This window comes from Methylobacter sp. BlB1, assembly GCF_015476545.1.
GTDB lineage: Bacteria > Pseudomonadota > Gammaproteobacteria > Methylococcales > Methylomonadaceae > Methylobacter.
On record NZ_JADMKV010000011.1, the window covers coordinates 1 to 57,671 of the forward strand.

Sequence of the window (57,671 nt, forward strand, 5' to 3'; positions counted from 1 at the left end):
CGGCATCAGCACCAAGGGGGCGAACGGAAACGTGGCCGGCAAGGCGCTGAATCTGGCTGCGGCGGACAATATGACCGTCAAAGGCAGTCTGCTGACCGGCAATGCCGCGATTAACCTGCAGGCCCAGAACGGCAGCCTGACGACAGCCGGCGACATCGCCATCGACTCCGGCTCGGAGGTGCTGACTCTGAAGGCGGGCGGCGACATCAGCCTGGGCTCCTTGTGCCTGGTGTCCGGCGGCTGTGACGGCAAGGCTGACGCGCAGTCCGCAGCGGCGGCAACCATCACCTCCGAAAACGGCAACATCACCTTGAATGGCGATTTGCTGGCCGACCGGTCGCTGCTGCTGACGGTCAATAACGGCGCCCTGACGCTCGGCGGCATCGATCTGAGCGCGCGTCCAGGCGCTACTTTGCAAGCCCAGAGCCAACAGGATATCAACCTCAACAATGATATCCTCACCGACAATGGCGACATTGTCATCAAGTCGACAAACGGCGCCATTACCATGGCGGACAATAAAATCCTGTCCGCCGGCAATCAGAACATTTCACTAGAGGCAAGTGGTGATGTGCATGCGCAGCATCTTATCTCAACCAATAAAATCGATGTCATTTCCGGTGCCGACGTCAGTTTCGGACAGGCATTAACCGGGATAGAAAAACAAGGCATAGGCGATCTGATAGTTGATGCTGTCGGCGATGTAACTTTGAACGGTACCGTATCGAATGGCTCAGTGACGGTAACTAATGCCGATAATATCAGCATCGACAAGCCGGTTTTTACTGTCGGCGCAGTCGATTTCAACAGTAAATCGCTCAATGTTAAGAGCGGGGCGGATATTAGTACCAAAGGCATGGATGGCAAACATTCCGGTAGCCAGATCAAGCTGACTACAAACGGCAATATGATGCTTAATGCCAACTTAATGACCGGCGATGCGGCGATTGAGTTGAAAGCGACCGGCATGGAGAGCTCGATAACCACGGCTGACAACATCAGCATAAACTCAGGATCGGCCGTCGTGAATATCGATGCCGATGGCGATATTAATCTGGGTAGCACTTGTCTTGCACCCGGCAAAGTATGCAATCCGAATGCAGATGATCCGGATGCAGAAATTAATATCGACAATCCCGCCATGGCGACCATTATTTCTCAAAACGGCGATATCAAGATCGGCGGCAACGTCATAGCCGACCGTTCGTTATCCATTACCGCCAGTCAGGGCAAAATCGATCTGGGAACCATTGATCTGCGTTCCCGAGAGTCGGCCGGATTGCAATTATCGGCAAATGACGCGATTGCCTTGAATGGCGATGTGCGGACCCTAAACGGCATGCTGACAATCAGCCATGCCGGAAGCATTACGGGTAATCCGGAAAAGTTGCTGGAAACCGGGACTGCCGATATTTCTCTTATCAGCGAAGGCGATGTTTCCTTATACAATGTATTTACTACTGGGAAGCTCGATTTGATCTCTGACGGCTCGATTACTTTCAACAATGCTCTGGGGGTGGACCAGGACAGTATTTACAAGGGATTGGCGGCGCTTATGGTCCAGGGCAAAGGATCAATAACATTTAATGATCAAGTCCATTTGACAGGCATTCATCCAATTAACGGAAATTATCAAAGTAGCGACGACGTGCTGAATATTCAGCAAACAGGCACTAGCGGGAAGTTAACCATTAACGGAAAAATCGTGGTGGATAATGGCAGCGTTTATTTAGGCAAGCCTGCTGGAACGGATTCTTTCACTGATGACAACAATATCGAATTGGGGAATTCAATTTATGTTTTAAATGGCACAACTATCACCCTGAATAATGATATCCATGTGATTGAACCTAAACTGACAAAATCTGAGGAAGAAAAATCTGAAAAAATAAAATTGAAGAAGCTGGATGTTGATATTCCTTCGGAGCTTATCGGCTATGAGTTACAACGGGTGCAAGACGAGGATGGTCAATTGGTAAACGTGCTGGACAACAGGACAGGAGCAATTGCCGTTAACGGAAATATAACGGGTTTATTCGAACCTGCATCGCCGCTTAATATAGCGTTTGCTTATAAATCGTCTGTTTCCTTGCCAAAATGGCAGGCGATTCCGGAAAATCATTTTGTAAATAAAGAGACTGGCAAAGAATACACTATCTTTGACGGCGAGTTCACTCGTCATGATTATTCCGATAATGACGGGAATGAATTTAGCGTACACTGGATTGGAAGCGCGGCATTTCATTTTGAGGAAATCACTAAACCTGAAATCATTAAACCTAATAATGCATTTAAGCCGCAAAAGGCTATGGTGCCGGATAACATAAAGCCTGCTTTCCTCTCAATTATGATGAAAAGCATAACTCAGACTCCAGCTCCGATTACGCTGAACAGCATAGTACCTGTCCCGTCTCCACAAGCAGTCTCAACACCGGCACCAACAACAGACCCTTTTGAAGGCTTTAGGCAGGCTACTTTTTTGAATGAATTTAATAACTTAAGCAATGAAATCACTGTGGCTAAAGCGGATTCTCAAAGCCTCTCCAGCCTTGCTTCCGTTAATGGACACTCAATCGACGTTAAGCCATTGGAAATTAATACAACAGATATCAGTCTATCGGGAAATTCAGCAATTCCTTCCGCCCCTGGTCAAATTTCCATTTCACCAGCTATCAAACAGGCCTCGGACTACACAAAAACATTGGGAACGGTTCAGGTCGATGGCCATTCAATTACTGTCAAGCCAACGGAAGAAAGTACGACCAAAATCACACTACCTAAAAATTCAGCCTCAACCCCTGAGCAAGTTAAAATTTCCCTCACGGAGTCAACGCTGGATGGCTTAAAGACATTGGATGTGCCAAAAACAAACGCTCTGGACCCTGATCAGACTGACACGTCATCCAGTACCAAACAGACGTTGAATTACGCCAATTCGTTGGAAGAAGGGTCGGGCTCTGCGGATCATCCTGAGAATGAAGAGTCGGTTATCCTGGGCGGCGGCAGTGAGGCCGATAATACCGATCTGGGCTTGAACTCTCCGGAAACCGGTGCAGTACAGGATACTTATTTGATCAAGCATTCTCCCGTCTGCAGCGTCAATAAAACAAAAGGTAAATCCAAAGCCGGTCTTCCGCATTGCGGGAACTCTTCGGTATCAAAAAGCTGAGGAATAATTGTCCCATGATCATAAAAAAAACGCTTTTCGGAATGGCGGCCGGATTTCTCTTGATCCATAAGGTTTATGCCGCAATGCCTTCCAGCGATCCGGTTATCCGGGTCGATACCGCCTACCATAGCGGGCCGATTTATGGCGTAGAGCCATTGCCGGATAATGAAAGGCTGGTAACGATATCGCATGATAAAACCGTCAAAATCTGGCGCAGCCGGGATTTCAAGCTGTTAAAGACGCTTCGCATCCCGATAGGCGACGCTTACGAAGGCAACCTCGACAGTATTGCCGTCTCGCCTGATGGCAAGTTTATTGCGGTAGGAGGCTGGACCTGCTGGCAATGGGATCAGCAGGGGTGCGTTTATCTTTTTGACGCGGCGACCGGAAAATTGCAGCATAGCATCGAGCAGTTAAAAAACATTATCGGTGCGTTGCAGTTTTCCCCTGATGGCAAAGTCCTGGCGATCGGCCTGCACGGTAATGGCGGCGTTGTTTTTGTCGATGCTCAATCTTTTCAGGTTCTGGCGCAGGATCAGGAATATGGTGAACGGGTCACCGGACTGTCATTTTCCAATAATGGTTATGCCGTCAGCGCTTCCAATGACGGCTATCTTCGCGTTTATGATCCGCAATTCAAACTGGCCGCGCGCGTCAAGGTGCCCGAAATCAACCGCATTGCCGACAGCTATTTTTCGCCGGACGGCAAGAGACTTCTGGTCGGTTCATACGATAGCCCGCTGATTCAGGTCTTATCCTTGCCGCAGTTGCAGGTTGAACACAGCTTGCGTACCGCTCCCGGGCAGTCATCCTTGAAAACGCTCAGAGGCGCTGTTTGGAGCCAATCAGGCGAATTCATTTACGGCGCCGGAGATTCCGACAGTGTTCATGAGACGGAAATCCTGCGCTGGCGCATAACAGATTTGAGCCGGTATGAGACGATCAAAGTCGCTCATCGGATTCAATCCATCCGGCCTCATGGCCAAAATGGCGTGATTTTTTCCACTGAGGACGCTTCGATTGGCGTTATTAACGATCAGGACAGTGTGGCGCGTATTTCCGATACGCATCTGGTTCAATCGCCGATCATGAGTGACGAATTCCGGGTGTCGGCTGACGGCAAGCAAGTCACCTTTCCAGTGAGCATAACCGATAACCAGGATTTTATGTTCGATATCGAGCGCTTATCTTTGAGCGAATTCGGTTCCGTGCCGGGACTTAAGCCCAAGAACAGGACTCAAAAGCGTATTCAATTAACGCATTGGCAAGACAACACAACGCCGATGTTAAACGGGCAGCCGCTGAGGCTGGAACCGTTTGAAGAGATTCGATCCTTTTCCGGAACTGGCAAGCAGACATTTCTGGGAACCGATTGGCTGTTGCGGGCATACGACAAAAACAGCCAGCTGAGCTGGAAAACACCAACGCCTGGCGCAGTATGGAATGTTACAGTCAGCGGAGATGACAAATGGATTGTCGCCGTTCTGTCGGACGGTTCCGTGCGCTGGTACCGTGTTGAGGACGGACAGGAGTCTTTGGCATTGTTTGTTGATCGGCTTTCCCGGGAGTGGGTGCTCTGGCGGCCTGACGGTTATTATGCTTCATCGGAGAATGGCGACAGCCTGATCGGCTGGCACGTCAATCGAGGCAAGGGCAATGAGCCCGATTTTTATCGCGCGGTGCAGTTTGAAAAGCAGTTTTATCGCCCTGATCTGCTGCGCGCACAGATAGGGGCCATGCAAATGGCTGCAAACAGCAGCGCGGATTCCAGTCCTCAGCCTGGCCAGGCCAGCGCGGGTACACGTCAGGCCGTCACCTTATCCGGGATCATGACGCCGAACCTGGCGGAACCGGCTCCGGGTACGTTTACGCTAAATCAACTGAATGAAATTGCCCCGCCTCGCATCCAGATCGCGTCGGCCCGGGCAGTGCAGACTCCCGAGGGCGCGACCGAACTGGAGTTGACGGTAGAGGCGGAAAAAAACAGCCGTCCCATGCAGGATGTCACCGTTTATGCCAATCTGCTGCCGGTTGCGGCGAACGAGGAGCGCCGTCTTGACGTTAACGAGACGGATACGTTTCGCAGGACTTTCAGATTTCCTGTCAGCGGCGGAGACAGTCTGATCCGCGTGGAAGTCAATAACGGCGTTTCCTTGGGGCTGGCGGAACAGTGGGTGGAAGTGCCTGCCATGAGTCAGGCAGCGCCTCCCAAAGGCGATCTCTATGTGCTGGCGGTCGGCGTCAATCGCTTCGACCGTATCTCGGTGGCCGATAAGAACAAAGTGCCTGATCTGAAATACGCGGTCAACGATGCCGAAAAACTGGCTGGCCTGCTGGAAAATTCCGCGAGCAATGACGGCTTCAATCAGATCCACGTCCAGTTGTTGACCGACTCCGCCCAGTTGCCGCCTACCCGGCAAAATATTCTGGCAGCGCTGAAAGTATTTGAACAGGCGGGTCCGAATGATACGGTGCTGTTATTCCTCGCTTCCCACGGATTCAGCGACCAAACCGGCAATTACTATTTTCTGCCGCAGGATGGCGAATACAACGATGTGGAGTCGGTATTGTCCGGCAGAAATTTGAGCGGCAAAGCCTCTACATTGCTCAGCTGGACCGACTTTTTCGATAACATGCGCAAGGCGGCGGGACGGCGCATACTCATCGTGGATACTTGTCAGGCGAAAAGTATTTTCGGCGAGTTTGACGCCAGATCCCTGCGCAAACGATCAGCCGCCTCACTCTTTCCGCTGTTGCTGGCTTCCAAGGGGGATGAACTTTCGCAGGAATATGAGCCGGCGCAACATGGCTTATTTACTCACACGCTATTGGAGGGTTTACAAGGACTTGCAGATTACAACCACGACCGCAGAATTACGCTGGCCGAACTTCACGATTTTTCAGTGCCGCTGGTGAAAAAACTGCACAATCCGTCTGCCGGCGCGCAGACGCCGCAGTTGATCGCACCAGGCTCGCTGGCGAATATCGAGCTGCCTTTAGCACAATCAAATTAAAGGGTTTACGAAAAAAGACGGTTACTGACGGGTAAGGTCAGACGAATATTTATCATAATTTTAAGAGACGAGAGCATAGGATATGAGTATTTTAAATAAATCAAACGGCATCACTTTGGCCATAGTATGTTGCCTGGCTTCAGTTAAAGCCGGGTGGGCAGAAGATTTAAACGTCGGAGCAAGGGCGCCTACAAAAGAGGAAGTTATTCAAGCGTTTAAAACAAATTCTGATGGCGGCGAGAAAGTGCTTACACGGGGCATTCATATTCGCCCGACCGGGAAAGCGGGAATGACTTCCTCCCAGGCCGCAACGCCTAAAGCAATCTCCCTGGAAGTCCGTTTTGGCTATAACTCCGCTCAGTTGACAGACGATGCCGTCAGGCAGTTGACTCCGGTGGCGGAGGCCCTGGTATCCGGTGAGCTGAAAAATTTGAACTTCCATGTGGAAGGCTATACGGATGCCAAGGGCAGTGATGGATACAACAAGGATTTATCGCTGAAGCGAGCCGCCACTGTACGCGATTTCTTTGTCAAGAGACATGGGCTGAATGCCTCAAGAGTACAATTTTCAGGATTGGGAAAGAGCAACTTGCTGGATCCCAATAACCCGTTCAGCGAGGTAAACAGACGCGTACGCATTGTAGCGACTCAATAGCTGAAAATTTACAGAACCGGTACGGTCAAACTGACCCTTGACGAGATATAGGATTGCAGTTGAGGGTTTAGTTTACCGTCCGGATTAATAATATTCTCCGTGACAGGCAGAGGTTCAGCGCTGCCGAAGGCTTCTATGCGGTCTGTTCCCGACGGGCCCGAAACAGTCAGTTCATAACCCGCATTTTTCTTCGGCAGGCGAATCGTCTTACCGGCCGCTATCCAATTATCCGGCTCATAGGCGTTAGGAAAAATTGTAGAAATTTCTCCATCCGTGCTTATGTGAACGATGGTCACATACATCGGTTTTTCCGTTTCCAGCAATAACGTCATGGATTCCCCGATACGATAATTCGGTGCGGAAGACCGCAGTTTCAATGGTTCATGCTGCACGGTTGCAACCGTACTTTCCTGATGTTGCCGATCAGCTGGCGTATTGGCCTGAACGGCATTGGCCTCAACCTTATCTGAAGGCGCCTGTTTTTGTGTCTCTGATTTGGCAACATCGTAGCCCGGCTCGTTTTTACCATAAAACAGCCATAAAAGGACCGCAAGCAGGCCTAGAGAGAACAGGCTGGCCGCGGCAATTGCTCCTGATTTATAACGCTTTTCCGGAGAAATTTCCTTTATAAACTGGCTGATTGTTCTGCAACGGTTTTCCTGCTTTAGTGCCAGGCCGTGCTGCAACCCTTTCCATTGTGATTTTGTTATTGAAGTTATAGGCGCAGGCTGCACTTTCAAATCGAAGGCCTGCTGGGCAGTCGACCGCGAAAAGGGATGTTTGCCGGACAGAAGTTCATAAACAATACAGGCGAGGGCATAAATATCATCTCTTGGGTCAGGCTCAAGGTTATTGAGCATTTCCAAACTTGCGTAAGCGGGCGATAGCGCATTTAACGAGCGGGAATGGAAAACGGTGGCATCGTCATCACTTTGTCCTGTTCTCTTGAATGGGCAAGCTATGCCGAAGTCCAGGACTTTGACATGGCTCTTGTCGTCGACAAAAACGTTACCCGGTTTGAAATCGGAGTGGACTATGCCGTTTTTATGCGCATGGGAAAGTGCTGCCGCCATGTCCTGTATGATGGGCCAGGCTTTTTCAAACGGCATGCCTGACGGGTATTCTTTAATCAAGGAACTGAGCGGGCGGCCTTTGAGAAGCTGCATGCTCAGATAAACGTTATCCGCATCGCGATCAAAATCATATACTGTAACAATGTTCGGATGAGCAAGAGATTTGGCTTTTTTGGCCTCCCGTTGCATCGCCACGAAAAAAATAGGGTCATCAAGAAATTCAGGATTAAGAAGTTTTATCGCGAGGTAGGGGTCCTTGTCATGGGCTTCCTGAGCCACTAAATCCAGTGCTTTATATACGGTCCCCATTCCTCCCTGACCGAGCACTTCCTGCAGTACGAATCGTCCTTTTAAAACTGTTTTACCCTCAATACATAATTTTTCCATTATTTCTACCTAAACTAAATAAGATCCTGCTTATACCAATAAGTAATTTGGTTTTTTCTAATCAAGTACTTTTTTACGATCAGAACATTGTTGTTAGTAAATTGAGTCCTTGCTGCCTATAAAAACTATTGGATTATTTGAGCACATATATGCACTCCTTCCTAAATCTGGCCTTGACCGAATCGATAGCGCTAATGATGATTCCGTTCAGATTCCCAAGACATGAAAGATATTCACTGAAATAACATTATATTCAATGGGCAACTTTCCAGGGAGCGTTGATTGATACGCTTTTTAATCTGCAAATGGGTCATGTGAACTTATCAAGAATTCGCCGTCCAGCAATATCCATTAAACAATATTTTTCAATTATTTTTCATGATTTTCTTCTTAACTGATGTTGCGTGCGATCGATCTGTGTTCTGTTTTAGTTTTACTGCGAACATTCCGGTACAGATGAAGCCCCGAAGGGCATGGGTTAAGGCTGTCAAGTTATAGGGATAGCGTTCAGGCGTCTCGGGCGAATCCAACGGCAGGCGAAAGCGGAGAATAAGGCTGATCAAAAAGGTACGCCGCGTACACTACGCAAGGCAAATTTAAAAATGCCGCGCTATAATTTCAGATTTGATCAGTCAGAGGTAAGGGTGTGTTCAGAAGTCGGTTTTCGGTGAAGCAATATGGGATGTTTTTTCTGGCGCTGAGCGCCTTTTCCGGCAGCGCCGTCGCGCAGCCTGCCGCCCATGCCTGGGCGCAGGCCACCACGCCCGTTATAATGGGCGGCGCGGCGCAGAGCATCGGCACTTATACCGCTGGCTGCCTGAGAGGCGCCGCGGCGCTGCCACAGGACGGAGCCGGCTACCAAACCATGCGCTTGTCGCGCAAACGTATCTATGGCCATCCCGACCTGATCCATTTCATTGAAAAGCTCGGACAGACGACTGCTGATAAAGGCTGGGGCACCCTGTTAATCGGCGATCTAGGCCAACCGCGAGGCGGACCGACGTTGACCGGACATCGCAGCCATCAGACCGGGCTCGATGTCGATATCTGGTATTTGCTGTCCCGGGAAGCGGCGGCCAGAAGCCTGAGTCTCGATGAGCGCGAAACTTGGGGCGCGCCTTCCGTGCTGGCCGTCAGATCGGATGCAGTGGACGCCAGCCGCTGGTCGCCGGCTAACGAAAAAATTCTCGAAGCCGCCGCGCGCATGTCCGAGGTCGAGCGCATCTTCGTCAATCCCGGCGTCAAACGCCAGCTGTGCGCCAGCAGGACGCCGCATGACTGGCTCCGGAAAATCCGGCCCTGGTGGGGGCATGATGACCATTTCCATGTGCGCCTGAAATGTCCGGCCGGCAACAGCCAATGCCAGGGCCAGGAACTGATTCCCGAAGGCGACGGCTGCGACGCCTCGCTGGACTGGTGGTTCTCGGCCGAGGCGCGCGATCAGCTTCGCTCCGGCAAGGCCCGCAAGCCTGCTGCAGCGCTTGTGCTTCCCGAACAGTGCCAGGCTGTGTTGAAGGAATAAAAAATAGCGGATGTCTGCATCCACCACAGTCATGTCGTGAATGCAGACATTGCCTTTCTTAGTCTTTTAGCAGCGGCGCGCTTCGGGTTTGCTTATGGGTAATGTATCTGAAGACGCTGATCACGGCTTTTTCAAACTCCGCGACGGAAAAGACGAACGCCCCGGAAAGGACCACTTTCAGCCATTCTTCCTGGCTCAGGTCGGTCGAGCCGAACAGTTCCTGCATGGGGCCGGCATGGGTGTAGAGCACCTGCAGCCCCGCGCAGGCCGCGATGGCGAGCAGCACGTAACGATTGCCGAACAACCCTTCGAGAGATAAAACGGACCTGAAGATGTACCGGCTGTTGATCAGGTAGAACATCTCGGACAGCACGACCGAGCTGACGGCCATGGTGCGAGCGGTCTCCAGACTGGAACCCCGTTGTATTTCCCAGAGAAACAGGCCCAGTGATCCCACCATGAAGAGCACGGAAACCATCAGGACGCGCCAGGCGAAAAACCAGGACAGCAGCGATTCACGAGGATCGCGAGGAGGGCGGTGCATGATGTCGCGCTCCGGGCGCTCGAAGGCGAGGGCGAGCCCCAGGGTGCTGGACGTGACCATGTTGATCCACAGCACCTGGGCCGGCGTCAACGGCAGCGTCAGTTCGAACAGGATGGCGGCGACCACCACTAGGGCTTCGCCGCCGTTGGTCGGCAGCATGAACAGGATGAATTTCCTGATGTTGTCGTAGATGCCCCGGCCCGCGCGCACGGCGTTGCCGATGGTGGCGAAATTGTCATCGGCCAGCACCATGTCCGCCGCTTCCTTGGCCGCCTCGGTGCCCTTCAGGCCCATGGCCACGCCGACATCCGCGCGCTTCAGCGCCGGCGCGTCGTTGACCCCGTCGCCGGTCATGGCGACCACCTGTCCCCCTGCCTGAAGCGCTTGCACCAGGCGTAGCTTGTGCTCCGGACTCGCCCGCGCGAACACGTCGACATCCAGGGCCACGCCGCGCAGTTCCTCGTCATCCAGGGTTTCGATCTCGGCTCCGGTCAGCGCCGGCCTGTCCCGGCCGATCCCCAGCCGGGCGCCGATGGCGCGGGCCGTCTCGACGTGGTCGCCGGTGATCATCTTGACCCGGATGCCGGCGCTGTGGCATGTCGCCACGGCGGCCACCGCCTCTTCCCGCGGCGGATCGATGATGCCGATCAGCGCCAGCAGGGTGAAACCGTCTTCCAGATCCGAAAAGCGCACCTCGCGCTGTGATTCATCGACAGGCTTCGCGGCGATCGCCAGGAGGCGCAGCCCGTCGGATGCGGCCTCCCTGCCGCGGCGGTACCAGTAGTCGGTGTTCAGCGTTGTCCCCAGGGCGCCGGCCTGGCGATCGCACATCTCCATGATGCGTTCGGGCGCGCCTTTGACATAAATGCAGCCCCGGCCTTCGTGGTCGTGGTGGAGCGTGGCCATGAGCCGATGTTCGGATTCGAAGGGAATGGCGTCGATGCGCGGCAGGGCTTCGCGCTCCGACGCGGGATCGGCGCCGGCCTTGGTCGCGAATGCGAGCAGGGCGCCCTCGGTCGGATCGCCTTCCACCTGCCAGACATCGTCGTCATGTCTGCGCAGCAGCGCATCGTTGCAGAGCACGACGGCACGGGCGATTTCGGCCAGTTCGGGATACTGGTCGGGCGGTACCGCCGCTTCGCCCAAAAGGATGGCGCCTTCGGGCGCGTAGCCCGTACCGCTAATTTCAAACGCATGATCGCTGGTGATCACTTGCTGTACCGTCATCTCGTTCCGGGTCAATGTGCCGGTCTTGTCGGAGCAAATGACCGTGACCGAGCCCAGCGACTCCACCGCCGGCAGATGCCGGATGATGGCCTTGCGTTTGGCCATGCGCCGCACGCCGAGGGCCAGCGTGATGGTCATGATGGCCGGCAACCCTTCCGGTATGGCCGATGCCGCCAGCGCCACGGTCATCATGAACATTTCCTTGGGGGGATGACCGTGCCACAGCACCCCGATGACGAACGTGGCCGCGGACATCAGCACGATGGCCAGCGCCAGCCAGTGGCCGAATCCGGCTATCTGGCGCAGCAGAGGGGTCGTGACCGCCTGCACGCGATCCAGCATCGCGCTGATGCGCCCCAGTTCGGTACGGATGCCGGTTTCGACCACCAGCCCCGTTGCCTGTCCGGAGGCCACCAGCGTGCCCGAATAGAGCATGCAGGTGCGGTCGCCCAGGAGCGCGTCGGCCGGCACGGAATCGATGGTCTTTTCCACCGCCTCGGATTCGCCGGTCAGGATGGCCTCGTTCACGCGCAGGCCCTTGCCCGCGACGAGCCGCAGGTCGGCAGGCACCTTGTCGCCCGAGGCGAGCGTCACGATATCGCCGGGCACCAGGTTCTGGGCTTCGATTTCGATGCGCCCGCCGTCGCGGATGACTATCGTGTGCAGCGAAAGCATGCCGCGTATCGCGTCCATGGCCTGTTCCGCCTTGCCTTCCTGAATAAAACCGATGATGGCGTTGATAAAGACGGCGCCCAGAAGCACGCCCGTGTCGACCCAATCGCCCAACAGCGCCGTGATGCCGGCGGCGGCCAGCATCACATAGATCAGGACGTTGTGGAACTGGAGGAGAAAGCGCAGCCAGGCGGGGCGCTTGCGGGGCGGCGGCAGCCGGTTGCGGCCGAAACGCTTCAGCCGTTGACGGACTTCTTGGGAGGACAGCCCGCGATGACGATCCGAATGGAGGCGTTCGATGGCTTCGCCGGCGTCGAGGCCGTGCCAGTCGAGCGTTTGTTTGTCGTGGACGTTGTCTTTAAGCATTGATTCTCCTGATGATGGCCAAACAGCCCTGAAACGATCGGGCATGGCGTGAAACTGGTCATGCAGGCTTAAGACCCTCAGTTGCGGGGTCGAATTCACTCGGTCCGAACGCGGTCGGACGGGGCATTGGGCTTTGATCCAATGCGCCACTGAACCCGGATACCGTGGAAACGCCAGGACCGGAGCTGCAACTCCGGCCCGCTGGAAAGCTTAAGCATAACCGGCAAACCTTTCATGAGTCTTTCGCGGACTCAGCCTGATGCACAGGTTTACTTTGATCGGCAGCGGCGGCAGACGCCCGAAATCAGTTTCCGGAACGATCAGGCCATCGAGCCGATGGTCTTGCGGAAGCGCCCCAGCGCCAGCACGAAGAAGACGCCGCCGATCGCGAGCAGGGCGAGGAATTCCGGCCAGACGATGCCAAAGCCGGCGCCGCGGTAAAGAATGGCCTGGGCGAGCGCGACGAAATGCGTGGTCGGCGCCGCCAGCATCAGGTTCTGCACCAGTTCCGGCATGCTCTCGCGAGGGGTCGTGCCGCCCGACAGCATCTGCAGCGGCAGCAGCACAATAATCATCAGCAAGCCCATCTGCGGCATCGAGCGCGCCACCGTGCCCATGAAAATGCCCATCGAGGTGGTGGCGAACAGGTGCAGCGTCATGCCGGCGACGAACAGCCCGATCGAGCCTTCGATTGGCACATCGAGCACGCCCTGCACGACGAAGACGAGCGAGGCCGTCGCCACGACCGCCACGACCAGGCCCATGGCCCACACCTTGGCCATCATGATCTCGAACGGCGTCAGCGGCATCGCCAGCAAATGCTCGATGGTGCCGTGTTCGCGCTCCCGGATCAGCGCCGCGCCGGTCAGGATGATGGACAGCATGGTGATGCTGTTGATGACTTCCATGACCGAGCCGAACCATACCGAGCTCAGGTTGGGATTGAAGCGCGCGCGCACTTCGAGCTCGACGGGCAGCGTGGCGACCGCGCGATGCCCCTCGACGAAGGTCGTCACTTCGCCGTTGACGATGTTCTGGATGTAGCTGCTGCCGATGAAGGCCTGCGACATGCGCGTGGCATCAACATTGAGCTGGATCGTCGGCTGGCGTCCGGCCAGCACATCGCGCTGGAAATCGGGCGGAATGTCGAGGACGAAAGTGTACAGGCCCGTGTCCATGCCGGGATCGGTGGCGTATTGCTCGATCATTGCGGGCGTCAGGAAATGAGGCGGATAGAAGGCATTGGCAATGCGCGACGACAAGGGCGAGCGGTCTTCGTCGACAATCGCGATCGGCGCCTTGTGCAGCGATTCGGGCACGCCGGTCGCGGTCATGTATACCTGGCCGGTGAACGAAAACCCGATCAGCGCCAGCATCAGTTTGTCGCGCCCGAGGCTGCGCAGTTCCTTGATGCCGAGGTGAAAGATGTTGAGCAGGGCGCGCATGGCTAGCGCTCCTGCTTCTTCAGCAGCGCGACGCTCAGGGCCAGAATCACCGGAATGGCGATGGCGAGCGGCAGCAGCGAAAAGCCGAGGTCGGCGAAGCCCAGCGCCTTGGAGAAGGTGCCGCGGCTGATGTTTAAAAAATACGTGGTCGGGTAGATCTCGCCGATCAGGCGCGCCCCGCCTTCCAGCGTCGATACGGGGTCGAGCATGCCGGAAAAGCGCGTGGCCGGGACGGTGGTGGCGATCGTCGTGCCGAAGATGGCGGCGATCTGGCTGCGGGTGAAGGCCGAGATCAACAGGCCGAGGCCGGTGGCGGACGTGACGTAAAGCAGCGCGGCCACGGTCAAGAGCAGGAAGTCGCCCTTGTGCGGCACGCCGAAAGCGAACACGGCCAGCGCGCACAGCAGGAAGAAGTTGACCATCGCCAGCCCGATGTAGGGCAGTTGCTTGCCTAGCAGAAACTCCGGTTTGGTCACCGGCGTGACGTACAGGTTGAGGATGGAGCCCAGTTCCTTCTCGCGTACCACGCTGAGCGCGCTGAGCATGGCGGGGATCAGCATCAGCAGCATCGGGATCACGGCCGGCACGATGGCCGGCAGGCTCTTGACGTCGGGGTTATAGCGAAAGCGCGTCTCGATGGTCATCAGGCTGATCGGCAGATTGCCCGTGTAATGGCGGCGCGCCTGCTCCATCAGCCAGCCCTGGTGCATGGCCTGCACGTAGCCGAGCACGTTCTCGGCGCGGGTGGGCATCGCGCCGTCGATCCAGGCGCCGATCCTGACACTGTCGCCGCGTTCCAGATCGCGCGCGAAGTGCGGCGGAATCTCCAGTGTCAGGCTCAGCTCGCCGCTGCGCATGCGCCGGTCGAGTTCGTCGTAATCGGCGATCGGCGGCTGGGCGATGAAGTAGCGCGAGCCGCCGAGGTCGAGCGCATAGTTCTGGCTGAGCGTGGTCTGGTCGCGGTCGAGCACGGCAAAGCGCAGGTTCTCGACGTCCATGCTGATGCCGTAGCCCATGATGAACAACAGCAGCACCGTGCCGAACAGCGCAATCGTGCCGCGCAGGGGATCGCGGCGCAGTTCCAGCGCTTCGCGCCGGGTATAGCTGAACAGCCGCTGCAGGCTGAAGCGGTCAATGCGGCCGTGCGCCGGGCCCGGGGGCTGGGCGCGCATTTTCGCGGCCTGTGCCTGGGGCTCGGCCGCCGGCTCGGCGTCGAGACCGCTCGCTTCCTTCAGGTAATCGATGAAGGCGGCTTCGAGCGAGGCGTGGCCGCCGCGCTCGACCAGCGCGGCGGGGCTGTCGCTGGCCAGCACCTTGCCGGCGTGCATCAGCGAGATGCGGTCGCAGCGCTCGGCCTCGTTCATGAAGTGGGTGGAAATGAAGATCGTGACCTTATCGCGGCGGGCCAGGTCGATCATCAGTTCCCAGAAGCCGTCCCGCGCCACCGGATCGACGCCCGAGGTCGGCTCGTCGAGGATCAGCAGGTCCGGCCGGTGGATCACCGCCACGGCCAGCGACAGGCGCTGGCGGATGCCCAAGGGCAGGGCATCGGGCAGGGCGTCCATGACCGGACCGAGCAGGAAGCGCTCGGCCACCTCGCTGACGCGGCCCGGAATTTCGGCCTCGGGCAGGTGGAACAGTCGCGCATGCAGTTCCAGGTTCTGCCGCACGGTCAGCTCGGTGTACAGCGAGAACGCCTGCGACATGTAGCCGACGCGCTTGCGCGTGTCCAGATTGCCGGCGTCGACGACCCGGCCGAACAGCCGCGCCTCGCCCTCGCTCGGCGGCAACAGGCCGGTAAGCATCTTCATCGTCGTTGTTTTGCCGCAGCCGTTGGAGCCGAGAAAACCGAAAATCTCGCCGCGCTCTATCTTTAAATCGACATGGTCGACGGCGACGAAATCGCCGAAGCGCATGGTCAGACCGTGCGCCTCGATGGCGATTTCTTGCGCGCCGCCGGTGTCGCGCGGCGGAATCGCCACGTCCCTGTGGCTCTGGCGCTTTGCCTCCGGCAGCAGCCGGATGAAGGCCGCTTCCAGCGTCCCGGCGCCGGTGCGCGCGCGTAGATCGGAGGCAGTGCCGGTGGCGAGAATTCTGCCTGCCTCCATCGCCACCAGCCAGTCGAAGCGCTCGGCCTCGTCCATGTAAGCGGTGGAGACCAGCACACTCATGCCGGCATGGCGCGCGCGCAGGTGATCGATCAGCTCCCAGAACTGGACGCGCGACAAGGGATCGACGCCCGTGGTCGGCTCATCCAGCACCAGCAGGTCGGGATCGTGGATCAGCGCGCAGCAAAGCCCCAGTTTCTGCTTCATGCCGCCCGACAGCTTGCCGGCGGGGCGGTCGCGGAACGGCGCCAGGCCTGTGCTGTTGAGCAGTTCGGCGATGCGCGCATGGCGCTCGGCCCGCTCGTGGCCGAACAGGCGGCCGAAGAAATCGACGTTCTCGAATACCGACAGCGTGTGGTAGAGATTCCTGCCCAGGCCCTGCGGCATGTAGGCGATGCGCGGGCAGACGGCGCGGCGGTGCGCGGCGTCGGCGATGTTGCCGCCCAGCACGTCGATGCGGCCGGCCTGCATGGCGCGCGCGCCGGTCAGCAGCGACATCAGGCTGGACTTGCCCACGCCGTCGGGGCCGATCAGTCCCACCATGCGGTTGCCGGGAATGTCCAGGCTGAGATCGTCGAGGGCGAGATTGTCGCCGTAGCGCAGGCTGACGCCCTGAACACGGACGATGGACGCGGCGGCGCTCATCGCGGCAGCCTGACCTGAAGCTCGGGAGGCCATTCGGCGTCCGGATCGATCTTGACGTAGGCCATGCCGGGCAGGCCGGTCTTGACCTGTTTGAGATGCCGCTTCAATAGCTCGGGATCGATCGCCGCGCGAACCCTGAACATCAGCTTCAGGCGCTCGCTCTCGGTTTCCACCGTTTTCGGCGTGAACTGCGCGACGCTGGAGACGAAGCTGGCCTTGGCCGGGATCACGTAGTTCGGCGCGGCGTCGAGCACGAGGCGGATGTCGCTGCCGAGCGCGACCCGGCCGGCGGCTTCGGTGGGCAGGAAGAAGGTCATGTAGACGTCGGACAGGTCCACCATGTTCAGCACGCGGCCGCCGGCGCTCAGCACCTCGCCCAGTTCGGCGACGCGGTACTGCACGCGGCCGTCGACCGGCGCCTTCAGCTCGCTGTCGTCGATATCGGCCTGCAGGCGCGCGACCGTGGCCTTGGCCGCCTCGATCACCGATTGCGATTCCACCACCTGCGATTTCGCCGCCTCGATGCCTGCCCGCGCCGCCGCGACCTGGGCTTGCGCCGCGCTGACGGCCGCTTCCGCGCCGAGCACCCGCGCGCGGTCGTCATCGAGCTGCTGCAGCGGCGCGGCGCCCTCGACGGCGAGATTCTGCGAGCGCTTCAGGCGCTTGCGGGCGGAATCGAGTTCGGCGCGGCGCTGGGCGACGACCGCCTGGGCGGCGTAGTGTTCGTTTTCGCGCTGGATGACGACGGCCTGCGCCGTCCGGTAGGCGTTTTCGGCCTGCCTGACCTGGGCCTGCGCTTCGGCCTTCTGGGCGCGCAACACTTCAATGTCCATGCGCGCGAGCACCGCGCCGGCTTTGACGAAATCGCCCTCGCGCGCCAGGATTTCGACGATACGCCCCGGCGTTTTGGTGGCGATGTTGATCTCGGTGGCTTCGATGCGGCCATTGCTGGAGACGATGCCTTCGGGCAGGCCGGTCGGGCGCAGGGCCCACCACGCCGCGGCCGCCGCGGCGATGGCGATGCCGGCAAGGATGAGGATCAGCGTTGATTTTTTCGGTTTGTTCATGGGTTTCTCGAGGACATGGGCGGCAAGGCATCCGCGCCGCCGCCCAGCGCCTTGTACACGGCAATCAGGTTGGTGGACGCCGAGGCTTCGGAGCGGGCCAGTTCGATTTCGGCGACGAAAAGGGCGCGCTGGGATTCCAGCACGTCCAGAAACGAGATGACGCCTTCCTGATAGCGCAGCTGGGACAGCCGGACGGATTCGCGCTGGTCCGCCACGGAACGGGCCAGCGTCTGCCGCCGGATTTCCTCGTTGAGATAGCGGGTCAGGGCGGTTTCGGTCTCGCGCAGGGCTTCGAGCACAGTCTTTTCGAAGGCCAGATAGGCTTCCTGTTGCTGCGCCTTGGCCCGATCGATGCCGGCCTGGATGCGGCCGAAGTTGAGCACTGGCTGCAACAGGTTGGCGGCGGTGCTGTAGGAAAAGGCCGCCGACTTGAACAGGCCTTCGATGTCGGTGTTGCGCAGGCCCAGAAACGCCGACAACGATATATTGGGGAACAGTTCCGCGATCGCGGCGCCTTGCAGGGCGGTCGCGGCCGCGAGTTGGCGCTCGGCGATGCGCAGGTCGGGGCGATGGCGGAGCGTATCCGCCGGCGAGGCCAGGAGCTCCCGCCCGGACGCCACCGGAACGCCGGCCGGTTCGCGCAGGTCGGCCGCCAGCGTGCCGGGCTGGCGGCCGATCAGCACTTCCATCTGCCTGAGCTCGGCAATGATCCCCGATCTCAGGGCGGGAATCTGGGCGCCTGTGGTCTCGGTCTGGGCCCTCGCCCGCACCGAGTCATGCCGCGTGCCGACGCCTTCCCTGAACTGTATCTCGGTCAGATGCTGCGTGTTTTGCTGCGCCGCCAGGTTCGCCTGGGTGATGCGAAGCTGGTTTTGCAGGCTGCGGTATTCGATATAGCTGCGCGCCAGGTCGGCCGTCAGCGTCACCAGGGCCTGGCTGTATTCCGCCCGGGCGGCGTCCAGATTGGCGGAAGCGGCTTCCAGCCGGCGCCGCAGGCGGCCGAACAGGTCGATTTCCCACACGGCGTCGAAGCCCAGCTCGAACAGGTTGTAGCGGATGCCGGGCGCCAGTCCGGGCAGCGGGTTGTCGTTGCGCTGGGCGCCCACTGTCGCATCCACTCTGGGAAACAGTTCCGCGCGGTTGGCCCGGCGCTCGGCGCGGGCCTGTTCGATGCGGGCCATCGCCGCCTTGAGATCCAGGTTGTCCGCCAACGCTTTCTCCATCAAGCGATCGAGCCGGGCATCGCCGAAGCTTTTCCACCAGTTTATCAGGGTTTCCGGGGCGACGGATTTCAAATCCGAGGCCGGCTCCCTTCCTGCCAGCCAATCCTTGGGAACGGCTGGTACGGGTTCGCGGTAATCGGGGCCTACAGTGCAGCCGCACAGGCCGGCCAGCAGGCATAGCCGGCCAAACCTGGCGGTCATGGCTAATGCGCTTGCGGAGCAGGGGAATGGCCGGCGGTTTATAGTAGGGATTGCGTTCGGCATCGTTCAAACAACTTCCTTTGCGTTGAATGTAGCGTTAACGGTTAGACTAAACCACAGCATTTAGTTCTGGCAACAGAAGAGTATGAGTACTGAGGCTTTTGCCGCGCAGGCAATTTGCCTTTACGTCATGCGCATGTAAGGTCGAATTAACTTGCGCCTTATAAGGTATTCAGCCTGAGGCGCCCGGAAGCGCGGGCGATCTTTATGCCGTGCGAACCCGCAAGGGGCACAACTACCCAAAGGGCATAAATGAATTAGCACCTACTGAGAACCCTTTTATGGTTGTCAGCGGTCTGAAGAAGGTGGATATGTGAAATTTATGATCAGCCGTTAGCGGGATGCGGCGAGCCGATATCTTACCAGGAGACGAAACCGATGACACTTCCGAAATTATTGATCACCGGCCACAGCGGCCTGATCGGCAAAATTCTGTGGCGCGGCCTGGCAGACGCATTCGAACTCCATGGCGTCGATATTTGCCTGGATGAACAGACTGGAAACGTATTTCGAGCCGATATTTCAAACTTCGAGCAAATAAATGCCGTATTTGAACGAATCCCTGAGCTTGCTTGCGTGGTTCATCTGGCAGGCGATCCGCGTGTTGAAGCAGACTGGCAATCAACACTGATGAACAATGTTGTCGGGACCCGGAATGTCTATGAGGCGGCAAAGGCTCATAAGGTTAAGCGAATAATATTCGCAAGTTCAAACCCACGTTACAGGGGCTTACGAAGGTTTTCCTCCAAGCCTGCATATCCAGGCAAGCCCGGTCAAAATCACGACGCAAGATCCCATTCGCCCGGACGGATACTATGGCGTCAGCAAGGTTGCCGGCGAGGCGATTGCCAGAATGTATTATGACCTTCACGGTCTCGAGTCGGTATGTCTCCGCATTGGCTCGGTACTAAAGGACGATGATCCGACTAAGGTTGCCCGCAGCCAGAGCGTATGGCTCAGCCACCGGGATCTCGTGCAATTGGTGAAGAAGAGTCTTTTGGCTGAAGTCCAGTTTGCGATTTATTACGGAGTTTCGAACAACAGAGACCGGTTCTGGGATATTTCCAATGCCGTGGCAGAAATCGGGTATCAGCCTGAAGATGATGCTTCAACGCGCTGAACAAACGACAAAAAGCTGCTCCCTGGCCATCGATGCAAACAGGGAACTGTAGCGCTCAGCAAAGGCTCGGCATGAACCAAGTAAGGTAAGCACTATGACAAAACTCTCTTATGGAAAGCGAAGCGCGAAGACACTTAAGGCGAATGTCGGAGTAAGAGCTTGTGGCTCTGCAGCGAACCTTGATTAAGCTGTGCGAGAACCATTGGTCGGATATCCGCGGGCACGAACCCGTCTCCGGCCTGGCCCGCGCCATATGGGCAGTCAATCCGCACTGTGCGGATCCGACCGTGGATTTGTACGGTTATTCCGATTCAAGATTCCGCCGACCAAGGCATTAGTCGCCCTGGCGTTTGCTGAAATCGAGCGAAATGATGCTGAAGGCTGCAACAAGGGCACAAGTGAATTCGACGTCTACAACTGCGCAACATCAGTTACTAATGCAACAGAACCATTTTTATTCCTGGCGAATGAGACCTGAAGAATTCACAGTAGTCGCGTCAGGGTGGCCGGTAGTATTAGAATATTAAGCTGACTCGACTGTACTGAAATGCGATAGTATTAAGCATTAATATATTTTCTAGGAGAACGTTATGAATTGGTATCTGGAAGCAGTTAAGAATAAATATGCCGTGTTTGACGGACGGGCGCAGCGGCAGGAATTCTGGTATTTCATGCTGTTCTATTTGCTCATTTATTTTGCCTTGTCCGTCGTTGATCAAGTGACAGGGGCTTTTAATGAGCAAACGGGTACCGGATTATTCAGCGGGATTTATGCGCTGGCCATGCTGATTCCATCTCTGGCTGTGGGGGCGAGGAGATTGCACGACACGGGGCGCAGCGGTTGGTGGCAGTTGCTTTCGCTGATTCCTGTCCTCGGCGTTTTGGTTCTGATTTTCTTTTTCGCGCAGGACAGCCAGCCCGGCGACAATCAATACGGGACTAACCCCAAGTCAGACCAACAGCCTATCTAGCGATGGATGCCGCGATTTGCGATTACAGCGTATCGCATTCGCGGCAAGCTTTCCCATCAGCCAGCCTTTTCTAAGGCAACAGTCGAGCAGGTCTTTCCAGGGCGACAGTCGATTCCCAGCCTCCGCCCAAAGCTTTGTAAAGCGCCGCCAGCGCAGTCGCCGTGGCGGTTTCGCTCTGCGCCAGACGGTCCTGGTCTTGCAACAGGCGCTGTTCGGTGTCCAGCACAGTCAAAAAGTCGGTCACGCCTTCCTGGAAACGCAAATGCGCCAGCTGGTGGGCTCTTTCGCTGGCTTTAGCGGCTGTGGTGAGCAATGCCCGCCGGGCCCGCTCGCGATTGTAATTAACCAGTGCATTTTCCGTTTCCTCCAATGCATTAAGCACCGTTTGCTCGTATTGAGCCAGGCTGGCCTCGGCGCTGGCATCGGCGGCCTTGATGCGCGCGTACACGCGGCCCAGGTCCAGTGCGGCCCAACTGATTCTGGGGCCGGCAGAGTAGGTGTCCGAGCCCGTCGCGCCGAGGCCCGACAGGGTGCTAGCCTCAAGAGAAATAGTGCCGACAAAGGTGACGCGCGGGAAAAGATCGGCCGTGGCGACGCCGACGAGAGCCGTCGCGGCTGCCAACGTGCGTTCGGCAATACGGATGTCGGACCGCCGGCGCAGCAGTTCTTCGGGATTGCCTATCTGGATGAGCTCAGGAATTTTGGGCATTTGCACAGGCTGTTCCAGTTCCTTGGTCAAAGCATCCGGCAATTGTCCGGTCAGTACGCCGAGCCGATGGATAGCCCTGAAAATGGCGCTCTCTATCGGCGGGATAATGGCCCGTGTGGAATCAAGCTGAGCCTGGGCTCTTGAGGTGTCGAGTTCCGTGCCGCGCCCGTTTTCAAGCCGGATGCGCGTTATTTCCAGCGTCTGGGTCTGGTTTTCGGCGTTCTTCCTGGCTACGGCCAATTGGTTTTGCAGGCCGCGCAGTTCAAAGTAATTTCTGGCTACCTCGGCGATCAGGCTGACGCTGAGATCCCGAAGGCTGGCTTCCTGCGCTTCGACTTCGTCGCTGCTCGCTTCGACATTGCGGCGTACGCGGCCAAAAAAATCGACTTCCCAGAAAGCGTCAAAACCGATGTTGTACAATTTCAGTTCGCGCGGCACGAAGGCTCGGTTGTTCAAAGAGCCGACACTGCGTTTCTGCTCGTTATAATTGGCGTGCGAACTGACAATGGGGAACAGGTTCAGTCCCGCTTCCATATAGAGCGCCCGTGCTTCGCGCAGGTTGGCGCGGGCTGTTTCCAGGTCGCGGTTGTGCTGTATGGTCTGGTCTACCAGCGCCGTCAGCTGTTTGTCATCGAATAGCTTCCACCAGCTGACTTCTATGCCTTTCTGGGAAAATTCGGGCTGGATGCCGTGGTGAAAGGTTTGGGGCATATCGGTTTTCGGCGTTTCATAATCCGGGCCGACTGCGCAGGCGCTCACCAGCGCGGCGGTCAATAGAGTCATGACGACGCGGGATTGGGTTCTGTACTGGATCATAGTTCGGTACCGGAAGAAGGCTCATGAATCGGCAAGTTGCCGGTCTTGGCTCTGGATGGCCGCAGGCGCTGCGCCAGCGCCTGTACGGTCACATAGAAGACCGGCGTCAGCAACAAGCCGAACAGGGTTACGCCAATCATGCCGCTGAACACGGCCGTGCCCAGCAGTCGCCGCGACTCTGCGCCCGCGCCTTCGGACACCACCAGCGGAAACACGCCCATGATGAAGGCGAACGAGGTCATCAAGATTGGGCGCAATCTGATTCGGGAGGCTTCCACGGCGGCTTCGAAGCGGTTGAGGCCGCTTTCCTGCCGCTGCTTGGCGAATTCCACGATTAAAATCGCGTTCTTGCTGGCCAGCCCCACCAGTACGATAAAGCCGATCTGCGTGAAGATATTGTTGTCCATATGGCTCAACCACACGCCGGTCATGGACGACAGAATGCACATCGGCACGATCAGGATCACTGCGAACGGCAACGACCAACTTTCGTATTGGGCTGCCAGCGCCAGAAACACGAAGATAACGCTGAGCGGGAAAACAAGCAAGGCCACGTTGCCGGCCAGGACCTGCTGCAGGCTGAGCTCGGTCCACTCAAAGTCGAACCCGGGCGGCAGCTCCGCTTTCATCAGCTGGCTCATGATGTCGATAGCCTGGCCGGAGCTGACGCCGGGCAGCGTGCCGCCGTTGATCTCGGCCGCCGGATACATGTTGTAGCGCGTGATCTTGTCCGGTCCGGTAATTTCCTTGACATTGACCAGCGAGCCGAGCGGCACCATGCCGCCTTGCTGATTGCGCGTCTTGAGCTCGGCAATGTCTTCAGGCTTCATGCGGAACTCGGAATCGGCCTGCGCCATAACCTGGTAAGTCCGTCCGAAGCGGTTAAAATCATTGACATAGAGCGAGCCCAGGTAAATTTGCAGCGTGTCGAAGACTTCCTTCAAAGGCACATCCATGGATTTGGCACGCGCGCGGTCGACGTCCAGGAACAGTTGCGGCACGCCGGAGCGGAAAGTCGAGAACAGTCCTACCAGGCCGGGCTGCTGGTTGCCTTTGGCGATCAGTTCCGAGTTCACCTGCTGCAAGGCATCAATGCCGGCCGCGGTTCGATCCTGGATTTGCAGCTTGAAACCGCCCACCGAGCTCATGCCCCGGATCGGCGGCGGCGCAAACACGGCGATATGGGCATCCTTGATCTGCGCGAGGCGCTGCTGGAGATTTTTGATCACGGCATCGGCATGCAGATTTTCGCGGCCGGCCCGTTGCTCGAAGTCATTAAGCCGGGCGAACATCGTGGCGACATTGGACTGGCTGGAGCCGCTCAGGATCGAGAAACCGGCATAGGCATTCAAATGCTTGACGCCTTCGGTCTCCAGCACGATGCGCGTTGCCTGCTGGACCACTTCCTGAGTACGCTCCAGCGAAGCCGCATCGGGCAGTTGCGCATACAGAATCAGATAACCCTGGTCCTGCTGCGGGATGAAGCCGGTCGGCACTTTTTCGAAAGCCAGGAAGTTGAGCCCGTTCAGCCCCACATAGAGCGCCAGCACGACCACAGTCATGCGGATCAGCCGCCCGACCAGGCGCGAGTAGCCTTCGCTGAACCGGTCGAAGAACTTGTTGAAGCCGTTGAAGAACCAGCCGAACAGGCGGTCGATCACCCGCGTGAGCTTATCTTTGTCGCCGTGCGCCCGATCCAGCAGCAGTGCGCACAGGGCAGGGCTCAGGGTCAATGAATTAAACGCCGAGATGGTCGCCGAGACGGCGATAGTCAATGCGAACTGCTTGTAGAATGCGCCGGATACGCCGGTAATAAAAGCTGTCGGCACGAACACGGCGATCAAAACCAGGGCCGTGGCGATAATGGGGCCTACGACCTCGTCCATGGCCTTGCGTGTAGCCTCTCGAGCCGACAGGCCCATGGAAATGTGGCGCTCCACGTTCTCCACGACGACGATGGCGTCGTCCACGACGATACCGATGGCCAGCACCAGGCCGAACAGCGACAGGGTGTTCAAGGACAGGCCCATGGCAGCCATGACGGCGAATGTGCCGATCAGCGAGACCGGCACGGCGAGCAGCGGAATAATCGTGGCGCGCCAGTTCTGCAGGAATATCACGACCACGACCACGACCAGCAATATCGCTTCGAACAGCGTCTTGACGACGGCGCTGATGGATTGCTGAATGAACACGACGGTGTCGTAGACCATGTTGTATTCAAGGCCTTCAGGGAAGCGCGTCTTCAGCCTTTCCATGGTTTCGACGACGGCTTTTTTGGTATCCAGCGCATTGGAGCCCGGCAGCTGGAAAATGGCCAGACCCACGGTGGGATCGCCGTCCAGAAACAATCCCGAATTGTAGTCTTTGGCGCCCAGCTCGATGCGGGCCACGTCCTTGAGCCGGGTTATCTGGCCGTCTTCGCCTTTCTTGATCACGATATCGGCGAACTGCTCGGCCTCCATGAGCCGGCCGAGCGTGCTGACGGTGTACTGAAAATCGGTGCTTTCCTTGTAAGGCGGCTGGCCGACCACGCCGGCTGCTACCTGAATATTCTGCTCGCGGATGGCGTTGATCACATCACTGGCAGTCATATTGCGGGATGCTACCTGCTCGGGGTTCAGCCAGAGCCGCATGCTGTAGTCGCGGGCGCCGAACACCATGATTTCACCGACGCCGGGCAGCCGCGCCAGCGTATCCTTGATTTGCAGCAATGCATAGTTGCTCAGGTAAACGCTGTCGTAGCGCTTGTCCGGAGAGACTAGGTTGACGACCAGGCTCAGGTCGGGGCTACGTTTCTTGACGCTGATGCCTTGCCGCCGGACTTCTTCAGGCAGCTTGGGCTCGGCCAGCGCCACGCGGTTCTGCACCAGCACCTGGGCTTTGTCCAGATTGGTGCCCGGCTTGAATGTCACCGTCAGAGCCATGAAGCCGCTGTTGGTGGACTGCGAGGACATATACAGCATGTCCTCGACGCCGTTGACTTCCTGCTCGATGGGCGTCGCCACGGTTTCGGCCACAACCTGGGCATTGGCGCCGGGATAGGTTGCGCTGATGACGACAGTGGGCGGCGCGATTTCCGGATATTGGGCAATAGGCAGACCAATCAGCGCCAGACTGCCGACCAGAACAATCAGAATAGACAAGACCGATGCAAAGATCGGCCTATCAATAAAAAAGTGAGTGAAGCGATTCATGATTTATTGCTCTATCGGCTGCTCGGCGAGCGAGATACGTTCCGGATTCACCTTAATGCCCGGTCTGAGTTTTTGCAGGCCTTCGACGACGACCCATTCCTCGGCCTTCACGCCTTCCTTGATCACGCGCGACTGGCCGATGCGGGCGCCCAGCGTCACTTTACGGTATTCCACCTGGTTGTCTTTATTAACGACCCAGACGAAGCGTTGCGCCTGATCGGTCGCGATGGCTTTGTCGGGCAGCAGGATAGCCGGATAGGGGACACTGCCGCGCACGCGCATGCGGGCGAAAAAGCCGGGGCTCAGCAAGTCGTCCGAGTTGGAGAACACGCCGCGCAGTGTGACTGTGCCGGTAGCCGTATCCTCGCGCGGCGAAATGTAGTCGAGGTTGCCCTGGTGCGGGAAGTCTATCTCGTCAGCCACGGCCAACTGCACGGGCGCGCCGATGTGGCCGCCTCCGGTTTGCTGGGCCAGACGGCGATATTTCAGCACCGAACGCTCATCGGCATCCACGTAAACATAGACGGGATCGGTAGAGACGATAAAAGTCAAGAGCGTGGCATCGGCGCCGCCGCCGCTGACCAGGTTGCCCTCGGTTATCAGTTCGCGGCCGATGCGGCCGTCAATCGGGGCGCGTACTTTGGTGAAGTCCAGGTTCAGTCGGGCCGTGACAACATTGGCTTCCGCGGACTGAACCGCCGCTGCGGCTTCTCGCAAACCTTTGCTGCGGGCATCGTGCTCTTCTTCGGAAATCGCTTTGGCGCGAAACAGGCGTTCGGCCCGCTCCAGGTCATTCTTGGCTAGCTCGCGCTTGGATCGCGCCCGTTCCAGCTCAGCCTCGGCATAGTTCAACTGGGCACTGAAGGGCTTGGGGTCGATCAAGAATAACAGATCGCCTTTTTTTACTTTTTCCCCGGCTTTGAAGTTGACCTTTTCGAGATAGCCGCTGACCCTTGCCCTAACGTCTACCGAACTGACGGCTTCGATGCGGCCCGTGTACTCATCCCATTCAGTAACATCTTGAGCCAGGGGCTGGGCGATCTTGACGCCAGGCGCCTGGCCTTGAGCTTTTTGGGCTTCCGGATCGTTCTGTTCGCCGCATCCGGCTATCGCCAATAAGGTGATGAGAGTCAGCAGAACTTGCCGGCCATAATGCATTGATATCCCTGGCGAGTCTGGCCGACGGATGAGAGTCCATATGGGTGTTGCGTTTTTCATCCCTTTTGTACCTTGATGTGAAAGGAAAAAATAAATGGTAAAACATATTACCTTTTAATTTACGGTATGATCATAGTCCGAGTCAACTAATGTTTTTATGAGTGAACAAATGATTAAATGCGGGCGCCCCCGTAAGGGCGAGGAGCGTCAGAGCCGTGACCGGTTGCTGGATACGACGCTCAAGCTGTTTCTTGAATACGGCTATGGAAACCTGAGTCTGGAAACCATTGCCAGGGAGGCGCATGTGTCGATGCGTACCATTTATAATCAATTCGGCGGCAAGGCCGGGCTGTTCGGTGCGGTTATAAAGCGCGCCAGTGATCCGTTTATCGAAGTCCTATCGGAGGGGCTTCTGGAGGGCCGGCCGGAGGAGGCGCTGATTGCTTTCGCCAAACAGTTTCTTTTCGGCATTACTCGGCCGGATGCGGTACGCATACGCGCCATACTGATAGGTGAATCATTGCAATTTCCGGACCTTGCCATGCAGTTCTATGAACAAGGGCCGCAAAGAACGCTGGATCATCTTGAGCAGTTTTTTATCCGGCAGCAGAAAGTCGGCTATTTTTCCGACGTGGATCCGTATTTTCTTGCCGAACAATTTATAAGCGCATTGCGCGGTGAAAAGGTTTTTAAGCTGCAGCTCGGTTTAGACTCAACGCCGGATGAGGCGCAAATTGATATCTTGGCCCGGCAGGCCACGCGCTTGTTTCTGTATGGCTGTTTGTCAAGCGGGCAGGATGGTGCTAGTGGTTAGTCTAAGCGTCATACGGATGCGCTGGTGCCATCACAAAAGGAAAAATGAAGTTAAAAATCTCCCGGGCAAATGCCCTGGGAGTCATCAAATGATAGTTGAGGGAAGCAATATGAAGCGAATGCTCAGGGATAATTACATCAATTTCGCATTATTCCTTTTACGGTTCTGGTTTACGTTGCTGGCAATAGTGGCTGTTGCAAATAGAGTGGACGAGATAATGTATTCGCCTGAAACAAACCCGTAAAGGCCTGTTACAAATACCAAACCAGTCAAAATATCTTTAGATAGATCGTTCATTTTTCAGTTTTTTGTAAAAAATAATAGTTGTTCTTGAGGATGAGATTACTATACATGTGGCGCAGATAATTAACTATATATAAAAAATAAGATAAATTGTTTCTTTTATGGATACAATCATGTCACACTAATTTAATATTAGTAAGATAGAGGGTAATGAAATCAATGGCATGTGAACTGGTCTAATTATTTAGTAAAAGTCAAAATTCAAAACGGCTGAAGATTATGAAAGTTCCGTTAGGCTTGTAATGTCAAATGTCTTGCAATTAGTAATGCTACTAAACTGATAAATGATGAATTCACCGAAAACATTTGCTTCCCTGGTTGAACAGCATTCCTTTAAAGGCAAGAAAACAGCGCCATTGTGTAATTTTTCATTTTTTCTGGGAGCCGGTTTTCCTAAGTCGTGGGATGAGCGATTCCCTTTGGAAAATCAGTTGTTTGAGTTCAAATACAAGGAGTGGATGCCTCGCGGCAGGGCTCTGGAGCAATTTCTTACGCTCAATAATTATCAGGTGCATGGACTGGATATAACCTGCGAGCTTTTTAAAGACATCGTTTACCAGATCGGCATGATGAAAAAGTATGCCGCCGTCAGATCGAGATATCTGGACGAACAGAATATCGCCATCGTTGAAAACGAGCTCAAGGCGCTGATCGTCGAAAAATTTAAAAACATGGCGCCTGCGTATCCCGTTAATCCTGATCTCGACAAATTTTGTTTCGACACCCGATTGACCGATGACCAGCAGACTATATTGCAGCTTTTTTTACGGCTGCTTACAGATGCCGATGGTTCAGAGAGTTTGCCTGAAGGCGTAAGACCGCATTTCATCACCACAAACTACGATGCCACCATTGAGGCTATTCTGGACAATTGCGCGGGGCCGGATGACTCATTTTTACGATATACCTATCGGGGGATCACGCCGCGCCAGTGTTCCGGCAAAAGCAGGGCTACAACGATACACGATCATGGCTTTGTCAATAATCTGCTGAAAATTAATGGTGGGTTTGAGATTTATGAAACCCCTGCAGGCTATGAATTTGATTACAGCGAGAGAGATTTCGCCTGTCTGAAATTAAATCCGCCGCAAATCATGCTGCCGTCGCATGAGCAGGATTATCAGCAAAACTATTTTCAGGCCATATTTCCGAAGGTTATCCGGTTGCTGCACGAATCGACTGTGCTGGTGATCGTCGGCTACAGTCTGCCCGAAGAAGACGCGTTAGTGCGGCTGATTCTCAAACAGTTCGCGGAAGATCGCAGCGACGGTTATAACAAGGTGGTGTTTTACATCGACCTGGCTATCGATGATACGCAAATCAGCAGGGTCAATAAGATCTTTCACTATTCCGGAGAACGAAGAGGATTGACGGTTATTCCTTACACCGGCAAGTTCTCGGCCTGGGCAGGAGCTGTACTGGATAATCTGAACTGATTGTGTCGAATGGCGTTACTAATACTGATGTTACGCAGTCAGTTGAATACAGATCGGTTTGGCTAAAGTGTCGCTAGTGCGACGGCTTTATTTAATCGGGTTCTCGCACCCGAAGGCGAGTTCCTTTTCTTTGCGCGGCCAAAGAAAGGCCGCCCGGTTGCCGCTTATTTCCTGCGCTCCTCGCTTTCGGCGAGGGTTGCCAGAAGGGCCATCCTTAGCCCTCTGGCAACGCGCGGCATCCCTGCCGCGCCCCTGCGAGCTGTTCTCGCCGAAAGCTCCGGTGCTCGGCGCGGCAAACGGGACAGGGTGCTCGTCGTAACATCAGTTTAATTGGGACGGGTTTAAAAAAGCACACCAGCGGGAAGGTTGTTTGAATTCAGCTGTAGGGGCGAATTCACTTGATAGGCATAACTATTTTGGCCGAATCATTCAAGTTTGGAAGTCTGCTGGAGCCAACGGGTATAGCTCCAGCAGACATCGTCCGCGTGCAACGGAGAGCTTTTACTTTCGCTCTACCAGAGACACATCTCTCACCGCACCCTTGGCAGCAGAGGTGGTCATGGCGGCATAGGCTCTAAGCGCAGCCGATACGTTGCGCTGACGGCCGATCGGTTTCCAAGCCTGTGGGCCTCTGGCGATCATCGCGGCGCGGCGGCGCTCGAGTTCTTCGACAGACACGGCCAGATGGATACGGCGATTGGGGATATCGATTTCTATCGTATCGCCTTCTTCCACCAGACCGATGGCGCCGCCTTCGGCCGCTTCAGGCGAAGCGTGGCCGATACTCAGGCCGGAGGTACCGCCGGAAAAACGGCCATCGGTAAGCAGTGCGCAGGCTTTGCCCAAGCCCTTGGACTTCAGATAACTGGTCGGATACAGCATTTCCTGCATGCCGGGGCCGCCTTTCGGGCCTTCGTAGCGGATCACAACCACGTCGCCCGGCTGGATTTTATCGCCGAGAATGCCGGCAACCGCGGCATCCTGGCTTTCGAATAGGCGGGCGCGGCCGGTAAACTTGAGGATGCTGTCGTCTACCCCGGCAGTCTTGACGATGCAGCCATCCAGTGCGATATTGCCGTGCAGTACCGCCAGGCCGCCGTCCTGTGAGTAAGCGTGCGCCTTGTCGCGGATACAGCCGTTGGCGCGGTCGTCGTCCAGTTTCGGATAGCGCTGGGACTGTGAAAAGGCGACCGTGGTAGGTATTCCGCCGGGTGCGGCACGGAAAAGTTCCTTGACTGCTTCGTCCTGGGTGCGTTGGATGTCCCATTGCTCCAGCGCGGCGCCCAGGGTGGCGCTATGCACGGTCGGCACTTCGCGGTTGATGACGCCGGCGCGATCGAGTTCACCCAAAATGCCCAGCACGCCGCCGGCGCGATGAACGTCTTCCATATGATATTTCTGCGTAGCCGGTGCGACTTTGCACAGGCAGGGCACGCGCCGCGAAATCGCGTCGATATCCGACATCGTAAAATCGACTCCGGCCTCGTGCGCCGCCGCCAGCAAGTGCAACACGGTATTGGTGGAACCGCCCATGGCTACATCGAGGCTCATGGCATTTTGAAACGCTTCGAATGTCGCGATCGAGCGCGGCAGCACGCTGGCATCATCTTGTTCGTAATAGCGCTTGGCCAGTTCGACGATCAGGCGGCCGGCGCGCAGGAACAACTGCTCACGGTCGGCATGCGTGGCCACCAGCGAGCCGTTGCCGGGCAGACTTAGGCCCAGCGCTTCGGTCAGGCAGTTCATGGAGTTGGCCGTGAACATGCCTGAACAGGAACCGCAGGTAGGGCAGGCGGAGCGTTCCACCGCAGCCACTTGCTCGTCGCTGATGCGATCGTCGGCCGCTTCCACCATCGCATCCACCAGATCCAGCGCGCGGATTTCGCCTTTCCAGTTAACTTTGCCCGCTTCCATCGGTCCGCCGGACACGAACACTACAGGGATGTTCAGGCGTAAAGCGGCCATCATCATGCCCGGGGTGATTTTGTCGCAGTTGGAAATGCAGACCAATGCGTCGGCACAGTGCGCATTGACCATGTACTCCACGCTGTCGGCGATCAGGTCGCGGCTAGGCAAGCTATAAAGCATCCCCTCATGGCCCATGGCGATGCCGTCATCCACGGCTATGGTGTTGAATTCCTTGGCCACGCCTCCGGCTTTTTCGATTTCCGCCGCGACGAGCTGGCCCATATCTTTCAGATGCACATGGCCGGGCACGAACTGGGTAAAGGAATTGGCAATGGCGATGATGGGTTTGGAAAAGTCTTCGTCTTTCATGCCGGTGGCGCGCCATAGGGCGCGCGCACCTGACATGTTGCGGCCGAAAGTGCTAGTACGGGAACGGTATTGGGGCATAATAAATCTCGAAGGATCTTAAGGTTTGAAATTGAAGCGCTAGATGATACTCCAATCGAACATTTATCTCCACTGACGCCGCGATGCGCTGGAAGCCAGTTTCCATAAATGCGCGGCCGCCAAAGCCCGCCACGGTGCGAAGTTTTCCAGCCATTGCCGGGTTTGGTTTTCATCCATCGGCTCAACGTGGTCCAGTAATATCTGCAAGCCGCGGCGGACTGCGGCATCACCATGCAGCGAACCGTCCAGCCAACCGTATCCGCGCAATAGTGCATAATCGACAGTCCAGGGGCCTATGCCGCGAATTTTCAATAATTGTTGACGAATTTGTTCTATCGGCGGCTCCTTCAGATCGCCATTCAGTTCCAATTCACCGGACACTATCCTTTTGCTCACAGCCAGCAAAGTCTGCGCCTTGCTTTGCGAGAAACCGGCCCGGCGCAAGTCGTCGCTGCTTAAATCCGCTACATGCCTTGCATCCGGGTAGCAATAGAGGCCGCCGGAATGCTGTAATCCGACCAACTGAATGAATTTACGGCGTATTGAAATAGCGGCGGCAACGCTGATTTGCTGCCCAGTGATCGCCCAAGTCAAGGCTTCAAATGCCGATGCCGAGACTGGCACGCGTAATCCGGTTTGTTTTTTGACCAGCATTCCAAGCTGGGGATGCTGGCTGACACTTTCCTCGAAAACAGCAATGGGCTGATTTAATCCGAGCATGCGCAAGGCCAGCGTGGATAATGCGTCAGCTTCGAATGAAGCTGATGGATGATCGATGCTGAGTTCTATTTCAGCGCACTGGGATGAAAATCGGAGCGTCAAGCAGGCCGGTGAACCTTGCCAGACGATCCCTTTGCGCACTCGGTCGGCATCTACGGCTTCGGCAACAGATAAAGTATCGCGCGCATGGAAAGACAGAATATCGGTTACCCGATAATTCGCAGGCAGCGGCAGTGTGCAAGCCATCACATGGGGCTTCATGCCGGGTTCTCTCTCCGCAACAGTTCGGCTTTACGCTTCACGCCCCAACGGTAACCGGACAAGCTGCCGTCCGAGCGGACTACTCTATGGCAAGGAATGGCTACCGCCAAGGTATTGGCCGCACAGGCGCCCGCCACCGCTCGTACTGCTTTGGGCGCACCGATGCGCTGTGCAATATCGGTGTAGCTCGCTTTCTCGCCGACCGGGATTTGCCGCAAAGCCTGCCAGACCCTTTGTTGAAATGCGGTGCCGCGTATGTCCAGCGGTAAATCCAGGCCAATCGCCGGGGCTTCGACAAAGCCAACCACTTTAGCGACCCATTGATCGAACTCATGATCGCCGCCGATGAGTTCGGCTTGGGGGAAACGGTCTCGTAACTCCCGAGCTAAGAGATCCGGACCGTCGCCCAAGGCGATGGCGCAAATGCCGATTTCGCTGGCCGCCACCAGAATAGAACCGAGCGAGCATTCACCCAAAGCAAAACGAATTTGGCTGTTGGCGCTGTAACCGGCATGAGCGCGGGCAAGTACAGCCTGCCGACGAGGATCATCCTCTGTTTTCAAATAATGTGTGTTAATTGGTTTCGGCATCTGAATTTTCGTATTCGTTGATATCTGCCGATTAATTTAACAAACCGTTGCTGTTAAACATTCCGAGTCTTGCTCTCAAAACCGGCGTGGCTGCGTGTTGATGAAGTAGGAACTGTACTTATCACTTGTTTGAAATATTATAAGTTTATGGGCATGGAAGTTGTACAAAAGTTATGCATTGAAAGAAGATGTCAGGGTAGAACAAGGCGGGTTAAAACATTCCTCCACCGGAAAGCCAGTTCGTGATAAGAACGAATTGAAGCGTTTTTGGCGCTGCCGCTGTCCGAGTTGAAAAGCGCCCCGTCCCGTTTAAAAGAGGGGTTGGACCGGATCGACACGCTGTCATAATTGCTGTTTGAATAATTCAATAAAAATTTCGAATGGAAATTATCCAGGTAGTCGTTCCCATAGCACGTTACGGCAACGGCATGTTGTATTAAGGTCGACCGGCAAACCTGCGATTTTCTATTGTTGCGTCAGCGCGTTGCCTGAGAATTGATTGAGATCGACGTTGTGGCAGCCATCATGGCCGCCATTATGCAAGCGTTCCACGGTTCAAGGAGGGGCCGACAGGAGTTGAACGGCTATGTATGCCTAACTAACTTATTAAGATAGGGAGAATGTCTATGTTAATACGAGATTATATGACTACCAATCCGATTACCGTCAGGCCGGAAACTCCGGTTAAAGAGGTGGCGGACCTGCTGATCGCCAATCGCATCAATGGCGTTCCCGTTGTCGACGATGAGGGCAAATTGCTCGGCATTGTCACAGCTGAAGATTTGATTCACCGCGGGCTCGACGAGCGGCTCAAACCCCGGGATTCCATCTGGAAGGAGAATTTCTGGGTTGCCTTCTTTGGTCCTAAAAACACTCAGTCTGACAAGGCCCAGGGGCATACCGCCGCCGAGATAATGGCTCAGGATGTGTACACCGTTAAACCGAACATGCGCCTGTTCATGGCGGCCCGGCTTATGGTGGATCATGAAGTGACATCGTTGCCCGTAGTGGAAGCCGGAAAACTGGTGGGTGTCATTTCCCGGATCGACCTTCTGGCTCGTTGGGAAGAACTCGAAAGCCATTTGGAAAGAGAAGAATAACGCGCTGGTTATCTTACTGATTGTTCTTGTCACCATTGTGCCGGTCCCGACTGCCGCGCCGGTTGGGCACCGGCAGGCGTTCTGGCCTATGCCTTCATGTCCTCTACGGTGAAGCATTCAGACTGATAGCATCAAAAATTATCAGTAGCTGATTATCAACTATTTTTCCAAAAACCTCATTTTATATTATAATTTTCTAATAAGGTTTGGCTGCTCAGGTCTTTTTGTACATATTTTGTCTAATTATAATTAGACAAAGGCCGGGCTACTGATTATTATGGGATGAAGATTAGGTGGAGAATCAGGTGGTTATCGCTTCCGAAGTGCCGCTTAGTTCATGCGCTGTTAATTTACTAGGTTGAAAATAACCTAATAAAATCAATATGTTATTATCCTATCGATCAGATTGTAATCTAACTAGGCTTACAAAGACGTCATTATTATGACCTATTTAGATAAACTGCGGTCAAAACAATGAGTTAGGCAATGCTTACCTATCGCCCTCAAATCATTTCACAGTGAGTCTTGGCATGAAGTCGTTGCAGGAAATCAGCAAAGTTATAGATTCAGATCGGATCAGTGATATGCCGAAAGCAAGACAAGCCATAAAAACAACGCCCGAAGAATCAGCCCGAAAAAGTTGGGGTTTATATGAGCCTCAGGTTTTTTTATGAAAAATTTCAACCGCTTCCCTATAGCTAGATATTCTCTTTGAGGATGTCTTGATGATTAGGCCTGGGTTTTAACATCGTGCTTTGCTAACGGAGGATGGAGTGCACGGGCAAAGCGCAGTAAAACCTGATATGGAACTGATAAGGAAAAAGGCGAGATACATTTTTTTACGTATCTCTTCAATTCTGCAAGTTAATATAAGTAATTGTCTATAATGATATTTTTATGCATAAAACCAAGCAGTGCCCGTAAGCACTCAGACATCGCCAAGGTGTTGATCGTACCGCCAAAGCCAGGAGACAAATCATGAAGAAATATTCGATGAATTTACTGCTTTGGGGTGTTGTTTTGATCGCGGCGGCGGTAATCATTACCCGGCTGAACTCAAACCCTCCAACGGATAACTCCATAGCCTATTCAAGTTTTATTGAAAAAGTCAAACATCGTCAGGTTGAGCGGGTGGAAATTCTGGGGAATCTCATCAGAATCCGCACATCGGAAGGTCAAACATTTGAGACTATTAATCCTGATGATCCCCACCTTATTGATGATCTGCTCGAAGCCGGCGTCCAGATAAAAACCTACGCACCAGAACAACAATCATTTCTCGCGCAATTATTTATATCCTGGTTTCCTGTATTGCTGCTGGTTGCTATATGGGTCATCTACATGCGCAGAATGCCTGGCGGAGGTGTGGGAGGCAGCATGAACTTTGGCAAAAGCAAAGCCAAAATGCTGACCGAAGACAATATGACCGTCAAATTTGAAGATGTCGCCGGCTGCGAGGAAGCCAAGGAAGAGGTGGTCGAACTGGTGGACTACCTGAGAGATCCTCACAAGTTTCAGAAACTGGGCGGCAAAATGCCGCGCGGCGTGTTAATGGTCGGCCCTCCCGGTACCGGTAAAACCCTGTTGGCGCGTGCCATTGCCGGTGAAGCCGGAGTTAAGTTTTTCAGTGCTTCCGGTTCCGATTTCGTTGAAATGTTCGTCGGCGTTGGCGCTTCCCGGGTCAGGGATATGTTCACTCAGGCTAAAGAGCATGCGCCCTGCATTATCTTTATCGATGAAATCGACGCCGTTGGCCGTCAACGCGGCGGTGCCGGCGCGGGGGGCGGCAATGAGGAGCGCGAGCAGACGCTCAACCAGTTGCTCGTGGAAATGGACGGTTTTGACGGTAATGAAGGCATCATCGTTATTGCCGCGACCAACCGGGCCGATATTCTCGATAAAGCGCTGCTCAGGCCGGGGCGTTTTGACCGTCAGGTAAATGTCGGGCTGCCCGATGTGCGCGGCCGTGAGCAGATTTTGAATGTGCACCTCAAGAATGTGCCGGTTGCCGAAGATGTCGAGCTGAAGTACATAGCGCGCGGCACGCCGGGATTCTCAGGCGCGGAACTGGCCAATATAGTCAATGAAGCGGCGTTGTTTGCAGCCAGGGCCAATAAGGAAGAAGTCAACATGCAGGATCTTGAGAGAGCCAAGGACAAGATTCTGATGGGCGCCGAGAAACACACCATGGTTATGTCGGAAGACGATAAATTATTAACGGCTTATCACGAAGCCGGGCATTGTATCGTCGGGCAGAAGTCGCCCGATCACGATCCGGTCTATAAGGTCAGCATCATGCCTAGAGGCCGGGCGCTCGGCATCACCATGTTCTTGCCGGAAAGAGATCAGTACAGCGCCAGCAAACGTAAACTGGAGAGCCAGATAGCGGGTCTGTTCGGCGGCAGAATTGCCGAACTGATGATTTATGGCGGCGACCGCGTGACCACAGGGGCTTCCAATGATATCGAGCGCGCAACCGAGCTGGCCCGCAATATGGTGACGCGCTGGGGATTTTCGGACAAACTCGGGCCGCAGGTTTACGGCGAGGAGGGCAGCCAGCCTTTCATGAGATATTCCGGCTCTCAGGGCGGTCCTGTTTCCAGTAACGTCGCTCACATGATCGATGAGGAAATACGTCTGGTCATCGACCGCAACTATCAACGGGCGGAAATCATTCTGCAGGAAAACATCGACATCCTGCATAAAATGGCCGATGCACTGATGAAATGGGAAACACTGGATCATCAGCAAATCGAGGATCTAATGGCGCGCAGAGACGTCAGACCGCCTCAGGACGGAAACGATTATCAAGGCAATCAGTCTAATTCGGGTAGCAAAGGGCAGAAAAAAGCAGATGCCGACAAAACTACCGAACAGATTTGAGGTGCGCTCATTCTGGGGGGATTAAGGTTTCCCCCTCTTTTTGAATCAGAACTACTTGATCCGGTTAAGAGTAGTCATGAAGCGAAGTTTGAATGCGTAAACGGTCCAGAATCAGTTTGAAGTGTTCATAGTTCTGAACGCTTAAAGCGCCAACCTCATCCAGGACGGCTTGATAATCGGATGTCGCTCTCCCGCCGGCAATGAGAGCGACATCTTTTCCTATCAGTTTGTTCAGACGTCTTATCTCTCTATTGATGACATGGTCATCAGTTCTGAAACTGATGCTGACTGCTACCGCGCAAGCGCGGGCATATTTAACGGCGGCGGCAATTTCTTCAGCCGGCAGATTGGGTCCCAGATAAGTGACGTGCCAGCCTTTGAATTCGGCGATAATCGTGGCCAGCAAGGCGCCTATTTCATGTAATTGGCCTAGCGGTGTGCTCATAATTAAGCGTGGAGCCTGTTTTGGGCTGGGTGCGCTGGATCTCAGGATATAAGCCAGGGAACGGATTATGGCCGTAGCCATGTGTTCATGCGCCGGCCTCAACAAACCGGCTTGCCAACTTTCACCAATCTTGTTCAGTAAAGGCGTCAGCAAGTGCTCGATAAAAGGCATTGGCCCCAGCTCGGCAATGGCATTTTCACAATGACCTTCTAGTACCGCGGCTTCGAAAGCAATGATGGCGCTGAAGCATTTCTCCAGATACTCTTCCGCCAGATCGCGATTGTTGGCGCGTATTGGAGTGACAACGCCCATCGGCTGTTTTGCCGCATGGGTATCTCTTTTGAGCAGGGACTGCAATTCATCCAGAGAGAGCCTGGCAATCCGGCCGATACTGTGGCCATTGCTTATAGCCTGGTTGAGCAATTTTAATCTGGCGATATCCTGGTCTGTATAGACACGCTGCCTGCCCGCTGTGCGGGAAGGTGTCACGGCCTCATAGCGCCTTTCCCAGGCTCTGATCAGGTCGGTTTTGACGCCGGAACGTTTTGAAACGGTACTGATTAAATATTGCGCTGGCTTGGCCTGATCTTCATTCATGCACGAGAGAGTGATAGGGTTTTTAAAAAATTATACCACAACACTTTTACAAAAATTTGACGCAGGACAATATTTAAAGTGCTTTAATACATTGTATTTCTTAGTTATTGAATAAATTGAATTTAATAGTGGAGGTTATTTTTGTTGAGCGTTTATTTAGCCAGTCCCATGGGCCGTTTCAAGTTTTCCAGAACTTAAATCTCAAGTTGTTGATCTGAATGTAGGAAATAGTCGATGTTTTTTATTCGGAAACGAGGAAATCAATAAGCGGCTTTTGATCCAAAGCGGTATGCACCGGTGGTGCTTATTAGTAGAAGCCACAAGCCACGAGGAGGTTGAGCGATGAGTCTATTAGATGCTGTTCTAGGAAAGCAGAATGCGGACATGGTTGCCAAGTTGGCGCAAAGCGTCGGTATTGATCAAAGCGATGCGCAGAATATTGTCAGGCAATTGTTGCCTGCTGTCTCCAGAGGAATCAAATCCAACGCGACAAGCGGCGAAGGACTGCAAGGGCTGTTGAACGCCCTAAAGACCGGCAGCCATCAACGTTATATTGATCATCCCGAAGCATTGCAAGAAGAAACTGCAAAAGCGGACGGAAACGCAATTTTGAGCCATATTTTCGGCAGTAAGGATGTCAGCCGCAATGTGGCGGCTCATGCCGCCCAGGAAACAGGCGCAGATACGGGCATTGTCAAGCAGTTACTGCCCTTGGTGGCAGCGGTGGTCATGGGCGCCTTGAGCAAGCAGACGTCCGGTAAGACCTTATCCGCCGATTCAGCGCAAAACTATGGACAAGCCGGGGCCAATTCGCCGGGTAATTGGATCACGTCTTTTCTGGATGCGGATAAAGATGGCGATATCACCGATGATTTATTGAATCTTGCCAAGAAATTCTTTTAATCGCTTTTCAAACAAGCACTGGAGGATGATATGGGACTATTAGATTTTGTTAAAGATATCGGCGGCAAATTGTTCAATAGGGATGACGAGGCCGCGGATAAAATTACGGAACATATTATGGCCAGTAACCCGGGAATCAGTGATTTGGGTGTTACCTACAAAGACGGCGAAGTGACCTTGATCGGTAAGACCGATAGCGCGGAAGCGGCGCAGAAGGCCGTACTGATGGCCGGGAACGTCAAAGGCGTCACTAAAGTCGTGCCGAAAATCGACATCGTTGAAGCGACCTCGGCAGGCCAGGATGCCGCATCGGCGTTGGAACCTGCAAATGTCGAGTACTACGTGATTGCCAGCGGCGACACTTTATCGAAAATTGCCAAGAAATATTATCACGACGCCAATCAATATCAGCGCATCTTCGAAGCCAACCGGGAAGTCATCAAAGATCCGGATTTAATCTACCCGGGCCAGAAGATTAGAATTCCATTAGGTTGACGATTATTTCACTGCCCGAAAGGCAGTCGGCATGCTCTTTCATTCGACCGGATGAAAGAGCATGCCTTTATAGTCAGTTGAGCAATAGTCGAATTGATGGATGCAAAACTCGGCTTGATATAAGAAAGCCCAATCATTCAATCCCTTCAGTTTCAATATGAATTTTCCGGCAAAGCCATACTAAAGTTTTCTGATTCGTTCTCAAGTATCTGAAACGGACAATTAGCCTTTAATGCTAGGAATCTTGCTTGACGATTGGAGTCTAGTGTTAGAGGAAAACAGCTATGATCAGATTGATTTTTGCAAGTACAGCTCTGAAAGACTGGAATGCCGAAGAACTGTTAGGGCTTTTGAAAATCTGCCGCACCAATAACAGCGCCAGAGATATTACCGGCGCGCTTATTTATTTGCACAGGACTTTTTTTCAGATCCTGGAAGGCGACGAGCAAGCCGTTGATGAAACCTTTGAAAAAATACAAAAAGACATGCGGCACAAAGACGTTACCCAGATTGAAAGAAAACCGATTGCCGAACGGGATTTTCCCTATTGGAGCATGGGATTTGAGAAGCTGGACGAACACGATTTGAACACTTTCAAAGACTTCCCCCATTTTTTTGACAAGGAATTTACGCCTGCCGGCATTGCTGCGCACCGAGGTATAATCGACCCCTTAGTCAACCTTCTGCGCGTCAAACTGATCAAGCATGTGAGCGTAACGAAGCATGAAGAACTGCCCATAGACCATGAAGACTCGTTTATTCAGTTCCTGCATCGCACGATTCGCACGGGCGTCAAGTTTCTGGCCATGCTGATGACTTTTGTGATACTGCTCGGCATCGTCGATGTCATCTATGTGATTTACGAAAAAATGACGACGCCGCCTTTTCTGCTGATGACCACTGATGAAATCCTGGATACTTTCGGCGCATTTCTGGCCGTACTGATCGCCATTGAGATTTTCTTGAATATCACTTTGTACATCCGCAGTGATGTGATTCCCGTTAAGCTGGTGGTGGCGACCGCTTTGATGGCGGTTGCACGGAAAGTCATCGTCTTTGATTATAAGCATTTGCCTTATGAATATGTCGGTGCAACGGCACTGGTTGTTGTGGCATTGGGCATTACTTATTGGTTGATTCAGAAAAAGGAATAGCGCCTGAAACTGCGTGGAACCAATAGTGTCAATGGATTCAATACAGGCTCTGCTGATCTATGAACGGCAGAAAACTCAAATTTTACGAAGAGATAAGATGAAAAAGGAATGCGAAACACCTATTAACCTCTAGCTGACTGGAATGGTTATGACAGGCAAAACAGATCCCCTTTATCTGCTTCTGATCAGTGTTCACGGCCTGATTCGCGGCCACGATCTTGAACTGGGTCGTGATGCCGATACCGGCGGCCAGACCAAATACGTCGTTGATCTGACCCGGGCGCTGGCGTTACGCGACGATGTAGAGCGCGTCGATCTGGTAACCCGGCAGATCATAGATGCCAATATCAGCGCCGACTACGGCGAACCGGTTGAGCGGCTTCAGGATAAGGCCCGCATCATTCGTATCGCCGCAGGTCCGGACGGCTATTTTCGTAAAGAGGAGCTCTGGGATTATCTGGATATATTCGCAGACAATCTGCTGCACTGGCTGCACCAGCAGCCGCGCATGCCCGATGTACTGCACAGCCACTATGCCGATGCGGGCTACGTGGCCATGCGTCTGGCTCATCTGACCGGCATTCCGCTGATTCATACCGGGCATTCCCTGGGACGCGACAAACGCGGCCGGCTGCTGGCGACGGGATTGCTCAATGAGTCCATTGAACAACGTTACCATTTATCCCGGCGCATCAATGTCGAGGAAGATGTTCTGGCCAATGCCGAATTGGTCATTACCAGCACGAACAACGAAATCGCCGAACAGTACGAGCTTTACGACTATTACCATCCCGAGCGCATGGTGGTCATCCCGCCGGGCACTGATCTGGATCAATTTCATGCGCCGGACGGTTCGGAGATAAACACAGCGATTCACAAGAGCCTGACGCGATTTTTGAAAGAACCCGAAAAGCCGATGATCCTGGCGCTATCGCGCCCGGATGTGCGCAAGAACATTGCGACTCTGATTGAAGCCTACGGCGAATGTCCGAAATTGCAGCGACTGGCCAATCTGGTCATCGTGGCCGGTTGCCGCGACGATATCCGCGAAATGGATGAAGGCGCCCAGTCCGTGCTCACGGACATCCTGCTCCTGATCGACTGCTACGATCTGTACGGGCGCATTGCGCTCCCCAAACACCACAACCAGGAAGACGTTCCGGTTATCTACCGTCTGGCGGCTTTATCGAAAGGCGTGTTCGTCAATCCGGCGCTGACCGAACCGTTCGGCCTGACTCTGCTGGAAGCGGCGGCATGTAGTTTGCCGCTGGTCTCGACCGAAAACGGTGGCCCTGTCGATATTATCGGCAACTGCCATAACGGTCTGCTCATCGATCCGCTCGATAAACAGGCCTTGGCTGAAGCGCTTATGACACTGCTCAAAGACCGGCAGCAGTGGCGGACATTTTCAGAGAACGGCCTGACCAATGTCCGTAAATATTATTCCTGGCAGGCGCATGCCGAGAAGTACGTGAACAGCATCAGGCCCTTGCTCGGCCAGCAGATGCCGCTGCCCAAAGTCGCCCGCTCACGCAACTCCCTGCGCTATCAGGACCGGGCCATCTTCACCGATATCGATCAGAGTCTGCTCGGCAACCCGGAAGGCTTGCTGGAATTTGCCCGCTATATCCGCGACAAGCGCAGGCATGTCTTTTTCGGCATCGCAACCGGGCGACGGCTCGACTCGGCTCTTGCGGCGCTGAGGAAGCACCGTATCCCGACACCGGACGTATTGCTGACCAGCCTGGGCACGGAAATCTACTATGCGCCCCATATCACGGCCGATATGGCCTGGGCCCGGCACATCGATCACTATTGGAATCCGGGAGCTATCCGCAGGATCATGAGTGAAATGCCTGGCCTGACCTGGCAGCCCAAGAACGAGCAAAGCCGTTTCAAAATCTCGTTCTATTACAATGCGGATATTGCGCCGTCCCCGGACGAGATCAATGCGCGGCTGCGTCAGGAAGAACAGGTTGTCAATGCACGGCTCGCTTTCGGGCAATATTTCGATATCGTGCCGGTGCGCGCATCCAAGGGGCTGGCGTTACGCTATTTCGCCCAGCAGTGGAACATTCCGCTGGGACGGATACTGGTCGCCGGCGGATCGGCCGCCGACGAGGACATGATGCGCGGCAATACGCTGGCCGTCGTCGTGGCTAACCGGCATCGCGAGGAACTTGCGCAACTGGATGAACCGGAGCGTATTTATTTCGCACGGCAACCTCATGCGCTGGGCATTATCGAAGCGATCGAGCACTATGATTTTTTCAACAACAATGACTGAACGGCTGTTAATCTGTACCGATCTTGACCGCACGCTGCTGCCGAACGGCAACGCGCCGGAATCGGCATCGGCCAGGGCGCTGTTCGCGGCCCTGGCCGCGCGCCCGGAAGTTCTGCTGGCTTATGTTTCGGGACGGCACAAGGCGCTGGTGGAGCAGGCGATAGCCGCATACGAACTGCCGTGCCCCGACTTCGTCATCGGCGATGTCGGCACCAGCATTTATGCGATAACGGCCGAGGGCTGGCAGGAATGGCCGCAATGGATAGCAGCCATCGCGCCCGACTGGGCCGGCCGCGATCATGCCGACATGCGGCAAATGTTCGGGCATCTGGCGGAGCTGAGGTTGCAGGAAAGCGCCAAGCAGAACCGCTTCAAGCTCAGTTATTATGTGCCGATAGAGGCCGATCTGCCCCGGCTGATGGCGGCGATGCGCGGCCTGCTAGGGGAGCAGGGCATCCAGGCCGACCTGATCTATAGTGTCGATGAGACCGGTCCAATCGGATTGCTGGACGTGCTGCCGGCCAGCGCCACTAAAGTCCATGCCATCGAATTTTTGATGCGGGAGTTAGGGGTCGGCATCGAAAATACCGTGTTCGCCGGCGACAGCGGCAATGATCTGCCGGTGCTGATCAGTCCGATTCGGTCGGTGCTGGTTGCCAACGCCAGCGCCGATGTGCGCCGAGAAGCCCAGGCGTTGGCAACGTTGCGCGCGACAGGCAGCGCGCTTTATCTCGCCAAAGGCGGTTTTATGGGTATGAACGGCAATTACAGCGCCGGTATTTTAGAAGGTGTCGCACATTATCTGCCGCACACGCAACAATGGATGAAAATTAATGACTAATAAACCTATTACAGTGTTCGGCGAAGTGTTGTTTGATCATTTTCCCGACGGCAGCTGCGTGCTCGGCGGCGCACCGTTCAATGCGGCTTGGCATTTGCAGGCTTTCGCCCAGGCTCCGCGTTTTATCAGCCGCATCGGCCGGGACCCGTTAGGCGATGCCATTGAAGCGGCCATGCGGGCATGGGGCATGGCTGTGTCGGGCCTGCAACGCGATAGCGAACATCCTACCGGCTCGGTGCAAGTCATGATCGACGATGGCGAACCCCGTTACGCGATCCTGCCGGCACAGGCCTATGACTTCATTGCTGCCGATGAGCTGGCCGTGGAAATACACGACGGTCTGCTTTATCACGGCACATTGGCGGTGCGGCATGAGGTGTCGAGACGGGCGCTGGCCGTATTAAAGGCCCGGCATCGCGGCAAAATTTTTCTGGATGTCAATCTGCGCGCGCCGTGGTGGAAAAAGGACGATGTGCGGCGGTTGCTTGACGATGCCGACTGGGTCAAGCTCAATCATCATGAGCTGGCTGCATTGCAGCCGCTATCAGGCGACATCAAAGCCGATATGCGTGCGTTTCAGAGGGCTCATAACCTTGAGGGATTAGTTGTAACCTATGGCGATCAGGGCGCGCTGGCGGTCGACGCGGCGGGCAATCATGTCAATGTGGCGCCTGCGCCGGCTCTGCAGGTACTCGATACGGTCGGCGCCGGCGATGCCTTTGCCGCCGTTCTGCTGCTCGGCCTGAACATGGGCTGGAATATAAAACTGACCATGGAGCGCGCGCAGTGTTTCGCTTCGGCGCTGGTCGGCCGGCGCGGCGCGACGGTTCAGGACATTGGCTTCTACCAGCCTTTTATAGAAGCCTGGGCACTCAATCAGTAGCCTCAGAGAGAAAATCATGTACGAACAAATCTCCCATTCATTGCTGAATGAAATTCTGGATGAGCTGCAGCCGAATGCATACGAACGGCGACGGGATTTGCAGCATTTTTATACGCGGCTGGGGGCGAATTTCTATGCCATCCATAATCTTTTCGAGCGCCTCTACGGGCAGCGAGATGATTTTGAACTTCAGATGCAGCGTCTGGTTGAAACGCTGGTGCGGAAGTACATGCATAGGCCAAGGGAATTGAAGGACCTTGATATCGCTCGGGAAAAAGACCATAACTGGTTTTTAAGCCAGAAGTGGGTCGGCATGGCGCTCTACAGTGCGGGCTTTGCCGGCAATTTACGGAATATGGCGGCTAAAACGCCTTATTTTCAAGAGCTGGGCATTAATCTTGTGCACATCATGCCGATACTGAAATGCCCGGTCGGCAAAAGCGATGGCGGCTATGCGGTCAGCAATTTCCGTGAAATTGACGAGCGGATCGGCACGCTGGAAGACTTGCAGACAATCGCTGATGAGTTCGGCAAGCGCGACATCTTGCTGGTGCTGGACGTGGTCGTCAATCATACTTCCGATGAGCACGAATGGGCGCAGAAGGCTATCGCCGGCGATAAAAAATATCAGGATTACTATTACATTTTTGATAACCGCGAAATTCCCGACATGTACGAGCAAAGCATGCCGGAGATTTTTCCGGAATCCAGTCCGGGCAATTTCACCTGGAACGAGACCATGCAAAAATGGGTCATGACGGTTTTCCATAATTATCAATGGGACCTGAATTACAGCAATCCCGCCGTATTCATCGAGATGATCGATGTCATCCTGTTCTGGATCAACCAGGGCGCCGATATCATAAGGCTCGATGCGGTGGCGTTTTTATGGAAGAAGATAGGCACCACTTGCCAGAATGAACGCGAAGCCCATTTGCTGCTGCAATTGATGAAAGACTGCTGTCAAGTCGTGGCGCCGGGCGCGCTGTTTATTGCCGAAGCCATCGTCGCGCCGGTGGAAATCATCAAATATTTCGGCGAAGACGCGATCATTGCCAAGGAATGCGAGATTGCCTATAACGCCACGTTCATGGCGCTGCTTTGGGACGCCATCGCCACCCAAAACTGCAAACTGCTGACTCAGGGCTTGAAGAGCCTGCCCGGCAAACTGGAGCGCGCCACCTGGCTGAACTATGTGCGCTGCCATGATGATATTGGTCTGGGTTATGATGACAACGACATTCGCGCCGCCGGTTACGATCCTTTCGCCCACCGGCAGTTTCTGATTGATTTCTATACGGGCAGTTATCCGGGGTCTTTCGCCAGCGGCGTGCCGTTCATGCGCAATGATAAAACCGGCGATGCGCGTATCTCAGGCTCTCTGGCCTCGCTGGCCGGCCTCGAAAAAGCGGCCCAATCCGGCAATGAACAGGAGATTAGGATCGCTATCGATAAAATCCTGCTGCTGCATAACCTGATCATGGCCTTCGGCGGCATCCCATTGCTGTATTACGGCGACGAGATCGGCACCTTCAATGACTACAGCTACCGCGATGATCATGATAAATTAGGCGACAGCCGCTGGATACACAGGCCGACAATTGACTGGCAACGTGTTGAACTGCGCAAGAGGCAGGGCACGATAGAGTACACGCTGTTCGCCGCGTTAAAGAAGATGATCGCGATACGCAAGGAAACGACAGCCTTTGCCGATTTCAATAATCGCCATCTGATCGATACGAATAACGAGCATCTGTTTGCCTTCATGCGTTTCGATCACAACCGCTCCTCGAAAAGCGTTCTGGTGGTGAGCAATTTCAGCGCCGAACCGCAGACTCTCGATTTGCAAACCCTGGCTCATGAGGGGTTCGGTACTTCCGGCCAGCTAATCGATCTATATTCGGGCCAGCAGCCTGTTATAGAGGAGGGCAGGCTGCCCATCCAGCCTTTCCACTTTTATTGGCTGAGTGAATATTAATTCCGGATAGTAAATTAAGTTACCTCCGGCCATGCCGAAGGTAACTTAATTTTATTCAAATGGTCGCCCTGGAAATGCCGGACTTCGGCAATTCATTGTGGCTGGTGGCACGTAACAGCAGGTCTTCGAAGGTATAAAAGCCGATATCGCAGCTTGCCAGTTGGGATAAAGCGAAAGCTGCGCCGGTACCGAATGCTTCGCGTCTGATTGATGAATGGATTAATCGAACGGTTTGGTGGGGGAAACCGAAAATGACTTCATGCTCGCCGATAATTCCGCCGAGCCGCAATGAGGTGACTTGATCATCTTCCACGCCTAATTTTTCCGCAATCTTAAGTGCCGTGCCTGAAACTTCAGGTTTTTCCTTAAAGTGTTGCTCAAGGATTTCCACATCGGCGAAAGGTGCGACCTTGCGTAGCAGATTGGCTGCCGTCATGAGGAAATTGATCCCCAGCGTAATGTTGGGCGAGCACATCACCCGTGTATATTCTCCAAGATTACGAATATAAGCCAGATCGCTTTTCGAATAAGCAGAAATCGCGCTGACCAGTATTATTCTGCGTTTGCGTACTATTTCTCCATACGAATGTACTGTTTCTGGCAAGGAAAAATCCACGACTGCATCAACCGGATGCCGGTTAAACAGCTCCTCGAACGGTTGCTGTTCAATACTGATGATAGGGACGGCGGTGTCTGGGTGTGTTTGAGCGACGCCGCTGGCCGTGCGGCGAGCAATCCAGCGCAGTTCGAAGCGAGGGTCGGTGCTGAATATGTTGGCTACGGCTCTGCCGGTCTTGCCGTAACCAATGAGACCAATACGTGTTTTTGGTGACACGAAGAACCTCCTTAATGTGTATTAAAGAACAGAATGATGCGCAGCCCGACAAAGGCGGCGTATTTGTGGACAATTTCTACTGTGTGGATTTATACCTGTGGTTGTTTATCACAAAGGGATCATAGCAAAATAGCCGTTCATAGACCAACCTTGCCGCGCGCACTGAATGTCTTCATGGGGCAGGTAAAAAACCGGCAAACCCATGACCTGTCTAGCTTGAAGGTATCGGTCCACATTAATATGAAAAGGCGGCTTCGAGGCTGTGAAAGTGTTTCAGATCAGCCGGTTGATTTTCCTGCAGGAAAGTATTATCCCAGCTTGCGGTACAGAGTGCTGCGGTCCAGGCCAAGTATCCGGGCGGCTTGAATTTTATTGCCGCCGGTTGCTTCCAGAACATGGCGAATATAGGCCTGCTGAACGTCTTCGACTGTCCATCCCTGCATCATTGCCAGTTCCAGAAAATTCTTGTCGTTGAAAGGAATTTTCGAGGCTTGCGCCAGATCTTCAATAAAAAGCGTGTCATGTTCGGCAAGTACGATAGCCCGCTCCAAAGTGTTGGCAAGTTCACGGACATTGCCCGGCCAATGGTAGGCTTGTATCCAACGCAGCACTTCCGCCGAAATATTGACCGGCCCTTGTTTGCCAAGACGTTGGCAGATTGTGTCGATTAATGTTTTGATCAACTCGTTAAGGTCTTCCTTACGCTCTCGTAAAGGAGGCACTTCAAGGCTGATCACATTCAATCGGTGATAAAGGTCAAGGCGGAACAGTTTGTCGTTGATGCGTTGTTCCAACGGCTGATGGGTCGCGGCGATCAGGCGAACATTGACTTGCTCTTCTTTGGTATCGCCGAGTGCGCGGATTTTTCCGGTTTCCAGCGCTTGCAGCAGCTTGGGCTGTATTTCCAAGGGCAGTTCAGCGATTTCATCGAGGAACAGGGTTCCGGAATTCGCTTGCAAAAACAGTCCCGGCCTGTCTTTGCTGGCATCGGTAAAAGCGCCTTTGCGGACGCCGAACAATTCGCTTTCCACCAGACTGTGCGGCAACGCCGCGCAATTGACGGCGATAAAAGGCCCTTGACGATTCGGGCTGTTGTCATGAATCCAGCGTGCCACTGCGCTTTTGCCGGTGCCGCTTTCGCCCGTTAAAAGCACCGTCGAATTTACTGCGGCAGCCCGTTTTGCCAGAGTGATCAATTGCCGCATGCAAGCGCTGCGGGTTACAAAAACACTTGTGTCGCTGTTTTTATCATCGGTATAGTCGATTTTTACTGCGGTGCGCCTCATTTGCCGGTCTTCAAGCGCACGGGTTACCGCGGCGTACAGTTCTTCGATGCGGAACGGCTTGGTTAAAAAGTCGCAGGCGCCTGCGTGCATGCTTTGCATCGCCAGGTCAATGCTGCCGAAGGCGGTAATGAGTAATACCAGCTGTTCAGGCCGTTTACGGTGAATGGCTGTCATTAATTCGAGACCGCGCATGCCGGGCATGACCACATCGGATATGACGAGATCGAATGGCTCTTTTTCTATGGCGCTGAGCGCCTCATCGGTTTGCGTGAATCCGACGGCTGAATAGCCCTCATGCCGAAGCATGTCGAGCAGATAATCAACAATGCCGGGATCGTCGTCAATCACCAGCAGGCGAACGTTTTCTGAAGTCATGAGGGATTCTTCCAGGGCAAGTGAACAATAAAATGGCTACCTTTGCCGAATTCTGTTTCGCCGACGACACTGCCCCCCATTTCGGTCACCAAGGTCTTGACCACGGCCAGTCCCAGACCGGTGCCGCCTTGTTTGCTGCGAGTGGTAAAGTAAGGTTCGAAAAGATAGGGCAGATGTTCCGGCGCGATGCCTGTCCCTGTATCGCTGACGGTAAGCCTTAGTGCCGGTATTTTGTTGTCGGCATAGACAATGGAATCCTGGGACAGATCGACGCTGATCGAGCCTGTGTCAACGACTGCCGCCAGCGCATTGGACAGCAGGTTCAACACGATCTGCTGGATGCCGTCTTTGTTGATCAGCAGAAGCGGCAATGTCTCAGGATGGGTGAAAGTCATGACCACGCCTTGACGCCGCGCTTCGAAGCCCAGCATGTCGATGACTTCGGCTACAGCCTGGATGGCATCGCAGAGCGCGGGGTCGGATGACGGGCGCGGGGCAAACTCCAGAAGGCGCTGGACAATTCGCGTGATACGGTCGGTTTGGTCGACCAGGATATTGGCTATCCGCCGCACCTCCTGCAAATCCTCGCTGCCGTCGGCCAGCGCTCTCGCCCTGCCGTTAATGATCTGCAGGGGCGAGCCGATTTCATGGGCCAGTCCTGCCGATAACTGGCCGATCGTTATCATCTTATCCGCATTCTGTAAGGCACGTTGCAGCTGCCGCCGTTGCTGGGTTTCAGCGTCTAGTCTGCGGTAAGCGGAAAACAATTGCACCGTCATTCGGTTGAATTCCTGCCGCACGGACGAAAGCTCGTCATTCCCGCTTATTGGTAAAGGCTCCGGCGGTTCCCGGCTGTTTCTGAAAGCCAGCATGGCTTGGCGGAGTTCCTGCAGCGGGCGGGAAATGTAAATCTGTCCTAAAAAGAAACAAAGCAGGGAGGTAAATGAAATCAAAGAAAAAAAAGACCAAAGAATATAGGTTCTGGTTTTACTTAAATCCTCTTTCATCTTTTGCAGGGACCGCACCACAGCCAGATTGCCCGGCATGGCGGTTGAAGCCTTATTGAAAGGTAAGGACATCACCAGAAAGTCAGGATCGTCTGCGGGAAAATAAAATTGCTTCATTTCACCATCAAGCGCAGTCTGGGACAGCGTTTGTTTTACTTCTTCCGGCCACACCAGGCTTTCTGCACCGGAACGGATAATGCTGTGGTTTTGAATGTAGACAGATACGTCTATAGAAGGCTTGAAGTGCTCTATTTGTTGCAACAGCTCCTGCACATCTTCCGTTTGCTGATCCCGTAAAGCGTTCTCTACAGAAACCAGCAAACTGTGGGCTAATAAGCGAGTCTCTTTTTCAACATCATCCCGCAAGTCCTGCGATTCGGTTCGAAGTTGATACGTCCCGTAGATGCCAAAAACCACTAATGTCAAGGCGAACAGGGAGAAAGTTAATTTATAAATAACAGACATAGTGATGCATTTTGCACTCGCTTTTCGCAAATTGCAACACTCTGTTCAGGCGAATGAGTTTACAAGGTGAAATATCTATAGGAAAAATAATATTATTTAATCTTTGTTAATGTTGGCATTATTATTGCTTATTTAAGATAATCAATAATTCCATGACTTGCAATGCCATTAGCCAATGTTATGAACAACAACTCATTTACTCATTTGTACCCGTTTTCTGAGAACTGCGTCCGCCTTTCAGTATTCAGCTTTCCAAATTTAAGCATGCGTTAATAGAAAAAGTGAAAGCTGGGTTTTAATGAGCAGAGCAAAAAATTTTATGCCCTAACTGCCATCTGTTTGAAAAAAATCCGTAATCCCAACAGCACGAAGAAAATCCGTACGATTCTCTTGCTGTGTCAGAAATTCAATTGCCTAAATGACTTCAAATGAAAAATAGCCAAATACTGTTTCTTGTCTTCTGCCTGATCACGGCATCCTGCACACCTAAAAAAGAAATTGAGACCATCGATTCCCACCAGGTAATAACCCCCCTGTTAAAAGACACCAATTACAGTAGCGAATATGTGGCCGACATACAGTCGGTAAAATATGTCGAGGTAAGAAGCCAGGTTAAAGGCTACATTGAAAAAATCTATGTGGACGAAGGCCAGCCGGTAAAGGAAGGGCAACTGCTGTTTACGCTTAACCCTTTGGAATTCGAAAAAGAATTACAAAAAGCCAATGCGGTTTATAAAAATGCCATAGCCGATCTGAAGGCTGCCCAAGTTGAGTTAACCAACGTAAGGCGGCTGGTCGAAAAAAATATTGTATCCAAAGCGGAGCTGGCTGTAACAAAGGCCAAAATGGAGGCATTAACAGCCGATGTGGAAGAGGCTAAGGCAAACAAAGAGCAGGCCGCTTTACAGCTCTCATTTTCCAAAATAAAAGCGCCTTATAACGGCGTTATCAACCGGATTCCGAACAAGGTCGGCAGTCTCATAGAAGAAGGGGATATGCTGACTTCCATTTCCGACAATCACGAAGTATTTGCCTATTTCAACCTGTCGGAAATCGATTACCTGAACTACATCACCAATGGAGAACAAGAGACAAAAACCGTAAGTTTAAAGCTCGCCAACAATGCGCTTTATGGTTACGAAGGAAAAATAGAAATGATCGAAAGCGAATTCGATCGCTCAACGGGCAATATTGCTTTCAGGGCAAGATTTCCAAATCCGGGCGCAATCTTGAAGCATGGAGCGAGCGGCAAGGTCATTGTCAGCAAACAACTGAAGAATGCCTTGCAAATTCCTCAAAAATCAACGTTTGAAATTCAGGACAAGCTGTATGTCTTCGTAGTCGATCAGGCAGGCGTGCTACAGCAAAGAAACATCGTTCCCAAAATGCGGTTTCCTGACTTTTATGTCGTGGAATCCGGTTTGTCAAAAGACGAAAAAATACTGTTCGAAGGCGTCGAGAATGTAAGGGATGGACATAAAATCAATCCTGTCGATGTTGATTTAGCCGAAGTGATGTTATTAGACATTAAAGCTTAACCGGGCGGTAAGGATTATCATGACTTCCAGATTTATTCATCGGCCGGTATTGTCGATCGTCATTTCCATTTTGATCACGTTGATGGGGTTGCTGTCTTTAACCCGACTGCCTGTCACGCAGTTTCCTGATATTGCGCCTCCCGAGGTCAATGTTACGACAAAATTTACCGGCGCCAATGCGGAAGTTGTCGTCAAGGCTGTCATAACGCCGCTCGAGCGAGCAATCAACGGCGTGCCCGGCATGGCTTATATGTCGTCTGTTTCCGGCAATGACGGCAGCGGCGAAATCCAGATTATTTTCAAGGCCGGCACTGACCCGGAAGTCGCCGCCGTCAACGTGCAGAACCGGGTGTCTTCGGTGCTGGACGAGTTGCCCGCCGAAGCGATTAAAGCAGGGGTTATTGTCGAGAAAGTACAAAACGCCATGCTGTTATATATCAACATACTCAGTTCGGACCCAACGCTGGACGAGAAATTTCTTTACAACTTTACCGACATCAATGTTTTAAAAGAACTCAAAAGAATAGACGGGGTCGGTTTTGCCGAAATCCTGGGCTCCAGGGAATACGCCATGCGCGTGTGGCTGAAGCCCGATAAACTGTTGATGTACAACATCTCGGCTACGGAAGTCATTGAAAAACTGAAAGCTCAGAACGTGGAAGCCGCGCCGGGTAAGATTGGTGAGAGCTCAGGTAAGAGGGCGCAGGCGCTTCAATACGTCTTGAAGTACACCGGCAAACATAATACCAAGGCAGCCTATGAAAACATCGTCTTGAGCAGTGCGGAGAATGGCGAAATATTGCGGCTCAAGGATGTTGCCGAAATCGAATTCGATTCTCAGGATTACAACGTCCTTTCCAAAGAAAACGGCCGGCCTTCCGCCGCCATTCTGTTAAAGCAGCGCCCGGGCAGCAATGCCAAGGAGGTGATTGACACTATCAAAGCGACCATGGCGAAGATAAAGTCCACGTCCTTTCCGCCGGGCATGGATTATACCCTGAGCTATGATGTTTCCGAGTTTCTGGATGCTTCCATTCATGAAGTCATCAAGACACTGGTAGAAGCTTTTCTGTTGGTTGCCCTGGTGGTGTTTGTCTTCTTGCAGGATTTTCGCTCCACCCTCATCCCCATTATTGCCGTGCCGGTATCGTTGGTCGGCACGTTTTTCTTCATGCAGCTGATGGGCTTTTCCCTCAATCTCATTACCCTGTTTGCACTGGTGTTGGCTATCGGTATCGTGGTGGACAACGCCATTGTGGTGATTGAGGCCGTGCATGCCAAAATGGAGCATTCCAAAATCGGCGCGCGAAAAGCCACGGAGCAGGCCATGCGCGAAATCAGCGGAGCGATTATCGCCATCACGCTGGTCATGTCGGCCGTGTTTTTACCGGTCGCCTTTATGGAAGGCCCGGAAGGCGTTTTTTACCGGCAGTTTTCCCTGACTATGGCGTTTTCCATTGTCCTCTCAGGTGTTACGGCACTCACCCTGACTCCCGCGTTGTGCGCCTTGTTTCTCAAGAATGTTCATGTTTCTGAGCATGCTGAAAAATCGGGTCTGCAGAAATTCTTTGCAGGATTCAATAACGGGTACGACAGGCTGTCCGGCAACTACAAAAAGCTGATCGGCGTTATCGCTGACAGACGGGTTATAACGTTTGGAATATTGGTTGGATTTTCTGTAGGCTCCGGTTTGATAGGAACTTATGTGCCTACAGGTTTTATCCCTGAAGAAGATCAAGGGACCATATACGCCAACATTACGGCACCTTCGGGAGCAACCCTTGAGCGCACCGAAAAAGTGTCGGATGAGGTGCAGCGTGTTGCATCGGGCCTGGACGGTGTGAATTCGGTTTCCAGTCTGGCTGGGTTCAGCCTGCTTTCCGAAGGTACGGGCGCTGTTTACGGCATGAATCTGATCAGCTTGAAAAACTGGGATGAGAGAACAGTTTCCGATAAGGACATCATCCATAGGCTGGAAGAAAAAACCCGATATATCAAAGATGCCAGCATCGAGTTTTTCACGCCGCCGCCCGTGCCGGGCTACGGCAATTCCAGCGGTTTTGAAATGCGCTTGCTGGACAAGACCGGTTCGGACGATCTGCAAAGATTGCAGAAAGTGGCCGATGACTTTGTGGAGGAACTCAACAAGCGGCCCGAGATCGTGAATGCCTTTACCACCTTCAACGTCAGTTTTCCGCAATTTCTGCTGCACATTGACGGCGACAAGGCTGCGCAAAAAGGCATCACCGCCGAGAACGCCATGAGTACGCTGCAAACCCTGATCGGCAGCGAGTATGCCACCAACTTTATCCGTTTCGGCCAGATGTATAAGGTCATGGTGCAGGCGCTGCCAGAATACCGTGCTCAGCCGGATGATCTGATGAAGCTGTACATCAAAAATGACGCCGGAAAAATGGTGCCTTTTTCCTCCTTTCTTCGCGTTGAAAAGGTCTATGGCCCGGAGCAGGTGACGCGCTACAACATGTACACCTCGGCCATGGTCAACGGCCAGCCGGCGCCAGGGTACAGCAGCGGGCAGGCCATTGCAGCGATCAAGGACGTGGCCGCGCAAAAACTGCCCAAAGGCTTTGGTTACGATTGGGCAGGTTCATCCCGGGACCAGGCTCAGGCGGGCAACCAGGCGATTTATATTTTTCTGATTTGCCTGGTGTTCGTATACCTGCTGCTTGCCGCCCAGTATGAAAGCTTCCTGTTGCCCATGCCGGTTATTTTTTCTTTGCCGATCGGCATATTCGGAGCCTTGTTCTTACTGATGGTCATGGGGCTGGAAAACAATATCTACGCGCAGATCGCCATGATCATGCTGATCGGCATTCTCGGCAAGAACGCCATTCTGATCATTGAGTTTGCCATGATGCAGCACCGACTGGGGAAAACGCCGCTCGAAGCGGCCATTGAAGGCGCCACGCTGCGTCTGCGTCCCATTCTGATGACCTCTTTTGCCTTTATTGCCGGCCTTATTCCGCTGATGTTCGCTTCGGGGGCGGGCAAGATAGGCAACAATACCATCGGTACGGCAGCCGCGGGAGGCATGCTTTTCGGGACCATTTTCGGGGTCATCGTCATTCCGGGGCTCTATGTGGTGTTTGCAAGCATTACAGACAAGCGCAAGCACGACGGCAGAAAAGAAGAAATGGCTCTCTCGGAAACTATTTAAATTCAATGAAGAATAAAATTTATTACCCCTTGGCCATCTCGTTTTTGGCCTTAACCATCAATGGTTGTGCGTCGCTCGATACCAACTTGTCCATTCCGGAAAAGGCGATTCCTGCAAGTTTTCAAAATCAGAAAAACACGGCCACGACTATTGCAGACATCAACTGGCGCCAATACTTTACCGATCCGCTTCTGGTCAAACTGATCGATACCGCCGTGGCCAACAACCTCGATCTGCAGATGGCCTTGCAGCGGATTGAAGTCTCGCGCTCCAGCGTGAAGCTGGCAAACGGGGCGCTGTTGCCGAAAGTGGATTTGAGTATAGGCGGCGGGGTGCAAAAGTTCGGGCTTTACACCATGGACGGGGCGGGCAACGCCTCTACCGAAATCACGCCCGGGCAAATTGTTCCCGAAAATCTGACCGATCTCTTTTTAGGCCTGCAGGCCTCCTGGGAAGTCGATGTCTGGGGCAAACTGCGGAGCCAGCGCAAGGCGGCAATCGAGGGCTATCTGTCGAGCATTGAAGGCACCCACTTTGTCATTTCCAATCTGGTGGCCGATGTCGCGGTTAACTATAACGAACTGCTGGCTCTGGATAATGAACTGGACATCATCCGGCAGACCATCCAGAAACAGCAGGAGGCGCTGGAAGTTGTAAAACTGCAGAAAGAAGCCGGCAGGGCGAATGAACTGGCCGTGCAGCAGTTCAGGGCCCAATTGCTCAATACGCAAGCCCTGGAAAAACAGAGGCTGCAACAAATTACGGAAGCCGAGAACCGGCTTAATTTTCTGCTGGGGCGCTATCCGCAGCCCATTGAGAGGAAGAAGGAAGTGCTGTTCGAAGCGATTCCTCAGCAAATCGCATCGGGCGTTCCTTCGCAATTGCTGGCAAACCGCCCCGATGTTCGCGAAGCCGAACATCAGATTGAGGCCAGCAAGTTTGATCTGAAAGCGGCAAGGGCGGCATTTTTCCCGAATTTCAACATCACGGCGACCTTGGGTTATCAGGCATTCAATCCCGAGTTTTTATTTCAGACGCCTGCATCGCTCGCTTATTCACTCTTTGGAACCGTAGTGGCGCCGCTGATCAATATGAATGCGTTGAAAGCGCAGTTCAACACGGCAAAAGCCAATCAGCTGACCGCCATGTATAACTATCAGAAAACAATTCTGAATGGTTATGTCGAAGTGTCGAATGAACTTGCCAATATTAAGAATCTGGAACAGATCCATGCCCAGAAAAAGCAGCAAAGCGAAGCATTGAAAAAGTCTATTGAAACATCTGATGAGCTTTATAAATCTGCCAGGGCAACATACCTGGAGGTGCTTATCGCTCAACAAAATGCGTTGCAGGCCAATCTCGAATTAATCGATGTGACCAAGCGCCAACGCATATCGACCGTAAAAATTTACAAGGCATTGGGCGGAGGATGGAGTTAATAGCTGGGCAGACTTAACCTCGTCAAGAAATATGGCCGTGAATATCCTTATAGCAGGCAAAGTAACCGATCATTATTTGCAAACAACAAGAGCCGCCTAAGTTGAGGCAGGCTATAGGCCCGATGTCTGCTTAGTTTGACCGTAATGGCACGAA

Annotated in this window: 38 protein-coding genes; 21 read left to right on the top strand and 17 right to left on the bottom strand. The window is 54.1% G+C overall.

What is annotated here, in order from left to right:
* Nucleotides 1-207, bottom strand: a 207-nt coding sequence (locus IT781_RS06190; protein WP_194969273.1) for a hypothetical protein, incomplete at its 3' end; no start/stop codon positions are given.
* Between the two features lie 13 nt (nucleotides 208-220).
* Here IT781_RS06190 and IT781_RS06195 point away from each other — a divergent pair.
* The 3 genes from IT781_RS06195 (at nucleotide 221) to IT781_RS06205 (ending at nucleotide 6,838) form a co-directional block, all read left to right on the top strand.
* Nucleotides 221-3,169: a hypothetical protein gene (locus IT781_RS06195; protein ID WP_194969274.1), complete on the top strand. Its 2,949-nt coding sequence runs from the start codon at nucleotides 221-223 to the stop codon at nucleotides 3,167-3,169.
* A 14-nt stretch (nucleotides 3,170-3,183) separates the two neighbouring features.
* Nucleotides 3,184-6,183 carry a caspase family protein gene (locus tag IT781_RS06200; RefSeq protein ID WP_194969275.1) on the top strand — a complete coding sequence of 1,000 codons (3,000 nt, stop codon included), beginning with the start codon at nucleotides 3,184-3,186 and terminating at the stop codon, nucleotides 6,181-6,183.
* Nucleotides 6,184-6,265: 82 nt separating this feature from the next.
* The gene (locus tag IT781_RS06205; RefSeq protein WP_194969276.1) at nucleotides 6,266-6,838 is read left to right on the top strand and encodes an OmpA family protein; all 573 of its coding nucleotides are present in this window, start codon (nucleotides 6,266-6,268) and stop codon (nucleotides 6,836-6,838) included.
* Nucleotides 6,839-6,846: 8 nt separating this feature from the next.
* Here the strand turns inward: IT781_RS06205 and IT781_RS06210 are convergent, their stop codons facing one another.
* The gene (locus tag IT781_RS06210) at nucleotides 6,847-8,298 is read right to left on the bottom strand and encodes a serine/threonine-protein kinase (RefSeq protein ID WP_194969277.1); all 1,452 of its coding nucleotides are present in this window, start codon (nucleotides 8,296-8,298) and stop codon (nucleotides 6,847-6,849) included.
* A 682-nt stretch (nucleotides 8,299-8,980) separates the two neighbouring features.
* Between IT781_RS06210 and mepA the strand changes: the two genes are divergently transcribed.
* Nucleotides 8,981-9,820: a penicillin-insensitive murein endopeptidase gene (gene mepA / locus IT781_RS06215; protein ID WP_194969278.1), complete on the top strand. Its 840-nt coding sequence runs from the start codon at nucleotides 8,981-8,983 to the stop codon at nucleotides 9,818-9,820.
* Between the two features lie 58 nt (nucleotides 9,821-9,878).
* On the opposite strand, the gene IT781_RS06220 is transcribed toward mepA, so the two are convergent.
* From IT781_RS06220 to IT781_RS06240, 5 genes are all read right to left on the bottom strand, one after another.
* On the bottom strand, nucleotides 9,879-12,629 hold the full coding sequence (locus IT781_RS06220) for a cation-transporting P-type ATPase (protein WP_194969279.1): 2,751 nt from the start codon (nucleotides 12,627-12,629) through the stop codon (nucleotides 9,879-9,881).
* Between the two features lie 320 nt (nucleotides 12,630-12,949).
* Nucleotides 12,950-14,074: an ABC transporter permease gene (locus IT781_RS06225; RefSeq protein WP_194969280.1), complete on the bottom strand. Its 1,125-nt coding sequence runs from the start codon at nucleotides 14,072-14,074 to the stop codon at nucleotides 12,950-12,952.
* A gap of 2 nt (nucleotides 14,075-14,076) precedes the next feature.
* Nucleotides 14,077-16,827, bottom strand: a complete 2,751-nt coding sequence (rbbA, locus tag IT781_RS06230) for a ribosome-associated ATPase/putative transporter RbbA (RefSeq protein ID WP_194969281.1) — start codon at nucleotides 16,825-16,827, stop codon at nucleotides 14,077-14,079.
* A complete protein-coding gene (locus tag IT781_RS06235; RefSeq protein WP_194969282.1) occupies nucleotides 16,824-17,894 on the bottom strand; it encodes an HlyD family secretion protein in 1,071 nt (356 codons plus the stop codon). Before IT781_RS06235 ends, rbbA begins: the two co-directional genes overlap by 4 nt.
* On the bottom strand, nucleotides 17,891-19,318 hold the full coding sequence (locus IT781_RS06240) for an efflux transporter outer membrane subunit (RefSeq protein ID WP_194969283.1): 1,428 nt from the start codon (nucleotides 19,316-19,318) through the stop codon (nucleotides 17,891-17,893). Before IT781_RS06240 ends, IT781_RS06235 begins: the two co-directional genes overlap by 4 nt.
* Before the next feature lie 438 nt (nucleotides 19,319-19,756).
* On the opposite strand from IT781_RS06240, the gene IT781_RS06245 reads away from it, so the two are divergent.
* The 3 genes from IT781_RS06245 (at nucleotide 19,757) to IT781_RS06255 (ending at nucleotide 21,469) form a co-directional block, all read left to right on the top strand.
* Nucleotides 19,757-20,242, top strand: coding sequence for an NAD(P)-dependent oxidoreductase (locus tag IT781_RS06245; protein WP_194969284.1), 486 nt, complete (start codon nucleotides 19,757-19,759; stop codon nucleotides 20,240-20,242).
* The gene (locus IT781_RS06250) at nucleotides 20,232-20,498 is read left to right on the top strand and encodes a hypothetical protein (RefSeq protein WP_194969285.1); all 267 of its coding nucleotides are present in this window, start codon (nucleotides 20,232-20,234) and stop codon (nucleotides 20,496-20,498) included. Before IT781_RS06245 ends, IT781_RS06250 begins: the two co-directional genes overlap by 11 nt.
* Nucleotides 20,499-21,088: 590 nt before the next feature.
* On the top strand, nucleotides 21,089-21,469 hold the full coding sequence (locus IT781_RS06255) for a DUF805 domain-containing protein (protein WP_194969286.1): 381 nt from the start codon (nucleotides 21,089-21,091) through the stop codon (nucleotides 21,467-21,469).
* A gap of 70 nt (nucleotides 21,470-21,539) precedes the next feature.
* Here the strand turns inward: IT781_RS06255 and IT781_RS06260 are convergent, their stop codons facing one another.
* Genes IT781_RS06260 through IT781_RS06270 form a run of 3 tightly spaced genes read right to left on the bottom strand, consistent with a single transcriptional unit; the run spans nucleotide 21,540 to nucleotide 27,349 of the window.
* A complete protein-coding gene (locus IT781_RS06260; RefSeq protein WP_194969287.1) occupies nucleotides 21,540-22,994 on the bottom strand; it encodes an efflux transporter outer membrane subunit in 1,455 nt (484 codons plus the stop codon).
* Complete coding sequence (locus IT781_RS06265; protein ID WP_194969288.1) at nucleotides 22,991-26,191, bottom strand: efflux RND transporter permease subunit; 3,201 nt, start codon at nucleotides 26,189-26,191, stop codon at nucleotides 22,991-22,993. The genes IT781_RS06260 and IT781_RS06265 overlap by 4 nt, the downstream gene beginning before the upstream one ends.
* 3 nt (nucleotides 26,192-26,194) lie before the next feature.
* On the bottom strand, nucleotides 26,195-27,349 hold the full coding sequence (locus tag IT781_RS06270; RefSeq protein ID WP_194969289.1) for an efflux RND transporter periplasmic adaptor subunit: 1,155 nt from the start codon (nucleotides 27,347-27,349) through the stop codon (nucleotides 26,195-26,197).
* A 169-nt stretch (nucleotides 27,350-27,518) separates the two neighbouring features.
* Here IT781_RS06270 and IT781_RS06275 point away from each other — a divergent pair, with 169 nt between their 5' ends.
* Nucleotides 27,519-28,163 carry a TetR/AcrR family transcriptional regulator gene (locus IT781_RS06275; protein WP_194969290.1) on the top strand — a complete coding sequence of 215 codons (645 nt, stop codon included), beginning with the start codon at nucleotides 27,519-27,521 and terminating at the stop codon, nucleotides 28,161-28,163.
* Nucleotides 28,164-28,750: 587 nt separating this feature from the next.
* A complete protein-coding gene (locus IT781_RS06280; RefSeq protein WP_194969291.1) occupies nucleotides 28,751-29,902 on the top strand; it encodes an SIR2 family protein in 1,152 nt (383 codons plus the stop codon).
* Between the two features lie 501 nt (nucleotides 29,903-30,403).
* Here the strand turns inward: IT781_RS06280 and ilvD are convergent.
* The 3 genes from ilvD to IT781_RS06295 all read right to left on the bottom strand — a co-directional run bounded on the left by ilvD (nucleotide 30,404) and on the right by IT781_RS06295 (nucleotide 33,828).
* A complete protein-coding gene (ilvD, locus tag IT781_RS06285) occupies nucleotides 30,404-32,257 on the bottom strand; it encodes a dihydroxy-acid dehydratase (protein ID WP_194969292.1) in 1,854 nt (617 codons plus the stop codon).
* A 63-nt stretch (nucleotides 32,258-32,320) separates the two neighbouring features.
* A complete protein-coding gene (locus IT781_RS06290; protein WP_194969293.1) occupies nucleotides 32,321-33,238 on the bottom strand; it encodes a DNA-3-methyladenine glycosylase in 918 nt (305 codons plus the stop codon).
* The gene (locus IT781_RS06295; protein WP_228778968.1) at nucleotides 33,235-33,828 is read right to left on the bottom strand and encodes a methylated-DNA--[protein]-cysteine S-methyltransferase; all 594 of its coding nucleotides are present in this window, start codon (nucleotides 33,826-33,828) and stop codon (nucleotides 33,235-33,237) included. The genes IT781_RS06290 and IT781_RS06295 overlap by 4 nt, the downstream gene beginning before the upstream one ends.
* A 626-nt stretch (nucleotides 33,829-34,454) precedes the next feature.
* Between IT781_RS06295 and IT781_RS22705 the strand changes: the two genes are divergently transcribed.
* Nucleotides 34,455-34,928, top strand: coding sequence for a CBS domain-containing protein (locus IT781_RS22705; RefSeq protein ID WP_194969294.1), 474 nt, complete (start codon nucleotides 34,455-34,457; stop codon nucleotides 34,926-34,928).
* Between the two features lie 978 nt (nucleotides 34,929-35,906).
* Entirely contained in the window at nucleotides 35,907-37,811 is a 1,905-nt protein-coding gene (gene ftsH / locus IT781_RS06305; protein ID WP_194969295.1) for an ATP-dependent zinc metalloprotease FtsH, read from the top strand.
* Between the two features lie 64 nt (nucleotides 37,812-37,875).
* On the opposite strand, the gene IT781_RS06310 is transcribed toward ftsH, so the two are convergent.
* Nucleotides 37,876-38,853, bottom strand: a complete 978-nt coding sequence (locus IT781_RS06310; RefSeq protein WP_194969296.1) for a MerR family transcriptional regulator — start codon at nucleotides 38,851-38,853, stop codon at nucleotides 37,876-37,878.
* A 342-nt stretch (nucleotides 38,854-39,195) separates the two neighbouring features.
* Here IT781_RS06310 and IT781_RS06315 point away from each other — a divergent pair, with 342 nt between their 5' ends.
* From IT781_RS06315 to IT781_RS06345, 7 genes are all read left to right on the top strand, one after another.
* Nucleotides 39,196-39,756, top strand: coding sequence for a DUF937 domain-containing protein (locus IT781_RS06315; RefSeq protein WP_194969297.1), 561 nt, complete (start codon nucleotides 39,196-39,198; stop codon nucleotides 39,754-39,756).
* Nucleotides 39,757-39,786: 30 nt separating this feature from the next.
* Nucleotides 39,787-40,251: a peptidoglycan-binding protein LysM gene (lysM, locus tag IT781_RS06320; protein ID WP_194969298.1), complete on the top strand. Its 465-nt coding sequence runs from the start codon at nucleotides 39,787-39,789 to the stop codon at nucleotides 40,249-40,251.
* A gap of 284 nt (nucleotides 40,252-40,535) precedes the next feature.
* Nucleotides 40,536-41,405: a phosphate-starvation-inducible PsiE family protein gene (locus IT781_RS06325; protein ID WP_194969299.1), complete on the top strand. Its 870-nt coding sequence runs from the start codon at nucleotides 40,536-40,538 to the stop codon at nucleotides 41,403-41,405.
* A 142-nt stretch (nucleotides 41,406-41,547) separates the two neighbouring features.
* On the top strand, nucleotides 41,548-43,692 hold the full coding sequence (locus IT781_RS06330) for an HAD family hydrolase (protein ID WP_194969300.1): 2,145 nt from the start codon (nucleotides 41,548-41,550) through the stop codon (nucleotides 43,690-43,692).
* Nucleotides 43,685-44,533 carry an HAD-IIB family hydrolase gene (locus IT781_RS06335; RefSeq protein WP_194969301.1) on the top strand — a complete coding sequence of 283 codons (849 nt, stop codon included), beginning with the start codon at nucleotides 43,685-43,687 and terminating at the stop codon, nucleotides 44,531-44,533. Before IT781_RS06330 ends, IT781_RS06335 begins: the two co-directional genes overlap by 8 nt.
* A complete protein-coding gene (locus tag IT781_RS06340; RefSeq protein ID WP_194969302.1) occupies nucleotides 44,526-45,416 on the top strand; it encodes a PfkB family carbohydrate kinase in 891 nt (296 codons plus the stop codon). The genes IT781_RS06335 and IT781_RS06340 overlap by 8 nt, the downstream gene beginning before the upstream one ends.
* A 16-nt stretch (nucleotides 45,417-45,432) precedes the next feature.
* A complete protein-coding gene (locus IT781_RS06345; RefSeq protein WP_194969303.1) occupies nucleotides 45,433-47,394 on the top strand; it encodes an alpha-amylase family glycosyl hydrolase in 1,962 nt (653 codons plus the stop codon).
* 55 nt (nucleotides 47,395-47,449) lie between these two features.
* Here the strand turns inward: IT781_RS06345 and IT781_RS22825 are convergent, their stop codons facing one another.
* The 3 genes from IT781_RS22825 to IT781_RS06360 form a co-directional block, all read right to left on the bottom strand.
* Nucleotides 47,450-48,229, bottom strand: coding sequence for a dihydrodipicolinate reductase C-terminal domain-containing protein (locus IT781_RS22825; RefSeq protein WP_194969304.1), 780 nt, complete (start codon nucleotides 48,227-48,229; stop codon nucleotides 47,450-47,452).
* 308 nt (nucleotides 48,230-48,537) lie between these two features.
* The gene (locus IT781_RS06355) at nucleotides 48,538-49,890 is read right to left on the bottom strand and encodes a sigma-54 dependent transcriptional regulator (protein WP_194969305.1); all 1,353 of its coding nucleotides are present in this window, start codon (nucleotides 49,888-49,890) and stop codon (nucleotides 48,538-48,540) included.
* A complete protein-coding gene (locus tag IT781_RS06360) occupies nucleotides 49,887-51,362 on the bottom strand; it encodes an ATP-binding protein (RefSeq protein ID WP_194969306.1) in 1,476 nt (491 codons plus the stop codon). The genes IT781_RS06355 and IT781_RS06360 overlap by 4 nt, the downstream gene beginning before the upstream one ends.
* A gap of 428 nt (nucleotides 51,363-51,790) precedes the next feature.
* On the opposite strand from IT781_RS06360, the gene IT781_RS06365 reads away from it, so the two are divergent.
* Genes IT781_RS06365 through IT781_RS06375 form a run of 3 tightly spaced genes read left to right on the top strand, consistent with a single transcriptional unit; the run spans nucleotide 51,791 to nucleotide 57,517 of the window.
* Entirely contained in the window at nucleotides 51,791-52,900 is a 1,110-nt protein-coding gene (locus IT781_RS06365; RefSeq protein WP_194969307.1) for an efflux RND transporter periplasmic adaptor subunit, read from the top strand.
* 19 nt (nucleotides 52,901-52,919) lie between these two features.
* Nucleotides 52,920-56,078 (top strand): efflux RND transporter permease subunit, encoded by a 3,159-nt coding sequence (locus IT781_RS06370; protein ID WP_194969308.1) that lies wholly within the window; start codon nucleotides 52,920-52,922, stop codon nucleotides 56,076-56,078.
* 5 nt (nucleotides 56,079-56,083) lie between these two features.
* Nucleotides 56,084-57,517: an efflux transporter outer membrane subunit gene (locus IT781_RS06375; RefSeq protein WP_194969309.1), complete on the top strand. Its 1,434-nt coding sequence runs from the start codon at nucleotides 56,084-56,086 to the stop codon at nucleotides 57,515-57,517.
* Nucleotides 57,518-57,671 lie beyond the last annotated feature (154 nt).

What these genes read in the sequence shown, in the direction of transcription:
- IT781_RS06200 (WP_194969275.1), top strand. Translation starts at nt 3,184, where the DNA reads ATGATCATAAAAAAAACGCTTTTCGGAATGGCGGCCGGATTTCTCTTG.
- IT781_RS06205 (WP_194969276.1), top strand. Translation starts at nt 6,266, where the DNA reads ATGAGTATTTTAAATAAATCAAACGGCATCACTTTGGCCATAGTATGT.
- IT781_RS06210 (WP_194969277.1), bottom strand. Translation starts at nt 8,298, where the DNA reads ATGGAAAAATTATGTATTGAGGGTAAAACAGTTTTAAAAGGACGATTC.
- mepA (WP_194969278.1), top strand. Translation starts at nt 8,981, where the DNA reads ATGTTTTTTCTGGCGCTGAGCGCCTTTTCCGGCAGCGCCGTCGCGCAG.
- IT781_RS06220 (WP_194969279.1), bottom strand. Translation starts at nt 12,629, where the DNA reads ATGCTTAAAGACAACGTCCACGACAAACAAACGCTCGACTGGCACGGC.
- IT781_RS06225 (WP_194969280.1), bottom strand. Translation starts at nt 14,074, where the DNA reads ATGCGCGCCCTGCTCAACATCTTTCACCTCGGCATCAAGGAACTGCGC.
- rbbA (WP_194969281.1), bottom strand. Translation starts at nt 16,827, where the DNA reads ATGAGCGCCGCCGCGTCCATCGTCCGTGTTCAGGGCGTCAGCCTGCGC.
- IT781_RS06235 (WP_194969282.1), bottom strand. Translation starts at nt 17,894, where the DNA reads ATGAACAAACCGAAAAAATCAACGCTGATCCTCATCCTTGCCGGCATC.
- IT781_RS06240 (WP_194969283.1), bottom strand. Translation starts at nt 19,318, where the DNA reads ATGACCGCCAGGTTTGGCCGGCTATGCCTGCTGGCCGGCCTGTGCGGC.
- IT781_RS06245 (WP_194969284.1), top strand. Translation starts at nt 19,757, where the DNA reads ATGACACTTCCGAAATTATTGATCACCGGCCACAGCGGCCTGATCGGC.
- IT781_RS06250 (WP_194969285.1), top strand. Translation starts at nt 20,232, where the DNA reads ATGTATTATGACCTTCACGGTCTCGAGTCGGTATGTCTCCGCATTGGC.
- IT781_RS06255 (WP_194969286.1), top strand. Translation starts at nt 21,089, where the DNA reads ATGAATTGGTATCTGGAAGCAGTTAAGAATAAATATGCCGTGTTTGAC.
- IT781_RS06260 (WP_194969287.1), bottom strand. Translation starts at nt 22,994, where the DNA reads ATGATCCAGTACAGAACCCAATCCCGCGTCGTCATGACTCTATTGACC.
- IT781_RS06265 (WP_194969288.1), bottom strand. Translation starts at nt 26,191, where the DNA reads ATGAATCGCTTCACTCACTTTTTTATTGATAGGCCGATCTTTGCATCG.
- IT781_RS06270 (WP_194969289.1), bottom strand. Translation starts at nt 27,349, where the DNA reads ATGCATTATGGCCGGCAAGTTCTGCTGACTCTCATCACCTTATTGGCG.
- IT781_RS06275 (WP_194969290.1), top strand. Translation starts at nt 27,519, where the DNA reads ATGATTAAATGCGGGCGCCCCCGTAAGGGCGAGGAGCGTCAGAGCCGT.
- IT781_RS06280 (WP_194969291.1), top strand. Translation starts at nt 28,751, where the DNA reads ATGATGAATTCACCGAAAACATTTGCTTCCCTGGTTGAACAGCATTCC.
- ilvD (WP_194969292.1), bottom strand. Translation starts at nt 32,257, where the DNA reads ATGCCCCAATACCGTTCCCGTACTAGCACTTTCGGCCGCAACATGTCA.
- IT781_RS06290 (WP_194969293.1), bottom strand. Translation starts at nt 33,238, where the DNA reads ATGAAGCCCCATGTGATGGCTTGCACACTGCCGCTGCCTGCGAATTAT.
- IT781_RS06295 (WP_228778968.1), bottom strand. Translation starts at nt 33,828, where the DNA reads ATGCCGAAACCAATTAACACACATTATTTGAAAACAGAGGATGATCCT.
- IT781_RS22705 (WP_194969294.1), top strand. Translation starts at nt 34,455, where the DNA reads ATGTTAATACGAGATTATATGACTACCAATCCGATTACCGTCAGGCCG.
- ftsH (WP_194969295.1), top strand. Translation starts at nt 35,907, where the DNA reads ATGAAGAAATATTCGATGAATTTACTGCTTTGGGGTGTTGTTTTGATC.
- IT781_RS06310 (WP_194969296.1), bottom strand. Translation starts at nt 38,853, where the DNA reads ATGAATGAAGATCAGGCCAAGCCAGCGCAATATTTAATCAGTACCGTT.
- IT781_RS06315 (WP_194969297.1), top strand. Translation starts at nt 39,196, where the DNA reads ATGAGTCTATTAGATGCTGTTCTAGGAAAGCAGAATGCGGACATGGTT.
- lysM (WP_194969298.1), top strand. Translation starts at nt 39,787, where the DNA reads ATGGGACTATTAGATTTTGTTAAAGATATCGGCGGCAAATTGTTCAAT.
- IT781_RS06325 (WP_194969299.1), top strand. Translation starts at nt 40,536, where the DNA reads ATGATCAGATTGATTTTTGCAAGTACAGCTCTGAAAGACTGGAATGCC.
- IT781_RS06330 (WP_194969300.1), top strand. Translation starts at nt 41,548, where the DNA reads ATGGTTATGACAGGCAAAACAGATCCCCTTTATCTGCTTCTGATCAGT.
- IT781_RS06335 (WP_194969301.1), top strand. Translation starts at nt 43,685, where the DNA reads ATGACTGAACGGCTGTTAATCTGTACCGATCTTGACCGCACGCTGCTG.
- IT781_RS06340 (WP_194969302.1), top strand. Translation starts at nt 44,526, where the DNA reads ATGACTAATAAACCTATTACAGTGTTCGGCGAAGTGTTGTTTGATCAT.
- IT781_RS06345 (WP_194969303.1), top strand. Translation starts at nt 45,433, where the DNA reads ATGTACGAACAAATCTCCCATTCATTGCTGAATGAAATTCTGGATGAG.
- IT781_RS06355 (WP_194969305.1), bottom strand. Translation starts at nt 49,890, where the DNA reads ATGACTTCAGAAAACGTTCGCCTGCTGGTGATTGACGACGATCCCGGC.
- IT781_RS06360 (WP_194969306.1), bottom strand. Translation starts at nt 51,362, where the DNA reads ATGTCTGTTATTTATAAATTAACTTTCTCCCTGTTCGCCTTGACATTA.
- IT781_RS06365 (WP_194969307.1), top strand. Translation starts at nt 51,791, where the DNA reads ATGAAAAATAGCCAAATACTGTTTCTTGTCTTCTGCCTGATCACGGCA.
- IT781_RS06370 (WP_194969308.1), top strand. Translation starts at nt 52,920, where the DNA reads ATGACTTCCAGATTTATTCATCGGCCGGTATTGTCGATCGTCATTTCC.
- IT781_RS06375 (WP_194969309.1), top strand. Translation starts at nt 56,084, where the DNA reads ATGAAGAATAAAATTTATTACCCCTTGGCCATCTCGTTTTTGGCCTTA.